The organism is Mesorhizobium jarvisii, assembly GCF_003601985.1.
GTDB classification, from domain to species: Bacteria; Pseudomonadota; Alphaproteobacteria; order Rhizobiales; family Rhizobiaceae; genus Mesorhizobium; species Mesorhizobium jarvisii.
In genome coordinates this window covers 284,400-338,306 of the sequence record NZ_QZXA01000010.1, presented here as the reverse complement: position 1 = coordinate 338,306, position 53,907 = coordinate 284,400, and the positions used below count along the sequence as shown (strand labels likewise).

At 62.4% G+C, this 53,907-nt stretch carries 59 protein-coding genes, 1 tRNA gene and 1 pseudogene (2 of these 61 running past the window's edge); 38 read left to right on the top strand and 23 right to left on the bottom strand.

Features of this window, described 5'->3' with window-relative positions; all coding sequences use genetic code 11:
- Positions 1–123, bottom strand: a pseudogene (locus D3242_RS25690) (MFS transporter); it reaches 1,136 nt to the left of the window's first position.
- 276 nt (positions 124–399) lie between these two features.
- On the opposite strand from D3242_RS25690, the gene D3242_RS25685 reads away from it, so the two are divergent.
- From D3242_RS25685 to rimO, 8 genes are all read left to right on the top strand, one after another.
- Positions 400–1,269, top strand: a complete 870-nt coding sequence (locus tag D3242_RS25685) for a LysR family transcriptional regulator (protein ID WP_064985443.1) — start codon at positions 400–402, stop codon at positions 1,267–1,269.
- A gap of 338 nt (positions 1,270–1,607) precedes the next feature.
- Positions 1,608–2,138: a hypothetical protein gene (locus D3242_RS25680; protein ID WP_051112826.1), complete on the top strand. Its 531-nt coding sequence runs from the start codon at positions 1,608–1,610 to the stop codon at positions 2,136–2,138.
- A 413-nt stretch (positions 2,139–2,551) separates the two neighbouring features.
- Complete coding sequence (locus D3242_RS25675) at positions 2,552–3,349, top strand: sterol desaturase family protein (protein ID WP_038646753.1); 798 nt, start codon at positions 2,552–2,554, stop codon at positions 3,347–3,349.
- A gap of 143 nt (positions 3,350–3,492) precedes the next feature.
- Positions 3,493–4,299: an alpha/beta fold hydrolase gene (locus D3242_RS25670; protein ID WP_064985445.1), complete on the top strand. Its 807-nt coding sequence runs from the start codon at positions 3,493–3,495 to the stop codon at positions 4,297–4,299.
- A gap of 65 nt (positions 4,300–4,364) precedes the next feature.
- A complete protein-coding gene (locus D3242_RS25665) occupies positions 4,365–5,063 on the top strand; it encodes a DUF2161 domain-containing phosphodiesterase (protein ID WP_064985446.1) in 699 nt (232 codons plus the stop codon).
- A 56-nt stretch (positions 5,064–5,119) separates the two neighbouring features.
- The gene (locus D3242_RS25660; protein ID WP_019858077.1) at positions 5,120–5,527 is read left to right on the top strand and encodes a DUF930 domain-containing protein; all 408 of its coding nucleotides are present in this window, start codon (positions 5,120–5,122) and stop codon (positions 5,525–5,527) included.
- Between the two features lie 184 nt (positions 5,528–5,711).
- Positions 5,712–6,398, top strand: coding sequence for a TerC family protein (locus tag D3242_RS25655; RefSeq protein ID WP_019858078.1), 687 nt, complete (start codon positions 5,712–5,714; stop codon positions 6,396–6,398).
- Between the two features lie 164 nt (positions 6,399–6,562).
- A complete protein-coding gene (rimO, locus tag D3242_RS25650) occupies positions 6,563–7,876 on the top strand; it encodes a 30S ribosomal protein S12 methylthiotransferase RimO (protein ID WP_019858079.1) in 1,314 nt (437 codons plus the stop codon).
- A gap of 76 nt (positions 7,877–7,952) precedes the next feature.
- Here rimO and D3242_RS25645 read toward each other — a convergent pair whose 3' ends face one another.
- The 8 genes from D3242_RS25645 to D3242_RS25610 all read right to left on the bottom strand — a co-directional run bounded on the left by D3242_RS25645 (position 7,953) and on the right by D3242_RS25610 (position 16,224).
- Positions 7,953–9,020 carry a BMP family ABC transporter substrate-binding protein gene (locus D3242_RS25645; protein ID WP_019858080.1) on the bottom strand — a complete coding sequence of 356 codons (1,068 nt, stop codon included), beginning with the start codon at positions 9,018–9,020 and terminating at the stop codon, positions 7,953–7,955.
- 51 nt (positions 9,021–9,071) lie between these two features.
- Positions 9,072–9,992 (bottom strand): ABC transporter permease, encoded by a 921-nt coding sequence (locus D3242_RS25640; RefSeq protein WP_064985448.1) that lies wholly within the window; start codon positions 9,990–9,992, stop codon positions 9,072–9,074.
- Positions 9,992–11,122 carry an ABC transporter permease gene (locus D3242_RS25635; RefSeq protein ID WP_020628867.1) on the bottom strand — a complete coding sequence of 377 codons (1,131 nt, stop codon included), beginning with the start codon at positions 11,120–11,122 and terminating at the stop codon, positions 9,992–9,994. The genes D3242_RS25640 and D3242_RS25635 overlap by 1 nt, the downstream gene beginning before the upstream one ends.
- On the bottom strand, positions 11,119–12,696 hold the full coding sequence (locus D3242_RS25630; RefSeq protein WP_064985450.1) for an ABC transporter ATP-binding protein: 1,578 nt from the start codon (positions 12,694–12,696) through the stop codon (positions 11,119–11,121). Before D3242_RS25630 ends, D3242_RS25635 begins: the two co-directional genes overlap by 4 nt.
- Before the next feature lie 133 nt (positions 12,697–12,829).
- Positions 12,830–13,807 (bottom strand): quinone oxidoreductase family protein, encoded by a 978-nt coding sequence (locus tag D3242_RS25625; protein ID WP_038646760.1) that lies wholly within the window; start codon positions 13,805–13,807, stop codon positions 12,830–12,832.
- A 28-nt stretch (positions 13,808–13,835) separates the two neighbouring features.
- Positions 13,836–14,642, bottom strand: a complete 807-nt coding sequence (gene pcsA, locus D3242_RS25620; protein ID WP_027046831.1) for a phosphatidylcholine synthase — start codon at positions 14,640–14,642, stop codon at positions 13,836–13,838.
- Positions 14,643–14,665: 23 nt separating this feature from the next.
- Positions 14,666–15,280, bottom strand: a complete 615-nt coding sequence (locus tag D3242_RS25615; protein WP_027046832.1) for a DUF1326 domain-containing protein — start codon at positions 15,278–15,280, stop codon at positions 14,666–14,668.
- A 14-nt stretch (positions 15,281–15,294) separates the two neighbouring features.
- The gene (locus D3242_RS25610) at positions 15,295–16,224 is read right to left on the bottom strand and encodes a DUF2182 domain-containing protein (RefSeq protein WP_081296192.1); all 930 of its coding nucleotides are present in this window, start codon (positions 16,222–16,224) and stop codon (positions 15,295–15,297) included.
- Positions 16,225–16,294: 70 nt separating this feature from the next.
- On the opposite strand from D3242_RS25610, the gene D3242_RS25605 reads away from it, so the two are divergent.
- Together D3242_RS25605 and hspQ are read left to right on the top strand one after the other, a co-directional pair.
- Positions 16,295–17,509: a UbiH/UbiF family hydroxylase gene (locus D3242_RS25605; protein ID WP_064985451.1), complete on the top strand. Its 1,215-nt coding sequence runs from the start codon at positions 16,295–16,297 to the stop codon at positions 17,507–17,509.
- 148 nt (positions 17,510–17,657) lie between these two features.
- Positions 17,658–17,981 carry a heat shock protein HspQ gene (gene hspQ / locus D3242_RS25600; protein ID WP_019858091.1) on the top strand — a complete coding sequence of 108 codons (324 nt, stop codon included), beginning with the start codon at positions 17,658–17,660 and terminating at the stop codon, positions 17,979–17,981.
- A 109-nt stretch (positions 17,982–18,090) separates the two neighbouring features.
- Here the strand turns inward: hspQ and D3242_RS25595 are convergent, their stop codons facing one another.
- Complete coding sequence (locus D3242_RS25595) at positions 18,091–18,720, bottom strand: invasion associated locus B family protein (RefSeq protein WP_027046833.1); 630 nt, start codon at positions 18,718–18,720, stop codon at positions 18,091–18,093.
- Positions 18,721–18,954: 234 nt separating this feature from the next.
- On the opposite strand from D3242_RS25595, the gene D3242_RS25590 reads away from it, so the two are divergent.
- The 4 genes from D3242_RS25590 (at position 18,955) to mgtE (ending at position 25,502) form a co-directional block, all read left to right on the top strand.
- Entirely contained in the window at positions 18,955–20,775 is a 1,821-nt protein-coding gene (locus tag D3242_RS25590; protein ID WP_064985453.1) for an extracellular solute-binding protein, read from the top strand.
- A 16-nt stretch (positions 20,776–20,791) separates the two neighbouring features.
- Entirely contained in the window at positions 20,792–21,472 is a 681-nt protein-coding gene (locus D3242_RS25585) for a DsbA family oxidoreductase (protein ID WP_019858095.1), read from the top strand.
- A 501-nt stretch (positions 21,473–21,973) separates the two neighbouring features.
- Positions 21,974–23,866, top strand: coding sequence for an ABC transporter ATP-binding protein/permease (locus D3242_RS25580; RefSeq protein WP_038646766.1), 1,893 nt, complete (start codon positions 21,974–21,976; stop codon positions 23,864–23,866).
- Between the two features lie 271 nt (positions 23,867–24,137).
- Positions 24,138–25,502: a magnesium transporter gene (gene mgtE, locus D3242_RS25575; RefSeq protein WP_038646768.1), complete on the top strand. Its 1,365-nt coding sequence runs from the start codon at positions 24,138–24,140 to the stop codon at positions 25,500–25,502.
- Between the two features lie 106 nt (positions 25,503–25,608).
- On the opposite strand, the gene gor is transcribed toward mgtE, so the two are convergent.
- The 3 genes from gor to rpiA form a co-directional block, all read right to left on the bottom strand.
- Positions 25,609–27,000: a glutathione-disulfide reductase gene (gene gor, locus D3242_RS25570; RefSeq protein WP_064985455.1), complete on the bottom strand. Its 1,392-nt coding sequence runs from the start codon at positions 26,998–27,000 to the stop codon at positions 25,609–25,611.
- Between the two features lie 120 nt (positions 27,001–27,120).
- Positions 27,121–27,759 (bottom strand): DUF2059 domain-containing protein, encoded by a 639-nt coding sequence (locus tag D3242_RS25565; RefSeq protein ID WP_064985456.1) that lies wholly within the window; start codon positions 27,757–27,759, stop codon positions 27,121–27,123.
- The gene (rpiA, locus tag D3242_RS25560; protein ID WP_019858100.1) at positions 27,746–28,477 is read right to left on the bottom strand and encodes a ribose-5-phosphate isomerase RpiA; all 732 of its coding nucleotides are present in this window, start codon (positions 28,475–28,477) and stop codon (positions 27,746–27,748) included. Before rpiA ends, D3242_RS25565 begins: the two co-directional genes overlap by 14 nt.
- Positions 28,478–28,667: 190 nt before the next feature.
- Between rpiA and D3242_RS25555 the strand changes: the two genes are divergently transcribed.
- The 5 genes from D3242_RS25555 to D3242_RS25535 all read left to right on the top strand — a co-directional run bounded on the left by D3242_RS25555 (position 28,668) and on the right by D3242_RS25535 (position 31,462).
- Positions 28,668–29,351 carry a phosphoglycolate phosphatase gene (locus D3242_RS25555; protein ID WP_019858101.1) on the top strand — a complete coding sequence of 228 codons (684 nt, stop codon included), beginning with the start codon at positions 28,668–28,670 and terminating at the stop codon, positions 29,349–29,351.
- A 138-nt stretch (positions 29,352–29,489) separates the two neighbouring features.
- A tRNA-Val gene (locus D3242_RS25550) sits at positions 29,490–29,564 on the top strand.
- Positions 29,565–29,722: 158 nt separating this feature from the next.
- Positions 29,723–29,980: a PepSY domain-containing protein gene (locus D3242_RS25545; RefSeq protein WP_019858102.1), complete on the top strand. Its 258-nt coding sequence runs from the start codon at positions 29,723–29,725 to the stop codon at positions 29,978–29,980.
- 147 nt (positions 29,981–30,127) lie between these two features.
- On the top strand, positions 30,128–30,868 hold the full coding sequence (locus D3242_RS25540; protein WP_051726793.1) for a lysozyme inhibitor LprI family protein: 741 nt from the start codon (positions 30,128–30,130) through the stop codon (positions 30,866–30,868).
- Between the two features lie 111 nt (positions 30,869–30,979).
- Positions 30,980–31,462 carry a hypothetical protein gene (locus D3242_RS25535; protein WP_064985458.1) on the top strand — a complete coding sequence of 161 codons (483 nt, stop codon included), beginning with the start codon at positions 30,980–30,982 and terminating at the stop codon, positions 31,460–31,462.
- A gap of 4 nt (positions 31,463–31,466) precedes the next feature.
- On the opposite strand, the gene D3242_RS25530 is transcribed toward D3242_RS25535, so the two are convergent.
- On the bottom strand, positions 31,467–33,353 hold the full coding sequence (locus tag D3242_RS25530; RefSeq protein ID WP_019858106.1) for a L,D-transpeptidase family protein: 1,887 nt from the start codon (positions 33,351–33,353) through the stop codon (positions 31,467–31,469).
- A gap of 209 nt (positions 33,354–33,562) precedes the next feature.
- On the bottom strand, positions 33,563–34,309 hold the full coding sequence (locus tag D3242_RS25525; RefSeq protein WP_019858107.1) for a 3-oxoacyl-ACP reductase family protein: 747 nt from the start codon (positions 34,307–34,309) through the stop codon (positions 33,563–33,565).
- 100 nt (positions 34,310–34,409) lie between these two features.
- Between D3242_RS25525 and D3242_RS25520 the strand changes: the two genes are divergently transcribed.
- Entirely contained in the window at positions 34,410–35,024 is a 615-nt protein-coding gene (locus D3242_RS25520; RefSeq protein ID WP_064985709.1) for a TetR/AcrR family transcriptional regulator, read from the top strand.
- A gap of 59 nt (positions 35,025–35,083) precedes the next feature.
- Complete coding sequence (locus tag D3242_RS25515) at positions 35,084–35,479, top strand: rhodanese-like domain-containing protein (protein WP_038652669.1); 396 nt, start codon at positions 35,084–35,086, stop codon at positions 35,477–35,479.
- 12 nt (positions 35,480–35,491) lie between these two features.
- Here D3242_RS25515 and D3242_RS25510 read toward each other — a convergent pair whose 3' ends face one another.
- Positions 35,492–36,400 carry an alpha/beta hydrolase gene (locus tag D3242_RS25510; protein ID WP_064985460.1) on the bottom strand — a complete coding sequence of 303 codons (909 nt, stop codon included), beginning with the start codon at positions 36,398–36,400 and terminating at the stop codon, positions 35,492–35,494.
- 47 nt (positions 36,401–36,447) lie between these two features.
- Here D3242_RS25510 and D3242_RS25505 point away from each other — a divergent pair, with 47 nt between their 5' ends.
- A complete protein-coding gene (locus tag D3242_RS25505; protein ID WP_019858112.1) occupies positions 36,448–36,900 on the top strand; it encodes a MarR family winged helix-turn-helix transcriptional regulator in 453 nt (150 codons plus the stop codon).
- A 169-nt stretch (positions 36,901–37,069) separates the two neighbouring features.
- Here the strand turns inward: D3242_RS25505 and D3242_RS25500 are convergent, their stop codons facing one another.
- Both D3242_RS25500 and D3242_RS25495 read right to left on the bottom strand, forming a co-directional pair.
- A complete protein-coding gene (locus tag D3242_RS25500) occupies positions 37,070–37,681 on the bottom strand; it encodes a pyridoxamine 5'-phosphate oxidase family protein (RefSeq protein WP_064985711.1) in 612 nt (203 codons plus the stop codon).
- Between the two features lie 68 nt (positions 37,682–37,749).
- The gene (locus D3242_RS25495; RefSeq protein ID WP_019858114.1) at positions 37,750–38,103 is read right to left on the bottom strand and encodes a gamma-butyrobetaine hydroxylase family protein; all 354 of its coding nucleotides are present in this window, start codon (positions 38,101–38,103) and stop codon (positions 37,750–37,752) included.
- 196 nt (positions 38,104–38,299) lie between these two features.
- On the opposite strand from D3242_RS25495, the gene moaA reads away from it, so the two are divergent.
- The 13 genes from moaA to D3242_RS25430 all read left to right on the top strand — a co-directional run bounded on the left by moaA (position 38,300) and on the right by D3242_RS25430 (position 47,999).
- Complete coding sequence (gene moaA / locus D3242_RS25490; protein ID WP_038646784.1) at positions 38,300–39,295, top strand: GTP 3',8-cyclase MoaA; 996 nt, start codon at positions 38,300–38,302, stop codon at positions 39,293–39,295.
- Positions 39,296–39,351: 56 nt separating this feature from the next.
- Complete coding sequence (locus tag D3242_RS25485) at positions 39,352–39,846, top strand: hypothetical protein (RefSeq protein ID WP_064985461.1); 495 nt, start codon at positions 39,352–39,354, stop codon at positions 39,844–39,846.
- Between the two features lie 120 nt (positions 39,847–39,966).
- A complete protein-coding gene (locus tag D3242_RS25480; protein ID WP_038646786.1) occupies positions 39,967–40,326 on the top strand; it encodes a hypothetical protein in 360 nt (119 codons plus the stop codon).
- A 182-nt stretch (positions 40,327–40,508) separates the two neighbouring features.
- Positions 40,509–41,429: a DMT family transporter gene (locus tag D3242_RS25475; protein WP_064985463.1), complete on the top strand. Its 921-nt coding sequence runs from the start codon at positions 40,509–40,511 to the stop codon at positions 41,427–41,429.
- 43 nt (positions 41,430–41,472) lie between these two features.
- Positions 41,473–42,099, top strand: coding sequence for a molybdenum cofactor guanylyltransferase MobA (gene mobA / locus D3242_RS25470; RefSeq protein ID WP_038646790.1), 627 nt, complete (start codon positions 41,473–41,475; stop codon positions 42,097–42,099).
- The gene (mobB, locus tag D3242_RS25465) at positions 42,096–42,599 is read left to right on the top strand and encodes a molybdopterin-guanine dinucleotide biosynthesis protein B (RefSeq protein ID WP_064985464.1); all 504 of its coding nucleotides are present in this window, start codon (positions 42,096–42,098) and stop codon (positions 42,597–42,599) included. Before mobA ends, mobB begins: the two co-directional genes overlap by 4 nt.
- Before the next feature lie 159 nt (positions 42,600–42,758).
- A complete protein-coding gene (locus tag D3242_RS25460) occupies positions 42,759–43,544 on the top strand; it encodes an ABC transporter substrate-binding protein (protein WP_019858120.1) in 786 nt (261 codons plus the stop codon).
- A gap of 80 nt (positions 43,545–43,624) precedes the next feature.
- Positions 43,625–44,344, top strand: a complete 720-nt coding sequence (locus D3242_RS25455) for an ABC transporter permease (protein WP_019858121.1) — start codon at positions 43,625–43,627, stop codon at positions 44,342–44,344.
- A complete protein-coding gene (locus D3242_RS25450) occupies positions 44,341–45,162 on the top strand; it encodes an ABC transporter permease (protein WP_038646794.1) in 822 nt (273 codons plus the stop codon). Before D3242_RS25455 ends, D3242_RS25450 begins: the two co-directional genes overlap by 4 nt.
- Before the next feature lie 107 nt (positions 45,163–45,269).
- Complete coding sequence (locus D3242_RS25445) at positions 45,270–46,139, top strand: NAD(P)-dependent oxidoreductase (protein ID WP_019858123.1); 870 nt, start codon at positions 45,270–45,272, stop codon at positions 46,137–46,139.
- Between the two features lie 8 nt (positions 46,140–46,147).
- The gene (locus tag D3242_RS25440; protein WP_064985466.1) at positions 46,148–46,852 is read left to right on the top strand and encodes a DNA alkylation repair protein; all 705 of its coding nucleotides are present in this window, start codon (positions 46,148–46,150) and stop codon (positions 46,850–46,852) included.
- On the top strand, positions 46,812–47,390 hold the full coding sequence (locus D3242_RS25435; protein ID WP_081296193.1) for a GNAT family N-acetyltransferase: 579 nt from the start codon (positions 46,812–46,814) through the stop codon (positions 47,388–47,390). Before D3242_RS25440 ends, D3242_RS25435 begins: the two co-directional genes overlap by 41 nt.
- A gap of 45 nt (positions 47,391–47,435) precedes the next feature.
- Positions 47,436–47,999: a DUF3299 domain-containing protein gene (locus D3242_RS25430; RefSeq protein WP_019858125.1), complete on the top strand. Its 564-nt coding sequence runs from the start codon at positions 47,436–47,438 to the stop codon at positions 47,997–47,999.
- Positions 48,000–48,014: 15 nt separating this feature from the next.
- On the opposite strand, the gene D3242_RS25425 is transcribed toward D3242_RS25430, so the two are convergent.
- The 4 genes from D3242_RS25425 to D3242_RS25410 all read right to left on the bottom strand — a co-directional run bounded on the left by D3242_RS25425 (position 48,015) and on the right by D3242_RS25410 (position 50,497).
- Entirely contained in the window at positions 48,015–48,506 is a 492-nt protein-coding gene (locus D3242_RS25425) for an Lrp/AsnC family transcriptional regulator (protein WP_006205209.1), read from the bottom strand.
- 107 nt (positions 48,507–48,613) lie between these two features.
- Entirely contained in the window at positions 48,614–49,288 is a 675-nt protein-coding gene (locus D3242_RS25420) for a uracil-DNA glycosylase family protein (RefSeq protein WP_064985468.1), read from the bottom strand.
- Positions 49,228–49,839, bottom strand: coding sequence for a glutathione S-transferase (locus D3242_RS25415; RefSeq protein ID WP_064985469.1), 612 nt, complete (start codon positions 49,837–49,839; stop codon positions 49,228–49,230). The genes D3242_RS25420 and D3242_RS25415 overlap by 61 nt, the downstream gene beginning before the upstream one ends.
- Before the next feature lie 34 nt (positions 49,840–49,873).
- Positions 49,874–50,497: a thermonuclease family protein gene (locus D3242_RS25410; RefSeq protein WP_064985471.1), complete on the bottom strand. Its 624-nt coding sequence runs from the start codon at positions 50,495–50,497 to the stop codon at positions 49,874–49,876.
- A 76-nt stretch (positions 50,498–50,573) separates the two neighbouring features.
- Here D3242_RS25410 and D3242_RS25405 point away from each other — a divergent pair, with 76 nt between their 5' ends.
- Together D3242_RS25405 and D3242_RS25400 are read left to right on the top strand one after the other, a co-directional pair.
- Positions 50,574–52,094, top strand: coding sequence for a sensor histidine kinase (locus tag D3242_RS25405; RefSeq protein ID WP_064985473.1), 1,521 nt, complete (start codon positions 50,574–50,576; stop codon positions 52,092–52,094).
- Between the two features lie 52 nt (positions 52,095–52,146).
- On the top strand, positions 52,147–52,674 hold the full coding sequence (locus D3242_RS25400; RefSeq protein ID WP_064985474.1) for a GNAT family N-acetyltransferase: 528 nt from the start codon (positions 52,147–52,149) through the stop codon (positions 52,672–52,674).
- A gap of 20 nt (positions 52,675–52,694) precedes the next feature.
- On the opposite strand, the gene D3242_RS25395 is transcribed toward D3242_RS25400, so the two are convergent.
- Positions 52,695–53,693 (bottom strand): nicotinate-nucleotide--dimethylbenzimidazole phosphoribosyltransferase, encoded by a 999-nt coding sequence (locus tag D3242_RS25395; RefSeq protein WP_064985714.1) that lies wholly within the window; start codon positions 53,691–53,693, stop codon positions 52,695–52,697.
- A gap of 197 nt (positions 53,694–53,890) precedes the next feature.
- On the opposite strand from D3242_RS25395, the gene D3242_RS25390 reads away from it, so the two are divergent.
- Positions 53,891–53,907 carry the 5' portion of a DUF1289 domain-containing protein gene (locus tag D3242_RS25390; protein WP_010909481.1) on the top strand. Its footprint extends 214 nt past the window's final position, so only the first 17 of its 231 coding nucleotides appear in the window; its start codon is at positions 53,891–53,893; its stop codon lies off the right edge, out of view.

Genomic DNA, 53,907 nt, shown 5'->3' with positions numbered 1-53,907 from the left:
GCGCTTCGCGCCCCAGCGATCCGCGAGAACGCCTCCGGCGAGGATGAGCGCCGCCATGCTCAGCGTGTAGGCATCGACGATCCAGGCGAGGTCGCCGACCCTCGCATCGAGATCGGCGCGCATTGCCGGCAGCGCGACGTTGACGATCGTGGCGTCGAGCACCGCCATGAACATGCCGCCGGCCACGAGCCACAGGGTGAACCTGCGCCGCCTCGCCGAGATTGCTTCGTCATCGGCACCGGCTGAACCAGCGCGGCTGTCTTCCAGTGTATCGCAACCTGTCATCGGACACCTCCTGCAGATCCAATCTAGGAATGCATACGATGCGATAAAGCAGTATATCTGCCTTTCTCTGATGCAAACTTGCATCATCCACTTCGCGTCGCCGGGAGGGTCACGATGAACTGGGACAATGCACGCTTCTTCCTGGAGATTGCGCGGGCGGGCACGCTGCGCGCCGCCGCGCGGCGGATGCGCGTCGATCAGGCGACGGTCGGCCGACGGCTGGCGGCGCTGGAGGACGAACTCGGCGCGCGGCTGTTCCTGCGCACGCCGTCCCTTTATGTGCTGACGCCGGCCGGCGAAGCGCTGGTCGAACCGGCCGAAGCGATCGAGCGGTCCGTCGCGCAGATGGAGCGACGGGTAATGGGCATCGACGAGCGGCTGATCGGCACGGTGCGGGTAGCCACGACCGACTCGCTCGGCAAGCGGTTCGTCATTCCGGCCATCGCCCGCATGCGTGCCGAACATCCCGGCATCGAGGTCATCTGCCTGGCCTCGCAGGACGTCGCCAGCCTGACCCGGCGTGAGGCCGACATCGCCATCCGCACCATCCGGCCCGACGCGCCCGATCTGATCGTGCGCCGCCTCGCCACGCTCAAAACCGGAATCTATGCCTCCCGTGCCTATCTCGCGGCCCGTGGCACGCCAGCCCCCGGCGACGGGTTTGCTGGCCACGATCTCGTCGTCTACCAGCAGCCGGTGGTGCCGACGATGCCTTCGGTCCTCTGCGGAGAGCCGGCCGGCGCCGGCAAGGTGGTGTTCCGCACATCATCATCCGTCACCCTTGTCGAGGCAACGGCAGCCGGCATCGGCGTTGCCGAACTGCCCTGCTACCGCGCCGACGCCGAGCCGGAGCTGGTGCGGATCATGCCTGAGCGCTCGGCCGATTTCGACGTCTGGCTCGTTGCCCATGCCGATCTCTACAAGACCGCGCGGATCCAGGCGCTGATCCGCGAACTGGTCGGGGCGTTCGATCCGGCCGCGTGATGATTGGAAGTGAATGAGCTGAAGGTCCGTGGCACGCAATGTCCGCCGAACCCTGCCGATTGCCGCATCGGGCGCGGCCAATACCTTGGACAAGACGTCGAGGATGACGGCTGGTTCAAGCGGATCGCAACGGTCAGCGATGGCGGAATAGCTCAAGGATATCTCCTCCATCAGCTTACCCGCAAATGCGTTTGCGTTGCCATATTAGGTTTCGCGCATGAATAGGAGTAGAGTCTTCATTGGTGCGCACTAGGCATGGGGCAGCAGCCAACTCCAAAGAGCGGGAGCTGACCGTTGTGACGCGCAGATCACCCTGACGCTCGCGAGGGGAGTAAGCAATGCGCATCCATTCAAGCCGTGTGTTTTTGGCATCTATTGCCGTCGCTTGGGTATCTGCCGCCGTGGCAGCCGACAAAACCGATGAGCAGCTGATTGAGAATGCGATTTCGGCAGCACCTGAGGCAGTCGGCAAGAATGCCGCTGTCGTGAACTGGGAGATGAAGACGCTCAGAAAGGGCACGAACGGCTTCACATGCATCCCTGACGACCCCGGCACTCCCACAGACGATCCCATGTGCACAGATGAGAACGGGATGGCGTGGATGCACGCGATCATGTCCAAGAGCGCGCCGCCCGAAGGCAAGGTCGCTTTCGCCTACATGCTGAAGGGGGGCGATGCGGCGAGCAATGCCGATCCCTATGCCCCTAGGCCGCCTGTAGACGGCAAATGGGTACACGATGGCCCCCACGTAATGGTCATGAACGCCCCGACCATAATGGCGTTGTATCCCCACGAGCCGGATCAGACACAGCCATATGTCATGTTTCCCGACACGCCCTATGCGCACCTGATGATTCCAGTGAAATAGTCCAGATCGGAAGCCGCCGCCTTTACGGCGGCAGGTCACCTCAAGGACGGAAGTCTGGTTGGTCAAGCTCTCGGCCATAACGTGCATGGCGGGGTGTCCTGTGCTGACCGTAGGCCACACGATAACAAGGACAATTCGCGACTGCCAAGATGGAAATAGAAAACCCCGCCGGCAGGGAACCGGAGGGGTTAGTCCTGGGAGGACGCGCGGCACGCGCTGCCGTTCGTCGACCGCGCCTTGTCCACATATCGCCCGGTTACGACACCGATGTGACACTCTCGCCCCGATCCCATGGCTCGGCCATGCCTATGGCTCGGACACCGGCATCAAGCCTTTGGAAAGGAGAAATGTGGTTCTCTCCCGGAAGCCGAGGCGCGAGCGTTCTGGCTAAAGACGGCAATAGAGGCGGGCGAATGGACATATTTGGCATCAAGGGGCTGTTGATCTGCGCACTGATCTTCATTCCGTTCGAACATCTGTTTGCCGAGCGGCCCCAGAAGGTCCTGCGCAAGGGCCTGGGTGTCGATCTGATCTATGTGCTGTTCAATGGGCTTATCGTAAAAACGGTCATCGTTCTGATCGCGGCCAACACACTCGAAGCCGCTGCGATCCTCGTTCCGCAATCGATCACGCAGGCCGTCGGCGGCCAGCCCGTCTGGCTGCAGGTTCCCGAAATCATCCTGATCACGGATATCGGCGTCTACTGGGCACACCGGGCATTCCACACAATCCCGGCGCTTTGGAAATTCCATGCGGTGCACCACGGCATCGAGGAACTGGACTGGCTCGGCGCATTCCACTCCCACCCGGTCGACGCCATCCTGACAAAGGCATTGTCGCTGACGCCGATCTTTTTCCTCGGCTTCTCCGAAGCCTCGATAGCCATCTTTTCAGTCATCTACTTCTGGCACACGCTGCTCGTTCATTCGAATGTGCGGATACCGTTCGGCCCCTTGAAGTGGTTGATCGCCAGCCCGCAGTTCCATCGCTGGCACCATGCCAACCAGCGCGAGGCCTATGACAAGAACTTCGCCGGGCAATTGCCTGTCCTCGACATGGTGTTCGGCACCTACAATGCCACCGGCAACAAGGTGCCGGAAAAATACGGCGTCGATGATCCGATCCCCTCCAGCTATCTCGGGCAGGTCAGCTATCCGCTCCTGCCGGGCGAGAAGCGATCGAACGGACCGGTGCCGAGCACCGAAGCCTGACGGCTGACACCGACACGCAGGACTTGTGCCGCTCGAAACTGGCGGTGTCGCCAGGTGGCAGCAGACGTTCCGTCGCGGGTTGGTTTCGGCTGATACCGGCAATAATTGTGGGTCCTGCGCATTCGCCTCGAGGCATTCCCGGCATGGACCATCACGACGACGATCTCAGGAAATTCGAAGCGCACGGCGCGACGCCCCTGCCGGCCGCAAGGGACGAAAGCCGGGTGGAACATGAGGGCGCAGAAATCTGGTACGCCACGTTTGGCGCCGGCCTTCCGGTGATCCTGCTGCATGGCGGCCTCGGCCACAGCGGCAATTGGGGATTTCAGGTCCCCGCGCTGGTCAAGGCCGGCTACCAGGTCGTGGTGATCGACAGTCGCGGCCACGGGCGCAGCAGCCGCGACGAACGGCCGTACAAATATGAACTGATGGCTTCCGATGTCCTGGCGGTGATGGACGCGCTGCGCTTGAAGAAGGCTGCTGTGGTGGGTTGGAGCGATGGCGCCTGCGTCGCCCTGATCCTTGGCATGAAGGCCGCCGACCGCGTCACCGGCGTGTTCTTCTTCGGCTGCAACATGGATCCGAGCGGCACCAAGGAATTCGAGCCGAGTCCGGTCATCGATCGCTGTTTTGCCCGGCACGCCAAGGACTATGCCGAATTGTCGGCGACGCCGGACCAGTTCGACGCATTCGTCAAAGCCGTCGGCCTGATGATGAAGACCGAACCCAACTATACCGCCGCCGACCTGGCGCGGACGCGCGTGCCCGTGGCGATCGTTCACAGCGAGCATGACGAGTTCATCAGACACGAGCACGCGAGCTATCTCGCCCGCAGCATCCCGGCATCGGAATTGATCATCCTGCCCGGTGTCAGCCATTTCGCGCCGCTGCAACGGCCCGGGCAGTTCAACAGCGTGCTGCTGGCCTTCCTCGAAAACATTCATTCTTGAACGTCGGGTGCGCGCCCCCAGGAGCCGGAAGGCTTTTTCGCGTCGAATCGGCTAAGCCTTGAAGCATGAACGAGACCTCACTTTATGCGCCGGTGAAGCGGTTCCTCGAAAGTCTCGACTTTGTCGTGAAGGGCGAGATCGGCGGTTGCGACATCGTCGCGCTGCGCGAGGGCGAACCGCCGGTGGTCGTCATCTGCGAATTGAAACTGCAATTCAATCTGGAATTGGTGCTGCAGGGCGTCGACCGCGCGGCCGCTTGCGACGAAGTCTGGCTGGCGGCGCGCATGTCGGCGCGCGGCAAGGGACGCGAAAGCGACGCCCGGTTCCGCAATCTCTGCCGCCGGCTTGGCTTCGGTGTGCTTGGCGTGACAGCCAACGACAAGGTCGAGGTGCTTGTCAGTCCCGCCGCGCCGGAGCCGCGCAGGAATGCGCGGCGGCGATCCCGCCTTGTCGACGAGCACCAGCGTCGCCGCGGTGATCCTGTCGCCGGTGGAGGATCGCGCAATCCGATCATGACCGCCTACCGCCAAAGTGCCCTCACCTGTGCGGCCGCGATGGCGGACGGACCCAAACGACCGCGCGATCTGAAGGCCTTGACGCCGATCGCGCCGAAAATCCTGCAGCACAATGTCTATGGCTGGTTCGCCCGCGTCGACCGCGGCCTCTACGATCTCACCGATGCTGGCCGCGCCTCGCTGGTCCGTTGGCCGCAGACACCGCATGATGATGTCCGACACGAGATTTTGATTGCGTCGACCGCCTGAATGCCGGGGCTTGCCAGCTATGGCGCGCCCCGCTTGGTTGATTTTTCAGACAAAACATGCTGCTAGTCCCGCCCATGAAGACACTCTGCATGATGGCCATTGCGTCCCTGACGCTGGCTTTCCCGGCCAGCGCTATGGACAATGCATTGCGTGCCGGGCTGATGAAACTTGATCCGCAAACACGCCTCGAACAGCGCTGCGATGCTGAAGTCCTGGACCGGATCACCCACGATGACCGCAAGTTCAAGGCCGACCGGGTCGTCGCCTACGCCTTCGCGACGCCCGAGATGAGCGCCGATGCGATCAGGAGTCCGGGTGCGGCGTTCCGCAGCAAGGGACAGTGGTACCGGCTGAAGTTCAAATGCCAGACCGGCCCCGACCATATGGAAGTCCTGCAGCTGCGCTACCGGATCGGCGACGAAATTCCGGAAGCCGACTGGGTGAAATACAATCTCTACGATTAGTTTTTCGCGGGCTTGCGTGGCTTCGGCTCACGTGCCGACAGCGGCTGAAAATCCCCTGTAATACCCCTGCCACGAAAGTGGTTTTCCGGTGTTGTCTGTCCCTGCGTCTTGACGCCAGCGGACCATGCCTTTAGGCCCGTCTGGACAATCGACAACGAACACTCGGCGAAGGGCTTCCTGGTCGATGGAAATATTTACCGCCGCAGGCGTTTCGGCTCTTCTTCAGGTCATTGCCATCGACCTTGCGCTCGCGGGCGACAACGCCATCGTCATCGGCCTCGCCGCGGCCGGCTTGCCGGCCGCCCAACGCAAGCGCGCCATTTTGGTCGGCATCGCGGCGGCCACCGTGCTTCGCATTTTCTTCGCCCTGATCACGCAATGGCTGCTGACCATCGGCCCGATGCTGTTGATCGCCGGCGGCCTGCTTCTGCTGTGGGTCTGCTGGAAGATGTGGCGCGAATTGCGCGTCAGCCACGATGAGGAGCGCGACGCGACCGAAGCGCTGTCGAATGGCGATTTCGACAAGGACGGCGTCATCGGCGGCAAGGTATCCGGCAAGACCTTCTCGCAGGCCGCCTGGCAGATCGTCATTGCCGACGTGTCGATGTCGCTCGACAATGTCCTGGCCGTGGCAGGTGCTGCCATGAACCATCCGACGGTGCTGATCATCGGACTGGCCCTGTCCATCGCCTTGATGGGCTTTGCCGCGTCGTTCGTCGCGCGCCTGCTGCACAAATACCGTTGGATTGCCTATATCGGTCTGGCAATCATCCTCTATGTCGCGGTCAAGATGCTGCTTGACGGGGCCGTGCAGCAATTCCCCGAGCACTTCGCTTTCCTGGCGCCTTGGTTCGGATCCGGAGGGCACTGAGCCACCCGATGGCGCGGACCAGCCCGTCGGCCGGTTTGCTTGATTGCGCAACCCATGCTATTGCGCCGCGCGTATTGGCTCCTGCCATGCGCCACAGACCGACATTTACAGCGATTTGAGGCCGGACCAGCGTTTCGGCCCGTGCCCCCATTGGAAACTTGCCTATGTCCGCCCCTCGCGTCAGTTTCGTCAGCCTTGGATGCCCGAAGGCGCTCGTGGATTCCGAGCGCATCATCACGCGCCTGCGCGCCGAAGGCTATGAGATCGCCCGCAAACATGACGGCGCCGATCTCGTCGTGGTCAACACCTGCGGTTTCCTCGATTCCGCCCGCGATGAGTCGCTCAACGCCATCGGCTCCGCGCTTTCGGAAAACGGCAGGGTCATCGTCACCGGCTGCCTCGGCGCCGAGCCGGAGGTGATCCGCGAAAAGCATCCCAATGTGCTGGCGATCACCGGGCCGCAGGCCTATGAGAGCGTCATGGCAGCCGTGCATGAGGCAGCCCCACCCTCGCACGATCCCTATATCGACCTGCTGCCGCCACAGGGCGTCAAGCTGACGCCGCGCCACTATGCCTACCTGAAGATTTCGGAAGGCTGCAACAACCGCTGCACCTTCTGCATCATCCCCGCACTGCGTGGCGATCTCGTTTCGCGCCCGGCGGCCGATGTGCTGCGCGAAGCCGAAAAGCTGGCCAAGGCCGGCGTCAAGGAACTCCTGGTCATCTCGCAGGACACCAGCGCCTACGGCATCGACATCAAGTATCAGACGTCGATGTTCGGCGACCGTGAAGTGCGCGCGAAATTCCTCGACCTCTCGGAGGAATTGGGCAAGCTCGGCATCTGGGTGCGCATGCACTATGTCTACCCCTACCCGCATGTCGCCGACGTCATCCCGCTGATGGCCGAAGGAAAAATCCTTCCCTATCTGGATATCCCGTTCCAGCATGCCTCGCCGCAAGTGCTGAAAAACATGCGCCGGCCGGCACATGGCGAAAAGACGCTGGAGCGCATCCGCGGCTGGCGTGACGTGTGCCCGGATCTTGCCATCCGCTCGACCTTCATCGTCGGCTTCCCTGGCGAGACGGACGAGGATTTCGAGATGCTGCTCGACTGGCTGGACGAGGCCAAGATCGACCGTGCCGGCTGCTTCAAATACGAACCGGTCAAGGGCGCCCGCTCCAACGACCTCGGCCTCGAGCAGGTGCCGCAGGACGTCAAGGAGGCGCGCTGGCATCGCTTCATGCAGCGCCAGCAGAAGATTTCGGCGACGCAGCTGGCAAAAAAGGTCGGCAAGCGCCTGCCGGTGCTGATCGACGAAGCGAATGGCACATCGGCGAAAGGCCGCACCAAGTACGACGCGCCCGAGATCGACGGCTCGGTCCACATCCAGTCGCGCCGCCCGATGCGTGCCGGTGACATCGTCACCGTCAAGATCGAGCGCGCCGACGCCTACGACCTCTACGGTTCGGCCGTCTGAGCTTTCCGTCGCTTTCTCCCGACAAATGAAAAGGGCGCCTCGCGGCGCCCTCTCCAAATCCGATCGATCGTGCCGCTTACTGCGGCAGCTTGTCGTCGACGCCCTTCACGTAGAAGTTCATGCCGAGCAGCGTGCCATCGTCGGCGACCTCGCCGTCCTTCAGCCACGCCGAGCCGTCCTGCTTGGCGATCGGTCCGGTGAAGGGGTTCCAGCCGCCGGCGATCTTCTTCTCGGTCGCCTCGGCCATTGCCTTCACGTCGTCGGGCATGTTGGTGTAGGGCGCGAGCTTGACCGCACCGTCCTTGATGCCGAGCCACACATTGTCCGGCTTCCAGGTGCCGTCGATGGCTGCCTGCACGCGGCTGATGTAGTACGGACCCCATTCGTCGGTCAGCGAGGTCAGCTGCGCGTTCGGCGCGAACTTGATCATGTCGGACGACTGGCCGAAGCCATGCAGCTTGCGCTCCTCGGCGACCTGCAGGGCGGCGGTCGAATCGGTATGCTGGACGATGATGTCGGCACCTTGGTCGAACAGCGCCTTGGCGGCGTCGGCTTCCTTGCCCGGATCGAACCACGAATTGACCCAGACGATCTTGGCCTTGAAGTTCGGGTTGATCGACTGCGCGCCGAGCATGAAGGAGTTGATGCCCATCACCACTTCGGGAATCGGGAAGGAGACGATGTAGCCGGCAACGCCGGACTTCGATTCCTTGGCGGCGATCTGGCCGAGCACATAACGGCCTTCGTAGAAGCGTGCATTGTAGATGCCGAGATTGTCACCGGTCTTGTAGCCGGTGGCGTGCTCGAACATCACTTTCGGAAACTTCTTGGCGACCTTCACTTCGGCATCCATGAAGCCGAACGACGTGCCGAAGATCAGCTTGCAGCCTTCGCGCGCCAGGCGTTCGAAAGCACGGTCGGCATCGGGACCTTCGGAGACGTTCTCCAGATAGGCGGTCTCGACCTTGTCGCCGAGCGCCTTCTCGACTTCGAGCCGGCCCTGGTCGTGCTGGTAGGAGTAGCCGAAATCGCCGATCGGGCCGGTATAGACCCAGCAGGCCTTCAACTTTTCGGCAGCCTCTGCGGACGCGGCCAGCGACAAAGCCGCTGTCGTCGTCATCAGGGCAATAAGCAGTTTTTTCATCGTGTTACCTCTCTGTGTTAAGCCTTGGAGCTTCCCGTCTTTTTGTTTTTGTCAACGATCCGGAACGAATGGCTGCCCCAGGGATGCCGGCGTGTTCATCATCGTCAGACGCTTGTTGCGCGAGATTAGAACGAGAACGACGACGGTTGCCAGATAGGGCAGAGAAGAAAGCATCTGCGAGGGCACCGGAATGCCAAAAGCCTGTGCATGAAGCTGGCCGATCCACACCGCGCCGAAGATGTAGGCGCCGGCCAGCACCCGCCACGGCCGCCACGAGGCGAACACCACCAGCGCCAGTGCGATCCAGCCGCGGCCAGCGGTCATGTTCTCGACCCATTGCGGCGTGTAGACCAGCGACAGATGGCCGCCGGCGAGACCGGCGCAGGCGCCGCCGAAGATTACCGAGAGATAGCGGTAGCGGATGACCTTGATGCCGAGCGCATGCGCCGAGGCATGGCTGTCGCCGATCGAGCGCAGCGTGAGGCCGGTTCGCGTCTTGAACAGGAACCACATGACGGCGGCGGTCAGCACGATCGAGATGTAGAACACCGGATCCTGGCCGAACAGCAGCTTGCCGACAACCGGGATGGAGCTCAGGCCGGGAATGTCGAGATTGGGCAGCCTGACGCCGGGCTGGCCAACGAAGCCCGTGCCGATCATGCCGGAGAGGCCGAGGCCGAGCAGCGTCAGCGACAGGCCGGTCGCCACCTGGTTGGTGGCCAGCGACAGCGTCATGACGGCAAACAGCAGCGAGAACAGCGCCCCCATGGCGATCGCCGCCAATAGGCCGACCCAGGGCGAGCCGGTCAGATAGCCGGCCCCGAAGCCGCCGACCGCACCCATGATCATCATGCCCTCGACGCCGAGATTGAGCACGCCGGAGCGCTCGACCACCAGTTCGCCGATCGCCGCGATCAACAGCGGTGTCGCCGCCGTTGCGATGGTCAGGAGGATGTTGACGGTGATGTCCATCAGCGGGCTTCCTTCAACTTCGGTGCAGCGTCGAGCTTTGCCGCGCCTTCTTGTTTCGTCAGCGCCAGGCCGATCAGGCGGATGCGGTAGTGGATGAGCGTGTCGCAGCCGAGCACGAAGAACAAAAGCATGCCCTGGAACACCCGCGCCACCTTGTCGGAAATGCCGAGCGCGCTTTGCACCGCCTCGCCGCCGAGATAGGTCAGAGCCAGAACCAGGCCTGCGGCGATGATGCCGAGCGGATTGAGGCGGCCGAGGAACGCCACGATGATGGCGGTGAAGCCGTAGCCGGGAGAAATCACCGGCTGCAATTGCCCGATGGCGCCGGAGACTTCCGAAATACCGGCAAGGCCGGCCAGCGCGCCCGACAGCAGGAAGGCGAAGAACACCATGCGGCTGAGGCCGAAGCCGGCGAAGCGCCCTGCCCGTGGGCTGGAACCCAGCACGCGCACCTCGAAGCCCTTGAGCATGCGCCCCATCAGGATCCAGATCAGCACCGCGGCAACCAGCGCGAAGACAAAGCCCCAATTGGCGCGTCCGGCGTCCGGCATCAGTTCCGGCAGCACGGCGGAGTCGCCGAACTGGATCGTCTGCGGGAAACCATGGCCCTGCGGATCGCGCCAGGGGCCGCGAACCAGCCAGTCGAGGAAGAGCTGGGCGACATAGACCAGCATCAGGCTGGTCAGGATCTCGTTGGTGTTGAAGCGGGTCTTCAGAAACGCGGGTATCGCCGCATAGGCCGCGCCGCCGACCATGCCGAGCAGAAGCATCAGCGGCAACACCAGCGGGCCTTCGAATTGCGGAAACAGCACCGGAATGGCCGAGCCGAAGATGGCGCCGAAAATAAACTGGCCCTCGGCGCCGATGTTCCAGATGTTGGCCTTGTAGCAGACCGACAGGCCGACCGCGATCAGGATCAGCGGTGCCGCCTTGATCGCCAGTTCATGCAGCTGCCAGACCTGGCTGATCGGCTCGATGAAGTAGATCCGAAACGCGGTCAGCGGATTGACGCCGAGCAGCGCGAACAGAATGGCGCCGGCGATGATCGTCAGCGCGAAGGCGATGAACGGCGACAGGGCCGAAAACAGCGCGGAGCGCTGCGGGCGTTTGACGAGTTCGAGGCGCATCATGCCGTCTCCAGCGTATGTTCGGCGTGGCCGGGCTCAGCGCCGCCCATCAGCAGGCCGACCTTCTCGAAGGTTGCTTCGGCGATCGGCATCGGCTTGGACAGTTCGCCATTGTGCATGACCGCGATCGCGTCCGAAATTTCGAACAGCTCGTCGAGATCCTGGCTGATCACCAGCACCGCCGATCCGCTCCGCGACAGTTCGATCAACGCCTGCCTTATGTGGGCTGCGGCGCCGGCGTCGACTCCCCAGGTCGGCTGGTTCACCACCATGACGCTGGGCCGGCGGTCGAGTTCGCGGCCGACGATGAATTTCTGCAGGTTTCCGCCCGAAAGTGCCGCAGCTTCGGGATCCGGCGCGCTCTTGCGCACGTCCATCGCCTCGATGATGCGTTGGGAGGCAGCGTAAATGGCGCCGCTCTTGACCATTCCCCCGGTGCCGACAAACGCCTTGCCGTCCGTGGCATGGCGCGACAGCAAAAGGTTTTCCGAAAGTTTCATGCGCGGCGCCGCACCATGGCCGAGGCGCTCTTCCGGCACGAAGGCGGCACCCAGCAGGCGCCGTCCGGTGATGGTCAGCCCACCCGCATCCTTGCCGCGGATGCGCACCGAGGCGACGTCCTGCTGCAAGACTTCGCCGGAGACGGATTCGAAGAACTCACCCTGGCCGTTGCCGGCGACACCGGCAATGCCGATCACCTCGCCGGCACGGACATTGAGGCTGATGTTCTTGAGCGGAATGGAGAACGGCGTTGCCGGCTTGCGGGTGAGACCGCGGACTTCAAGCAGCGGCTGCGCGGTCTCGATCCCCTCGACCGGTGCACGCACCACGGCCTGCACCTCGTTGCCGACCATCATGCGGGCGAGCGAGGCGGCTGTCTCCTCGCGCGGGTTGCAATGGCCGACCACCTTGCCGTGCCGCAACACGGTGGCGCGGTCGCAGATGCGTTTGACCTCTTCCAGCCGGTGCGAAATGTAGAGGATCGATTTGCCTTCCGAGCGCAGCCGCTCCAGCGTCTCGAACAGCTTGTCGGCTTCCTGCGGCGTCAGCACCGAGGTTGGCTCGTCGAGGATGATAAGCTGTGGCGTCTGCAGCAGGCAGCGGATGATCTCGATGCGCTGGCGTTCGCCGACCGACAGGTCGCCGACCAGCGAGTCCGGATCGAGCGGCAGGCCGTAGCTGTAGGAAAGCGCCCTCGCCTTTGCGGCGATGCTGCTGATCGGCGAGCCGTCGTCCAGGGAAAGCGCGATGTTCTCGGCCGCGGTCAGCGCCTCGAACAGCGAAAAATGCTGGAACACCATGCCGATGCCGAGCTTCTTGGCGGCACCCGGGCTGGTGATCCGCACCGCTTGGCCGTTCCAGAAAATCTCGCCGGAATTGGGCTCCAGCGAGCCGAACAGCATCTTGACCAGCGTTGACTTGCCGGCACCGTTCTCGCCGAGCAGCGCGTGGATTTCACCTTTGGCGATGTTGAGATCGATATGATCGCACGCCGTCAGCGTGCCGAATATCTTGGTCAGGCCACGAACCTCGAGCAGGTTCGCCCCATCATGATTTGCACTCACAGTGCCTCCCATCTGGTTCACCAGATATGTTCTGTGTTCCCGCAAGCATGGTAGGCGCCGCTGGCTCTCAACGGAAAGCGGCACGCGTCTTGAAAGAGCTTCAAGAATTTCAGCGGAAATTCAAGGGATAGCAAGCCCGGCGGGACTAAGGGATGAGAATGGTCGTCCCTGTTGTCCTGCGCCCCTCGAGGTCGGCATGCGCCTTGCCCGCATCCTTCAGCGCATAGCGCTGGTTGATCTGGATCTTGACGGCGCCACTGAGCACCACGTCGAACAGCGCGGCAGCGGAGGCGTCGAGATCCTCGCGCTTGGCGTTGTAGACGAACAGCGTCGGCCTTGTGGCGAACAGCGAGCCCTTCTGCGCCAGCAATGACATCGAGAAGGGCGGGATCGGTCCCGAGGACTGACCGAAGCTGACGAACATGCCGAGAGGCTTGAGGCAGTCGAGCGAGGCCGGGAATGTATCATTGCCGACCGAATCGTAGACGACATCGCATTTCTTGCCGCCGGTGATGGCCGCGACGCCGGCGACGAAATCCTGCTCCTTGTAGTTGATGACATGGTCGAAACCGTGCGCCTTGGCGAGTTCGATCTTGTCGGTCGAGCTTGCCGTGCCGATGACGGTTGCACCGAGATGTTTCGCCCATTGGCCGAGAATGAGCCCGACGCCGCCGGCAGCGGCATGGAACAGGATCGTGTCGCCCGCCTTCACCTTGAAGGTCCGGCGCAGGAGATATTCTGATGTCATGCCTTTCAGCATCATCGCGGCCGCCTGCTCGTCGCTGATGCCCTCGGGAATCTTGACCACGAGGCTTGCGGCGATAACGCGTTGCTCGGCATAGGCCCCGACATTCGTCGAATAGGCGATCCGTTCTCCTGGCTTCAGCCAGTCGACGCCCTCGCCGACCTCCTGCACCACGCCGGCGGCCTCGCTGCCCGGAATGAGCGGAAAACCTCCGGGCGGCGGATAAAGGCCAGAGCGATGATAGACGTCGATGAAGTTGAGGCCGATGGCCGTATGCCTGACCAGGATCTGTCCGGAACCCGGCCGGCCGGGACCGGCGTCCTCATAGGTCAGAACTTCCGGGCCGCCATGGGCGTGGATGCGGATCGCTTTGGACATGGATTGGGATTCCTGTGGGAGCGGCTAGTCAGGCCTTTTTGGCGCCGAGATTTGGAAAGAACTGCATGATGCCACCGATACAGGCCAGGTAAAGCCCGGTAATGGTGATGCCGATCTTGATGAAGGTGCTGACCTGTGCGCCCAACACACCGATCTGGTCATAGAAAGCGGCAAGCGCCGCCTGTGCGAGGGCAAGCGCGCCGAAGGCGCACCACAAAAGGGTCATTGTGAGATTGATGGGCCGCAGCCGCACGACCCGCACCGGATGAATGAAATTGATCGGGATGAAGGTCAGAATACCGGCCACCACCACCACCGCGAATGACACCCATTGTCCGGGCTCGATGACGAACAGCGTGAACACCACCATGTTCCAGACCACGGGGAAGCCCTTGAAGAAATTCTCCTTCGTCTTCATGCCGGTGTCGGCATAATAGATCGCGCTGGAGACAACGATGATCGCCGCCGACAGGAACGACAGACCCTCGCCCATGAAGCCGCGCTGGTAGAGCGCGAAGGCCGGGATCAGCACATAGGTCACGTAGTCGATGATGTTGTCGAGGAGCTCGCCCGACCAGGTCGGCAGGATTTCCTTGACCTCGAGCTTCCTGGCGATCGGCCCGTCGATGCCGTCGACGAACAGCGCCAGTCCAAGCCACCAGAACATTGCCGTCCAGCGTTCCTCACTCGCCGCCACCAGCGACAGGAAGGCAAGGAACGAGCCCGACGCCGTCAGCAGATGGACCGAGAACGCCCTCGCCTGCGGCCAGGTGACCTTCTTCTTCGGTCGCGGAATCCGATCCGTGATCTTCTTGGCGGCTCTCCGTGCCGCCATGTTCCTGGCCGATGTGTTCTTGCTCACGGGCCCCGCCAATCCAGCTTGCAGATTTCGGCCGATCGACCGGCAAAATTCCAGTTGCGGCCAAAGGCTCGCATCTTGCTCTTGTCGGATCTCGCCACGATGATCTCCGGTGCAATCCAGTATTCCGAATTGGTGATCACCGTATCCCTCTCGCGATCCTTGCCCGCGATTGGCGTGACTGCGCCATCGATGATCTTCGGTATCTGGAAGATACGCGTCTTGTCCCGTGTCTCATAGGTGATCGGCACCTGTTCCACACCCAGGAATTTTCCGACCAGGATCGACAGCAGCGATGTGGTTCCGCCGGCCTTGCCGGTGAAGATCTTCGTCAAGGCCTTGATCGCGTAGACCGAGGCGCGTTTGTCGATGAAGAGGCCGGCGGTCCAGTTGCCGCGGCTCATGTAACCGGGGATTTCCATGATCAGCCCGAGGTTGAGGCCGGACAGGTCGACCTCGCCGAAATGGCCGGCATCGATACGGAAACCCGCCCAGGTCTGGCAGTAGCCCTCGGTCGGAGGGTGACTGCCGAGCGACAGCACGCAAGGGCAAAAAACCGTGCAATTGCAGGAGAGTACGAGCTCTCCTTTCATTGCCCAGCCCTGATCTGTCATTGAATTTCCCCCACTCACAGCGAGACTACTAGCAGCGCGGCTGCCCAGACAAGCAGTATCGCACCGGCCAGCCGGGTTGGAAGACGGCCCGTGGTCTGTTTTTCAATCAGGGTGAACACGCCGATCAGCGCCATCCAGAAGATGTTCATCACGCCGACTGCGAACATCACCAGCATCAGCGCCCAGCAGCATCCGAGGCACCAGATGCCTTGCGCCGCACCAAGCCGGAAGACGCGGACGGGTTTGGCGCTCCAGTTCGAAAACAGGATCGAGAACGGGTTGCGGCATTTCTTCAGGCAGGCCTCCTTGAGGCCGCTGAACTGGTAGAGGCCTGCAACCAGCAGTGCGAGCGCCCCGGCAAGGCCAAGCAGCGGATCGTAGATTTCGCCGGACACGGCGAATGCATGCACGCAGAGCGTCAGCGCCGCAAACAGCATCGAGGCGGCGAGCCAGACACCGAGATAGCCGGCAACCAGCACCAGCGGATGGACGACCGGCTCGCCCTTGAGCCGGGCCGTATCGGCGATCTCGCAATAGGTGCGGATCATCGGCGCCGCCGACGGCAGCATCGCGGCGATCGCCATCAGGAACCACATCAGGATCAACGCCAGGGCACGCGGGACGATGCTTGCATCCAGCGGCGCCGGCGACAGGCAGAGCGCGAAGAACCGCTCCAGGAAATCGGGCAGCGGCAGCTGCGGCAGGCCGCGCAGAAGTGTGTCGCCGGGCGCACTGCCCCAGGCCTCGGCGCCGCGAATCGCCATCGTTGCCAGCGACGACCATGCAAGCAGAATGCTGGCGCCGACGACGATATTGACCGTCAAACGTGGGTGGCGCGCAATATCAGCCGTGGCGCGGCCGGCGCGGTCGAGATGGCTGAAATCGTCCTGGGGGCCGGTCATGACACCCGAATGAGCCGAATCGCCGCGTTGATCAAGCCGCATGAACTGACCTATATGCTTCTCGACTGGCAGGTCTGGTGACCCGCCTCGCATCGCAAGCCGGAAACCGATCTTGGAGCATCAGGAAACAGCGCGAATACTGATTGCCGGAACCGGTCCGGCAGGGCTGATCGCGGCGCTGGCTTTCGCCGATGCCGGCTTCCCGGTGACGCTGGTCGGGCCTGAGGCGTCGGCCCCCGATGGCCGCACCACGGCCTTGATGAACCCTGCCCTGAAAGTGCTTGAGCGGCTCGAGGTCCTCGGAGCCATCAGGCCCAAGGCCGCTCCCTTGAAAGTCATGCGCATCGTCGACGCGACCAGCCGGCTGATCCGCAGCCCCGTCGTCACCTTCCGCGCCAGCGAGATCGACGAGGAGCAGTTCGGGCTAAACCTGCCCAACAGCGTCCTTGGCCCGGCGCTTGGCGACAAGGTGGCCGCGCATTCCGGGATCGAATGGCGCAGGTCGATGGTGAAGACCTGGCACCTCGATGTCGATCGGGCTCATGCCGTTCTCGCCGACGGCAGCGAGATTGGCGCTTCACTGGCGGTCGCCGCCGATGGTCGCCAGTCGCCTGCGCGCGAGGCGGCGGGCATTTCGACCGGTTCGCACGCCTATCCGCAGGCCGCACTCGTGCTTAATTTTGGCCATAGCCGTGAGCACGCCTCCACCTCGACCGAGTTCCACACCGAAACCGGTCCGTTCACTCAGGTTCCGTTGCCCGGTAATCGCTCAAGTCTCGTCTGGGTGGTGAAGCCCGAGAACGCCAAAGAGCTTGCCGCCCTGGATGATGCAACGCTCTCGTTGCGGGTCGAGCAGCAGATGCAGTCGATGCTGGGTCGGGTGACGGTGGAGCCGGGCCGCCAGATCTATCCGCTTTCGACCGTGACGCCCCTGCGTTTCGCACGAGACAGGGTGGCGCTTATCGGCGAAGCCGCGCATGTGTTCCCGCCGATCGGTGCGCAAGGCCTCAACCTTGGCATCAGGGATATTGACGATCTGGTTGGAATTGCAAAAGAAAATAGCCGAGATCCAGGCGCGGCCAAGGCCCTTGCCGCCTACGATTTCAAGCGCCGGCCCGACATTCTGGCGCGCAGCAGCGCGGTCAACCTGCTCAACATGTCGCTGCTTTCCGACATGCTGCCGGCGCAGATGGCACGCGGCGCCGGTCTCGGCGTGCTCGGCGGCTTTGCACCGCTGCGCGCCTTCTTCATGCGCGAAGGGCTCCGCCCCGGCAGTGGTTTTGCAGCACTCGCGGGCGGCCTGCGAAAACCCATGCGGCAGCAGTAGCGATTTTGCGGATTTTATCGCGACGTCGCGACATCAATCAAAACCTCTGCGTCGCATTCTGCGTAGCTTGAAGGCGCTCGAACGCTTCGGGATTGAATTGACTCGGAGTCTGCGCCAAATAAAGTCAAGGAATTCAGTGGTGAGTACGATGAAAACGGCCAAATTCGCGATCGGACAGGTGGTTCGCCACCGGCTGTTTCCGTTTCGAGGCATCATTTTCGACGTCGACCCCCAATTCGCCAACACCGACGAATGGTACGAAGCCATCCCCGCCGACGTGCGGCCGCGCAAGGATCAGCCATTCTACCATCTGCTCGCCGAGAATTCGGAAACCGAATACATCGCCTATGTGTCGGAGCAGAATCTCCTCGAGGATCGGTCGGGCGAGCCGGTCCGCCACCCGCAGATCAAGGAGATGTTCGACAAGAGGCCGGACGGGCGTTACGAGCCGAAACGCCAGTCCAGGCACTGACCTTGCGGCATTCTGGTCGTCGGTCAGGAAATCCGGGCCAAGGCCAGACATGAAAAAAGCGGGGCATGACCCCGCTTTTTCTTTGACTCGAGAATGGCCGAGCCGGTGATCAGTTGGCGGTCTTGGCCTTGTCCTGCTCATCCTTGAGCTTCTTGGCGAAGTCCTGGTTGTTCTTGGCGACGAAGTCCTGGAGCTTCTTTTGCCGGTCCTCGATGTCCGACTGCTGCAGCGGCGGACCGTCATAGGCGCCGCTGAAGCCCTGGAGCGCGATCTTGATCGGGTTGGCCTGGTTCTGGAAATTGATCGAGGTCAGCGTGATCCCCTGACCCTTCTTGAACGAGGCGACGAGCTGGTCGGTCAGCGGCACTTCGGCCACGCAACGATCCGGGAAGCAGATGACATAGTCGAGCTTTACGGCCTTGCCGGTGTCGATCTGCAGGCCGATGCCGGGAGGTACCAGGCGACCGGTCGGGACCGTCACCTGAAACACCTTGCGGTTCACCTTGCCCTTGAGCTCGATCAGGCTCACACCGGTGACGAGCTGGCCGTTGCCGGCCGTGACGATGTTCTGGACGTTGCAGATATCGACGTCTTCCTGCTTGGTGCAGGCCTTGAACCAGCCCTGTGGAATCTGTTGCTGCTGCTGTGCGGAAGCAGAGGGAAGTCCTGCGCCCAGAAAGCCGACCACGCCCGCGGCCATGACCGAAAGGCGGTACGCATTGCTGTTCAGGCTCGTCATGTCGTGCACTTCCTCTCAAATGATCCCGGAACCGGCTTCTCTATGCCGTGTGGTCCAGCTACCTGTTGCCGAAATGAGGCAACAGAATGACTTCGGACGGCGTGTTACACTGCAAGCGGTGCCGAATCCAGCCCCGCCCACTTGTAATTCTTGATGACACGATTGGCCGGCGGGGACCTGCCTCATGCTAGGGTGCGCACCGAATCATCAAGCCGACCTGTTAAGGAGACGGTCATGGGCCGCGTTCTTGTTTGGCTGATCACCGCGATATCGCTTTTCACCCTTTCGCTGCGGCCGGCCATGTCGGAACCGAAGCATGCCATCGCCATGCAGGGCGAGCCGGCACTGCCGCCCGACTACACCCATTTCGACTACGTCAATCCCGATGCGCCGAAGGGTGGCAACATCACCTATTGTGTTGTCGGCAGCTTCGACAACCTCAACCCTTTCATCCTGAAAAGCCTGCGCACGACGGCGCGCGGCATGATGGATCTGACCTACGGTAACCTCGTTTTCGAACCGCTGATGCAGCGCAACTACGACGAGGCCTTCAGTCTCTATGGACTGCTCGCTGACAGCGCGGACATGGATTCCGAGCGCAAGTCGATCGAGTTCCATCTCAATCCCAATGCAAAGTGGTCGGACGGCGAGCCGGTGACGCCGGAGGATGTGCTGTTCACCTACGACGTCTTCACCGACAAGGGTCGCCCACCCTACAACGCACGCATGAGCCTGATCGCCAAGCTTGAAAAGACCGGCGATCACAGCGTGCGCTTCACTTTCAATGACAAGGCCAATCGCGAAACGCCCATGATCATCGCGCTGACGCCGATCCTGCCGAAACATGCCTTCGACAAGGAGACTTTCGACAAGACAACGCTGAAGCCGCTGATTGGCAGCGGACCTTACACCATTGCCCAGGTGGCGCCGGGCCAGCGTATCGTGTTCAAGCGCAACCCCGATTATTGGGGCAAGGATGTCCCGGCCAAGCGCGGCTTCGACAATTACGACCAGATCACCATCGAATATTTCCTCAACGCCAACGCCAAGCTCGAGGCTTTCAAGAAAGGCCTCTGCGCCATCGACGACGACGGCGATCCGGTCAAACGGGAGCGCGATCTGGACTTCCCGGCGTTCCATAGGGGGGACGTGGTTTCTGAAACCTTCGACACCGGCATTCCGCCCGTGGTGACCGGTTTCCTGTTCAACACAAGGCTGCCGAAGTTCTCCAATCCGGTGGTTCGGCGCGCGCTCGGCATGCTTTACGACTTCGAATGGGCGAACAAGAACCTGTTCGGCGGCAAATACACCCGCACGATGAGCTACTGGCAGAACTCGGAACTTTCCGCGCTCGGCCATCCGGCCGACGACAGGGAAAAGGCCTTGCTCGCCCCCTACCCCGGCCGTGTGCCGCCCGATGTCATGGACGGCACCTGGAAACCGCCCGTGACCGACGGTTCAGGTCAGGACCGCAAGGTGTTGAAGACAGCCTTCGATCTCCTGAAAAGCATCGGTTACCACGTGCAGGACGGTACAATGCTCGATCCCGACGGCAAACCTTTCGCATTCGAGATCCTGACTGCTTCGCAAGACGAAGAGCGCCTGGCCGGTATCTATCAGCGCACACTGGAGAAGATCGGCATCAACGTCAGCATCCGTAGCCTCGACGGCGACCAGATCCAGTCACGCAAGCAGCGCTTCGATTTCGAGGCTCTGATCGGATCGAGCGGCTTCAACAATTCACTGTCGCCAGGCTTCGAACAGCTCGGGCGCTGGAGCTCCGAGGCGGCCAAGGCCGAAGGCTCGTTCAATCTCGCCGGCGTTGCCGATCCGGCAGTCGATGCGGCGATCGACGCGATGCTGCGCGCCCGCTCGAAGGAGGATTATGTCGCCGCCGTCCGCGTTCTCGACCGGCTGCTGATCTCGGGCAATTACATGGTGCCGATGCAGTACAACACGCAGCAGTGGCTTGCTTACTGGAATTATCTGGAACATCCGAAGAAGACGCCCATATTCGGTTATCAGCTGCCGACATGGTGGCGCAAACCGAACTGAAAATCCGGAGATCGAGATGAGCGAAGCGAACGCCATAACCGTCGATGTGGTGTCGGATGTCGTCTGCCCATGGTGTTTCATCGGTCAGAAGCGGCTGGACAAGGCGGTTGCCGCGGCCGGCGACGTCGATGTGCATATACGCTGGCGGCCGTTCCAGCTCGATCCGACCATTCCGCCGCAGGGCAAGGACCGCCGGGAGTATATGCGGGCCAAGTTCGGCAGCGATGAGCGCATTCGCGAGATTCATGCCCGCATCGAGCCGCTTGGCGAGGCAGAGGGCATTTCCTTTGCCTTCGATGCCATCAAGGTGGCGCCGAACACGCTCGATGCGCACCGCCTGATCCGTTGGGCGGGTGCTGCCGGTGAAGCCGTGCAGAACAGGCTGGTCCGTCGCCTGTTCCAGTTGAATTTCGAGGAAGGTGTCAACATCGGCGACCATGCCGTGTTGGTCGAAGCCGCCCGCGAGGCCGGCATGGATGCGTCGGTGGTCGCCACGCTCTTGCCGACCGACGCCGATGTCGAGGCGGTGCGCACGGAGATCGCCACGGCGTCGCGCATGGGCATATCGGGCGTGCCGTGCTTCCTGCTTGAAGGCAAATATGCCGTGATGGGCGCCCAGGACGTCGACACGCTGGCCGATGCCATCCGCCAGGTGGCGGCGGCAAAGGCAAGCGGCGAATTGGACAAGGTCGGCTGAGGCCGGTCATTCCTTCACCTGCGACAAGACCGTTTCAGGTCACTTCTCGGCTCCCGGAAAGGCCGATCGCGGCAGGAATCAGACGTCAAAGGACGGCCGGTTTTCGGGAATTTGGTTAGCCCCAACAAAAAATCGGCTCGCCGGACAAGCCAAAATGAGTCACGAAATCGTGTGGACGCCTTCCCTAAGGGAAGGTTGTGGCTCACCGCGTCGTAGCCAAGTAACCATCTGACATTGTTATGTTAAATCGCCTTTCTGCCGGCTTACGCGAAGCACTTGGAAGCCTGCTCTGTTGCCTTCCCGACACGGCCGGATCTTCAAATATCGCTGACCCCCTATAAAAATTAATGGAAAATGATCAATTGGTGTTACCATCCGTAACAAAACAAAAAAGGTTTGGGCGGGATCGTGATTCGGATCGGCAGACGATCGCAGGAGTCAGTACCGGATAGACTACACCGCGGCGCCGCAGGGCGGTCGCATTTGACGCCGGTATCCTCGATGCGCAGTTTCTGGGGGCTGATGAAGGCCTACTGGTTCTCCGAGCGCTGGAAGGAAGCCTGGACGCTCACCATCGTCATCGCTCTGCTGACGGCGCTTTCCAGCAAGGCCGGCGTCTGGTTTGCCCTGGCATTGGGCGAGTTGGGCAATTCGATTGCATTCTTCCACGATGCAGCCAATACCAGCCCACTGCAGGCAATTCTGACCAATGCCGGCATATTGGTTCTGCTGGTCGTGCTCAAGGATGCCGGCTTCACCGGCGTGCGTGGTCTTGTCTCGGCAACCCTGCACCGAAAGTGGCGTGGCTGGCTGAATAGCCAGTTCAACGAGGCTCTGCTCGACGGCAATCATACCCACTTCCATGCTCAGCATGGTTCGGCGGCCGGCGATATCGTCGCACCCGACAACATCGACCAGCGCATCCAGGAATCGATCAAGGACATGACGGGCGGGGCGATCGGTCTCGCCATGGGCGTTCTGGGTGTCGCCACCTCGCTCTATTTTATCGGCGAAAATCTGATCGGATCCTCGGTTGAGGTCAAAGGACTGGAGTTCCTCGGCAGTTATGGCAGCGCAGTGCTGGCCTTCCTCGCCGTCGCCATTTACGTGCCGCTGAACACTTGGATTGCGGTCAAGCTTGGCCGCTTGCTCGAGCGGCTCAATATCCGCATGCAGCAGGCCGAGGGCAGCTACCGCAGTGAACTGACGACGTTCCTGCGCCGCAGCTTCCATGTCGCCGCCTCGCATGGCGAAGATGTGCAAAAGTCGATGCACGACAAGCTCTACGTCGATATCGACAAGACCTGGGGCAAGCTCAATGTCGTCAACAATAGCTACACGTCGTTCGAGCTGATCTACAACTTCCTCGGCGCCCGGATCGTCGCCTATGGTCCCGGTCTGGTGTCGTTCATACACAATCGCTTGGACTACAAGGGCTACATCACCGGCTCCGAAATGGTCGCCCAGCTGATCAGCCAGTGCTCGTGGTTCATCCATGTCATGCCCGCCATCGCCACGCTGCGCGCCAACAGCCAGCGTGTCACGGAACTGGCAAACGCGATCGAGAGCGTCCAGCATCCGCAGGCGTTCTACAGCCAGACCGGCCAGTCCGACTTCCACTATGCCAGCCAGAACCCGGTGTTCGGTCTGACCATCCAGAAGCTCGAACTGGCGCATCAGGGCGAGGACGCGACACCGTTCCTCAGCGCCGCCAATTTGCGCTTCCGGCGCGGCGAGTGGACATTCCTGAAGGGCGAATCCGGTTGCGGCAAGACATCGCTGGTCAAGGCGATCAACGGCCTCTGGCCCTACGGCCGCGGCACCATCGTCTTCCCCGATGGGGTGAAGAGTTTTTATGCCGCCCAGGAGATCAAGCTCCAGCAGGTGTCGCTGAAACAGCTGGTCTGCCTGCCGGGCTCCGAGCACGACCACGGCGATGCGCAGGTCGCGTCCGCGCTGCACAAGGCCGGCCTTGGCGACTTCATCGAGCATATGGCCAATGAAAGCCGTGAAGGCAAAAGCTGGGATCAGGTCCTGTCGGGCGGCCAGAAGCAGAAGCTGGTGGTGGCCCGCATCATCCTGCAGCAGCCGGGGCTGCTGTTCCTCGACGAGGCGACCGGCGCCCTTGACCCGGAAGGCAAGATTGCCTTCCATCAGGCGATCAAGGACAACTGCCCCGATGTCACGGTGATCAGCGTCATGCACGAAGCGGTGGCGCCACGATCGGCTGCCGGCACCGAGTTCTATCATTCGATCGTGTTGATCGCCGACGGCGTCGCCACCAAGAAGCCGCTGGTTCCGACCCTGCCGGTCGAACTCACCACGATTCTGACCCAGCCACGTCCGGTCGAGGACAAATGGCTGCGTTTCTCACGTCGGCTGAAGCAGAAATAACGTTGGTTTCACGGCGACTTGCCGGGCACCGCGGCAGTCGGCGATCACAGTATCGCGATCGGAGCCATCAGGCGCCGTTTTCCTCACTCACCGCGATTGACTCGGCAAGGCGCGCTCCTATGTTGCGCCGGCTTGCTGATAGTCAAACGCGAACCCGCAAGCGGAAAGGTCACCGCGCCATGCCTGGCGACAGTATTAGTCGAACGCAACCGCCGTCCGCCTAGACGTGACCTGAATGGTTCATGTCCTGCCGGACGGCAAGGAGTGAACCATGAACGATTTTTCCCCCGTAGCGGACGACGAGGCCGTCGCCATCGCCCGCATCCTTGCAAACGACCATGTCGCCGACGTGGTCGAGGCGCTCAACCACGAATCGCGCGAAACCGCGACTGATCTGCTTTGCGCGGTACCCTTCGAGCGCCTGGTCGAGATCTTCGACCAGCCCGAACTCGACGGTGCGCCCGAACTCGCGGAAGCCCTGCCCCGTGCCAAGGCAAGCAAGCTGCTCACCGCCATGTCGGTCGACCGTGCGGCCGACATACTGCGCGAGCTCGATGAGCCGGCACGTTCCGAACTGCTCGGCGCACTGGCGCCGCCACTGCGCGCCACCCTGTTGTCCATTCTGGGCTATCCCGAAGGCAGCGCCGCATCGATCATGACAACGGAGTTCGTCAGCGTTCCCTCTGACTGGACCGTCGGGCGCACGCTGGACTACATCCGCAAGGTCGAGCGGACGCGCGAAACCGTCTACGCGATCTACATCGTCGATCCGCAAACGCACCTCCTGGTGCGGTCGACCGGCCTGCGCCGACTCATCACCGGTGAGCCGGACGACCCGATCCTGTCGGTCGCGCCGGACCGTGTGCCGGTGACGGTCACCCCGCTGACCGATCGTGAAACCCTGGCGCAGACGATCTCCAAATACGATCTGCTCGCCTTGCCTGTCGTCGACCACGGCAAGATTCTCGGCATCGTCACCATCGACGACATCATCGACACGATGATCGAAGAAACGACGGAGGATGTGCATCGCTTCGGCGGCATGGAAGCGCTCGACGAGCCCTACATGAAGATGAGCTTCCTCTCCATGATCAAGAAGCGGGGCGGCTGGCTGTGCGCGCTGTTCATCAGCGAGATGCTGACCGCCAACGCCATGCAGAGCTACGAGGGTGAGTTAGAGAAGGCGATCGTGCTCACCCTCTTCATCCCGCTGATCATGAGTTCCGGCGGCAATTCCGGCTCGCAGGCAACCTCGTTGGTCATCCGCGCGCTGGCGCTGCGCGAGATCGGCCTTCGTGACTGGTGGCGGGTGGCGTTGCGCGAGCTACCCACCGGTCTCGTGCTGGGCGCCATGCTTGGCGTGGTTGGCATCTGCCGCATCGCTCTCTGGCAATATATGGGCTTCTACGACTACGGCCCGCATTGGCCGCTGATTGCCGCGACGGTTGGCGCGGCACTGGTCGGCATCGTCACCTTCGGCTCTTTGTCGGGCTCGATGCTGCCCTTCGCGCTGAAACGGGTCGGTTTCGACCCCGCCAGCGCATCGGCGCCGTTTGTCGCCACGCTGGTCGATGTCACCGGGCTGGTGATCTATTTCTCGGTGGCACTGGTGATCCTGCGCGGCACGTTGCTGTAGCCGCATTGCTGTCTCCGCCGCTGGCCATGGCCGGCGGCGGCTTCCGCCTTTCAGGCTTGCCTGCCGTGGATGGTTCCGTCGACCTTGATGGAGCAAACCGCGCCCGTCACTGGACGCGCTGGCCGTCCTTCACGCGGTAGGTCGGCTTGTACATGGTGACGAGTTCTTCCGACGCGGTCGGGTGCACGGCCATTGTGCGGTCGAAATCATCCTTGGTCAGGCCGGCCTTCAGCGGAATGCCGAGCAGCTGCGCCATTTCGCCGGCATCCGGCCCCAATATGTGGGCGCCAAGCACTTCGCGGGAAGCGCCGTCGACCACCAGCTTTATCAGCATCTTCTCGTCACGGCCCGATAGCGTATGCCGCATCGGCCGGAAGCTGGCCCGGTAGATTTCGACATCGGCGAAACGCTTGACGGCTTCGTCTTCCGACAGGCCGACGGTACCGATTTCCGGCTGTGAGAAGACCGCGGTCGCGATCGTGTCGTGATCGGGCGCGGTCGGGTTGCCCTTGAAGGCCGTCTCGACAAAGCACATCGCTTCGTGGATCGCCACCGGTGTCAGCTGCACGCGGTTGGTGACGTCGCCGATCGCCCAGATATTGTCGATGTTGGTGCGGGAGTACTCGTCGACCTTGATCGCGCCGGCCGGGGTCATCTCGAGGCCGATGCCTTCCAGGCCCATATTCTCGGTGTTGGGGATGCGCCCGATGGCCAGCATGACCTGGTCCACCGTCAACGTCTGGCCGCTGGTGAGAAAGGCGTCGAGCCGGCCGTCCGGCCGCTTGTGCACCCGCTCGCTCACTGCATGGCAGAGTATCTTGATCCCCTTCCTTTCCATGGTCTCGTGCAGCGTGCGGCGCAGATCCATGTCGAAGCGGCTGAGGATCTCCTTGCCGCGATAGACCAGCGTGGTGTCGACGCCGAGACCGTGGAAAATGTTGGCGAATTCGACCGCGATATAGCCGCCGCCTTCGATCATGATCGCCTTCGGCAGTTCCTTGAGGTCGAAAGCCTCATTGGAAAAGATGCAATGCTCATGACCGGGAAGCGCTGGGTGGGCCGCCGGACGGCCGCCGGTGGCGATCAGGATCTGGTCGGCGGTGACGGTGCGGTCGTTGTCCAGGAGATGAACCACATGCGGGTCTACGATCATCGCCCGCGAATGGAAGGTCTCGCCGCCGGCGCCCTCGACATTCTTCTTGTAGATTGCCTCCAGACGGCTGATCTCGCGGTCCTTGTTGGCGACCAGTGTCTGCCAGTTGAAACTGGCTTCCGGCACCGTCCAGCCATAGCCGGCGGCATCGGCGAAATGCTCCGGAAATTGCGAGGCGTAGACATAGAGTTTTTTCGGCACGCAGCCGCGGATAACGCAAGTGCCGCCAAAACGGTATTCCTCGGCGATGCCGACGCGCTTGCCGAGTGCGGCGGCAATGCGCGCCGCCCTCACCCCGCCGGAGCCGCCGCCGATGACGAAAAGATCATAGTCATAACCGGCCATGAGGCGGCTCCTTGAACGTCGGAAAATGTGAGAGACAGGTAGGCCGCCAAAGGCCAAAAGAAAAGCCCGGACAAGCCGGGCTTCACAGATGGCCGCAAGGCCGCATTTGAAAACGCAGGATCAGTTCTGCGTGCCGTCGGCGGGAGCCGAACCGTCGGCCGGTGCTGAACCGTCTGCGGGCGCGGCGCCATCCGCCGGAGCCGCATTGCCGGCCGGAGCGGCACCATCGGCGGGCGCGGGCGCGGCCTTGGCCTTTGCCTTGGCGGCCGCTGCCAGCGTTTCGCCGACCTGCTGGGCGAGGTCACGGCCAAGGCCGTTCTGCCAGATGTCGGCTGCCTTGACCAAATCACGCGTCACGGTCGGGCCGCTGTCGAGCAGCTTCTTGCCGGAGTCGGAGTTGTAGAAGGCCGCGATATCGTTGAGTTCCTTTTCGGAAAACACCTTCGCATAGGCAAGGGCCGCTTCCTTCTCGAGATCGGCGCGGCGCGAGGCCAGCGCCAGCGCCTTCTCGTTGATCGTCTTGCCGATCAGCTCCTGCATGTCCGGGTTCTTCTGGATGAGCTGCGATTCGAGCGCGGCCGCCGCCTGCGGCAGGATATTGTCGAACGGGTCGGTCGCATGGATCGCCGCGACCGCCGCTCGGGCCGCCTTGAGGTGCGATTCGGTAACGTCCTGCGAGAACGCCGGCGACGACAAGGCGAAAACGGCCGAAGCCGCCAGAACGACGCAAAGGCCGCGAACCCGGTTATGCAACATCATGGTTGGTAGAACTCCCTGGTTTTCGGGCGGCATGGACGGTTTGGATACCGTCGCCGCCGGCGATGATGGCCGCTGACGCCAGCCCGATGAAAAGACCATGCTCGACCACGCCCGGAATGGCGTGGAGAGCATTCGAAAGCGCTCTTGTATCCGGAATGCGGCCAAAAGATGCATCGAGGATAAAATGGCCGCCGTCTGTAACAAAAGCCTGGCCTCCCGTCATCCTCAATGTAATCGGACCGGAAAGGCCGAGCTCCGCAGCCGCCTTGGCTACGGCGATCTCGGTGGCGCGCAGGCCGAACTGGTTGACTTCGATCGGCAGCGGAAAACGGCCGAGCGTCTGGACCATCTTCGACCGGTCGGCGATGACGATCATGCGCTGCGACGCCGCCGCAACGATCTTCTCGCGCAGCAGTGCGCCGCCGCCGCCCTTGATCAAGGTCAGTTCCGGGTCGACCTCGTCGGCGCCGTCGACGGTGAGATCGAGCTCGGGGGTTTCCTCCAATGTCGACAGCGGCACGCCAAGCTCGCGGCAAAGTGCTGCGGTGCGCTCCGACGTCGGCACGCCGATGACCGTCATGCCGGTGGCGACCTTGTCGGCGAGCAGCCGCACGAACTCTTCCGCCGTGGTGCCGGTGCCGATGCCGAGCCGCATGCCGTCGCTGACATGGGCAAGGGCGGCCCGCGCGGCCTCGACCTTCAACTGTCTTGCATCCATGCCGCTTGCTGCCCAGAAACCCGAGTGTTCGGGGCTCCTAGCATTTTTGCCGGCCGGGTCAAAGCTTTTGCCCGTGGTCAAAGCCTTTGACCGTGGTCAAAGCCTTTGGGCACCTATCCACCGCTCTGCTTGCCTTGACGCGCCGCAGCCGCTATCGCCTCCGGATGTAGAAACCTGCGCAGGATGGATCATGAGTCGCCCGATCATCGTGTTCGACCTGGACGGAACGCTGGTTGACACGGCGCCGGACCTGCTCGACAGCCTGAACCACAGCCTGGCCGCCAGCGAACTCACGGCCGTCGACGAGGCCGGCTTCAGGCGCTTCGTCGGCCATGGCGGCCGCGTGATGATAGAGCGGGCGCACGCCGCCCAGCAGCGCTCGCTCGACGTCGCCGAGCATGACCGGCTGCTCAAACTGTTCCTCGATCACTACACCGACAACATCCCCGGCAAATCGCGCCCCTACCCCGGTGTCATCGAGGCGATCGCGCGCTTCGAGAAGGCTGGCTATCTCCTGGCCATCTGCACCAACAAATACGAGGCCAATTCGCTGGCGCTGATCGAAGCACTCGGCCTGACCAGGCATTTCGCGGCCATCGCCGGCCAGGACACGTTCGCGTTCCGCAAGCCCGATCCACGCCACCTGACCGAAACCATCCGGCTGGCCGGTGGCGATCCGCACCGCGCTCTGATGGTCGGCGATTCGCAAACCGACATCGACACCGCCAAGGCCGCCGGCATTCCGGTGGTGGCCGTCGATTTCGGCTACACCGACCGGCATGTCCGCGAATTCGAGCCCTCGGCGGTGATCTCGCATTTCGATGCCCTGACCGTGGATCTGGCGGAGCGGCTGATCCGCGCCGCGGGACACTGAACGGACAGCAGCGAGAATACAGTCGGCACGGCCCCGAAAGGCGCGGAATCCGATCTCTGAAAGAACGCCTAACACCGCCTTGACTTAACCGGCCGGCCTCCCTTATATCGCGGCTCGCTTGGCCTTCGGGCAACGAGCGGGCGATTAGCTCAGCGGGAGAGCACACCCTTCACACGGGTGGGGTCGCAGGTTCAATCCCTGCATCGCCCACCATTTTCCAAATGGTTTTCCAGCCTTAGCCCGTCGACATTCTGTTGGCAGCGGCGCGGCGAATTGCAGCTTGCGCGGACATGGCCGGGCACGCATGGCGTCCATCTGGAACCAACCGCCACGCCAGCTCGTTTCCTTGCGTCGAAACTTGAGGGAAAACCATGTCCAGATTTCTCGTAGCGACCAGCATCGCCGTTCTTCTCGCCGCCGGTCCTGCTCTGGCCGCGGATGACAAGCCGCTGCCGCCGCCCAACGCCAAGAAGCTGTCGGAGATACTCGCCAAGGTCGAGCAGCGCGACGGCTTTCGCTATGTGAAAGAGGTCGACTGGGACAATGGCGCCTATACCGTCACTTATTACACGTCGGACAAGGCGAAGGTCGAAATCACCTACGATCCAGTGACGGCCGAGCCTAAGTAAGAGCTGCCAGCAGAGACTCTCCATTTCGACGGGTCTGCCCATTTTCTCCGTGCACCTGGACGGCCAATCCGATTGCCGCAAATTGTCCATCCTTGGCGTGTGATATGCACGCCAGGCGCGGGCAGCGCCTGTTGGCTTGGGGTAGTCATGCGATTTTCCGTTCGAACCGATCTCTTGCTCGTCTTAGCCATCGTCCTGGCTGGCGGCATGCTTGCGGCGACTTCGTCGCGAGCGGACGGGCCGTCCTTCGACTGCGCCAAGGCGAGCCTGCCGGCGGAGAAGGCGATCTGCGCCGATCCTCAGCTGTCGGCCATCGATCTGCTGGTCGCCAAGGCCTACAAGGGGTTCGAGCCGGCCTTCGGCGGCGACAAGCGCAAGATCGCCCGCGGGCTGATCGCCGACCGGAACGCCTGCAAGAGCGATACCGCCTGCATCGTCAGCGCGCTGAACAACGCCTTGCAGACCTATGGCAATGCGCCGTCATGGGTACAGGACTACAACATAGCCCTGATCGGCAAGAAGGCTCTGGATACCGCCGCGCGCAATCCCGGCAACAACGATCAGCCCCTGCCCTCGGCCGTCGGGCAATGCGCGTCCACGCATATCAAGACGCTGACCGCGCGGCTTGGCGACGATCCGCTCGAAACCGCCTCGCCCGACGCCGGCAGCGCAGCCACCTTCACCAATGGCGGTGGGGCCGTCTCCTATGATCGCGAACCGGGCCTTGCCGCCTCCAAGGTCGGCGAACCCGTCATGATGTGCCTGATTGCGATTCCCAGGGATTGTCCGAAGGGCGACGACCGTGGCCGGGTCTATTATTCGATCGATCTGGTTGCGAAAGGCTCGTGGGCCTTGCCGGACTCCGAGCATCTGTGTGGCGGCGCCTGATCGGCTCCGCTTCATGTTCGCGAGCCCGCCAAAGCCGCCCGCTCGTTGCCTGCCCTTGCGCTGGATCGTCTTTGATGGCTGATTGCAACGGTTGACTCCGCCGCATGGGGGATGGGCATGGCGACGGCGAAGCATGTGATGAAGCGCATCCTGATGATGCTGGCCGGCTATCTGGTCGCGGTACTGATCGGCCTGGTCGCTGTGGCGGCGATCTACGCCGCGCTCATTTCCCTGCCCAACGCGCCGGCCTATTTCGACGTCATGGGCGTCAGCCCGATCGCCGTCCTGGCGGTGCCGCCGCTCGGCATGTTCGTCTACTTCCTGACGATCGTCGTGACGGGGCTGCAGACGCTGATCTTCGCGCTGATCGCCGAGTTCTTCTCGCTGCGCAATGCCCTGATGCACATGGTCTTCGGCGCCGCCGCCGCCGCCGGCGGCTTCTTCCTCATCTGGCCGAGCTCGGCGGAAGACATAGACCCGGAGCGATGGGCCGATATCGGCATCATCGCCGCCGCCGGCCTCGTCGCCGGATTGATCTACTGGCTGATCGCCGGGCGGGAGGCGGGTTTCCGCCGCCCGTTGTCGCAAATCTAACCGATCAGCTCGACGGCGAGCGAACTGCTTCCGTGGCATCCAGCGCCTGCTTCAGCCGCGAATCGCGGTCGTAGACATCGCTGAAATACTCGACCTTGCCGGACATGTCGGGCCATGCGGTGAAATAGGCGACATAGACTGGAATCTTGCGCGTCACATCCTCGGTCGAATGTCCGTGCTTGAGCTTCTCGGCGACATAGTCGACCGAGGTGCCGAGCACCGCCGCCGCCATGCCGCGCGGATCCTGCAGGCGCACGCAGCCGTGGCTGAGCGCGCGCATATCCTGCTTGAAGAACGATTTCTGCGGCGTGTCGTGCATGTATATCGCATGCTTGTTGGGGAACAGGATCTTCAGCTCGCCCAGCGCATTGGCCTCGCTCGGCTGCTGGCGCACGCTGTAGGGAATGTTGGCGCCATAAGCGCCCCAATTGACCGCCGACGAGGGAATGCGCTTGCCGCGCGAATCCGTCACCTCGTAGCCGGCCCGATCGAGGTAGCCGGGATCGCTGCGCAATCTGGGCAGCATCTCATTGACGATGATCGATTGCGGCACGCCCCAATAGGGATGGAAGTCGACCTGCTTGATCTGGTCGTAGAAGAAAGCCGTCTGGTTGGTCACCCGGCCGACGACGACGCGCGTCTTCAGCTTCTCCTCGCCATTGTCGATATAGCTCGCGGTGAACGCCGGCTGGTTGATGAAGACACGCGGGCTGCCGAGATCGGAAGGCAGCCAGCGCAGCTCCTCAAGCGCCACCTGCACCTTGAGCAGCCTGTCGGCCTTCGACGTGCCGGCCAGCAAGGCGACAGTGCGCGGACCGATGACGCCGTCGCCCTTCATGCCTTCCTTCACCTGCACCGCCTTGATCAGCGGTACCAGCTCGGGGACATAGACCTCGCTGGTCGCCAGCCGCGACAGCAGCTCGCCATAGGTGCCGCCCATATTGTCATCGAGATTGCGCGCGATCAGCGACAGCAGTTTTGGCAGCTCGGGGCTGGTCTCGCCGGGCTTAAGCAGCAGCTTTGGATCGACGACGATCTCATTTTCCGCACTGGCCTGCAGGGCCTCCAGTTCGACGCGCAGCGCCTGATATTCCGCATTCTGCGGATGCCGCGATTCGAGATAGGTGCGCACTTCCTGCGTATGCGCCAGCGTCTTCAGCACGCCGACCATGTCGAGCGGCTTGGCTGGGAAATCATAGTAGCCGGTCATCCGGTTGGGCTCGACACGGCCGTTCTGGGCGTCATGGGCGTAGCGCAAGACGCGTGCCGACAGCGCCATCTCGAAGCGCACGAGTTCCTTGAGCTTGGCTGCGTCATCCGTTGAGGCCGAAGTCGTGGCCGGCACATCGACGGTGTAGTCGGCGGGCGTCAGCCCGTAGCTCGCGGCCTCGCCAAGCACCCGCACCGCATCCTGGGCGCGGTTGTTGGGGCTTGTTCCGTTCACCCAGATGAAGTCCGGATTGGCCGAGTAGTAGGCGATCAACGCCTTGGCGATATCGGGCTCGGCATAGAGTTCGTAGTCACTGAGGCTGGCAATGGCATCGTGGAACGCAGCCCCGGTGGCCGACGGAACGAAGGCCGCGTCCTGCGCCGTCGCCGGCTGCGGCGCGGCGGACAGCGTCGAGAAGTCGACGCGAACAAGCTTGTCAGCCTTGTAGGTGTAATAGGACGGGCTGCTGATCTTTGCGCCGCCACCGCCACCGCTGCCGGCCGGGGCTTTGGGTTTGTGCTTTGGCGGAGGCGGAAATTCGCCCTGCGGCTCATGCCTGATGCCGCCGCCGAACAGCATGTCGAAGAGCCCCTGGGCGCCTGCCTGAGGCGCGCCCAGGGCGAGCGTTGCCGCGATCGCCACAAGCGGCATCGCGGTTGCTTTGTTACCGAGGAATTTCATAGATCACCCGCTCCGGTCGCAACCGGTTCCCGTTCCGCACGCTAGACCGTCTCGCTCACCGCATGGCGGATGTAAGGCGCGACTATACCGATTCATACCGATTTCGTTAAGCTTTCATAAATTTTGGAAAGCCTGTTGCAGAACGGTTTCACAAGATCGTGACGGCTGGAGCGCGGGTGCTTCGCTCCAGCCTGCAGAGCTCCCCAAATTCAGGCGTTGGCGCCACCATCGATGGTCAATGCGGCGCCGGTGACGAAACGTCCTTCCGGACCGGCAAGCCAGGCAACCATGCCCGCGATGTCATCGGCCTTGCCGAATCGCGGCGTCGCCATCTTCTGGCGCTGATGCTCGGCATGCGGTCCATCCGCCGGGTTCATGTCGGTGTCGGTCGAACCGGGATGGACGACATTGGCTGTGATGCCGCGCGGACCGAGGTCGCGTGCGAGCGCCTTGGTCAAGCCGACCAGCGCTGCCTTGCTGGCGGAGTAGGCGCCGAGGTTGGTGTCGGTGACGCGTTCGGCGAGATTGCTGCCGATCGAGATGATCCGGCCGCCCTCGCCCATATGCGCCGCCGCCGCTTTCGAGGCGATGAACGGGGCTCTGAGATTAACCGACATGGTCTCGTCGAAGTCGGCTAACGACAATGTGTCGATGGGGGCCACGCGCCAGATGCCGGCGCTGTTGACCAATATGTCGAGCCGGCCGAAGGCGCCAACGGTCTCATCGACGGCCCTGTCTATCGCCACGGCATCACGATTGTCCGCCTTGATGGCGATGGCGCGGCCGCCCTTGGCCTCGATCTCGGCAACGACCGCGCGGGCCTGTTCCTCGCCATGCACATAGGTCAGCGCGACTTTGGCTCCATCGGCCGCGAGCCTTCGCGCAATCGCCGCCCCAATGCCGCGGCTGCCGCCGGTGACGAGTGCCGCCTTGCCGTTCAAATTGCTGGAAGACATTAGTTTCTCCATTTATGTATCGATTGATACATAAATGTCTGGCAGCCTTGCTCGACCGCGTCAACTCATTTATGTATCGATCAACACAGAAAAGAAGAACATGTCGGAAAGAGGCCGTCCCCGCACCTTCGATCGAACGGCCGCCCTGCGGCGCGCGATGGAGCTGTTTTGGGCCAAGGGCTATGAGGGTACGTCGATCGCCGAGCTGACCGCGGCAATGGGTATCAATTCGCCCAGCCTCTATGCGGCCTTCGGCAGCAAGGAGGCGCTGTTCCTCGAAGCGACCGAATACTACACGCAAGCCGAAGGAACCGAGATCTGGGCCGCCTTGGACGAGGCACCGACCGCATGCCAAGCGATCGAGAACTTCCTGCGCCAGACAGCCAAGGCCTATTCGCAGACCGATCGCCCGCAGGGGTGCCTGATTGCGCTGGGCGCACTGCATGAGGATTCAAGCAGCGGTGCCATCTGCACGGATTTGCGCCGCCGCCGCGCCGAAAATCTTGCGGCCCTGCGCAAGCGCCTGGAGCGCGGTGTGGCCGAGGGCGAATTGCCTGCCGATTTCGACTGCGATGCCGTGGCGACCTTCTACGCCACGGTCCAGCACGGCATGTCCATCCAGGCGCGCGACGGCGCGTCACGCACCGCGCTGATGGCGACCGTCACTGGCGCGATGGCTGCCTGGCAGGTATTGGCAGGCCCCGACAGAGCGTGACAAACGCAGGCTGTTGTGCTCGAAATTCCGACCTGCCAGCAAGGCCGGGAGGGATGATAGTGAAAAAGGGTTATCGCGAACTGCTGGACGAAGCCAACGCCGAGATCGAAGTGGTTTCGCCTGAGGAAGCCGCGGGACTGCTCGAGGACGAAGGCACCATCTTTGTCGACCTGCGCGACCCGCGCGAGGTCGAACGCGACGGCAGGATTCCCGGCGCCAAACATGTCACACGCGGCATGCTGGAATTCTGGATCGATCCCGAAAGTCCCTATCACAAGCCGTTCTTCGCCTCGGGCAAGAGCTTTGTGTTCTTCTGCGCCGGCGGCTGGCGTTCGGCGCTCGCCACCAAGACGGCTCAGGATATGGGGCTTGGGCCCGTCAAGCATATCCTTGGCGGCTACACCGCCTGGAAGGCGGCCGGACTGCCTGTCGAGCCCGGCGAGAAGAAGAAGTAACCTGACCGCGGCTCAATGTAGCAAGGACGGCTCGCGGTCCGCGACGAAGGCAACAGCGCGTGCCACCACGCCCTTGTCCGCAAGGATGCGGCGGTGGCCGAGACCGTCGGCCCAGTGCAGCCGCACATGGCCGCCGGCACCGGCGTAGCGTTTCGCATGCTCGGCCGGCACCTCGCGATCGTCCGGCGCGTGCATGACCAGCGTCGGCACAGGCGCCTGGGCAAGCTGGCGGTCGCCGGTGAATTCATGCAGCGGCCGGCCGGACAGGTGCTGGACACGGTCCGCCATCGCAACCTGTGAGCGCGGCCCGACATTGAGCATGCGGCTGAAATCGGCGAAGATCGCCGGCAAGGAGCTCGGTGCTGCGATCAGCACGAGACGTCCGGCCGCCAGCGGCGGAATGTTCTTGATGGAACCGGCAATGGCATTGGCGGCGACAGCCCCACCGAACGAATGCCCCACCGCCGCGACAAACGGGCCGAACCATTCGCCGGCGACGCGCACCGCGTCGACCGCGTTGGCCATGTTCAGGTGCCGGCCCTGCGAATGACCGTGCCCCGGCAGGTCCAGGGAAACGACCCTGTAGCCGGCCGCGCGATACCCCTCGATCAAGGCGCGCATATATTCGGTGCGCGAACGCCAGCCGTGAACGACAAGCACGGTGCCAAGTGCGGCCCTGCCCGGCTCCGGCCGGAACTCGTGCACCATGACGCAGCCGGTTGCCGTCTTCAGCCGATGATGGCGCGCCTCGGTCATGAACTCGGCGGCACGGCCGATGGCGCGGCGCTCGCCATCGGTCAGCGCCTTTGCGCTCGGTGTGCGGCAGAACAATTCGAAAGCCGCGCGCCCGCTGATGCGTGGCGCAATATGTTCGGCCGCACCAAATACGCTCCGGATGACCTTCAGCCCGATTGATGCCATAGTGAGAATCCATCCATACGTTCAAGCATGAACATAATAGTTCAAAGATGAACAATAAACAAGAGCTACCCTGGGACAACCCGCGTTTTCGCAACTGGGTCGCGGTGGCGCGCGCCTGCCATGTGCTGGAGCGCACGCTGGCGGTGAAACTCGCGCCGCTCGACCTGAAGCCGGCGCAGCTCGACGTGCTGATGAACCTCTACCGCCATCCCGGCATGTCGCAGCACGACCTTGCCCGCAAACTGCTCGTCGGCCGCTCCAACATCACCATGCTTTTGCCGCAGCTGGAGACGCGCGGCCTGCTACGCCGCGAAGGCGACGAGAAGGACAAGCGCATCCTGCGGCTCGCCTTGACCGAGGCTGGCGAGGCGCTGCTGATGCAGGCGCTGAAAGTGCATATGGCACTGATCGAGAAAGCGATGAGCCAGTCGACGCCGGAGCAGTGTGACATGATCGGCGAACAGATGCGCAAGATCTATGAGGTGCTGAAGGAGGCCTGACACCAAGGTGAGGAGACCTAGCACCAAGGTGTGCCGATATTCAGGTCAGGATGCGCCGAAAATGGTGGCTTCCGAGAACCGGAGCGGAGCGTACTTAACGTACGTGAGCACCGGAAGCGCAGGAGGCCGCCATTTGCAGGCCAGCCTCACCTGAATATCGGTACACCGGCTACCACATGGTTTTCTTCGCCCGCTCCGGCCATTCCTTGTCGTAGGCCTCGCCGTCGATGTTCTTGCGGCTGGTGATTTCCAGGATTGTTCCGGGCGTCGGCAGCGATTTCGGATCGACATGTTTTGCCGGGTTCCAAAGCTCCGACCGCACAATGGCGCGGGCGCACTGGAAATAGACCGAATCGACGTCGATGACGGTCACCGAGCGCGCCGCCTTGCCGTCGACCTTGAAGGATGCGCAAAGTTCGGCGTCCGTGGTGATGTGCGCGCGGCCGTTGATGCGCAGCGTCGTGCCCGAGCCCGGCACCAGGAAGAGCAGCCCGACACGCGGATCCCGGATGATGTTGCGCAGCGAATCGGCGCGATTGTTGCCGCGCCGGTCCGGCATCATCACTGTCTTGGGATCAACGATACGCACGAAGCCGGCGAGATCGCCGCGCGGCGAACAGTCCAGTCCCTCCGGGCCGCTGGTGGCAAGCGCGACAAAGGGCGAAGCTTCGATGAAGGCGGCGTATTCGGGAATGACATGGTCGAGTTCCTTGACCAGCGAGGCTGCGCCTGGAACGCCGTAAAGCGCCTCGAGCTGTTCGACCGTGGTGACAAGCGACATCTTCTTCGTCTCCGAACCTTTGCCGGCGCTACTCCACATCGATGACGTTTTGACGACAGCGAAGGGATCTAGCGATCGCGGCTCAAGCCTTTTTCCGCAAGCTCCGCCAGATAGGCGTTCCAGCGCTCATCCCTCTCGTGGCCGAGCGTATGCAGGTAATTCCAGGTGAAGATGCCGGTGTCGTGGAAATCGTCGAAGGTGATGCGCACCGCATAGTTGCCGACCGGCTCGATCTTGAGGATGGCCACGTTGCGTTTGCCGGGAACCGTCACCCGCTGGTCGGGCGAATGGCCCTGCACCTCGGCCGATGGCGAGGCGACGCGCAAAAGCTCCGCAGGCAGTTCGAATGGCTGATGACTGGGAAAGGTGACCGACAGCAGCTTGCGGTCCTTGGAGACCCTGAGTTCTTTTGGCGCGGTCATGCTGTTTGATCCCATGTCGATTGCCCTTCCCTACGCCGCTTCGCGAAAGGGGAAAAGTCCTGATAGAACAACCGACATACCGTGTCGGCTCCGGGATGTTACCAAAGATCGAGAAGCGGTATCTTGAATGCCGGGCTGGATCGTATCACATAGCTGTATATAACGGCGCCGCCAACGGCCACGGAAACGCTCGAACATGAACATGATCGACCCCTTCGGTCGCACGATCAGTTATCTCAGGGTGTCGGTCACCGACCGCTGCGATTTTCGCTGCACCTATTGCATGGCCGAAGACATGGCCTTCCTGCCGAAGAAGGACCTGCTGTCGCTGGAAGAGCTGGACCGGCTCTGCACCGTCTTCATCGAAAAGGGCGTGAAGAGGTTGCGCCTTACCGGCGGCGAGCCGCTGGTGCGCAAGAACATCATGCATCTGGTGCGCCAGCTGTCGCGCCACCTCGATAGCGGCGCGCTGGAAGAACTGACGCTGACCACCAACGGTTCGCAGCTGTCACGCTTCGCCGCCGAGCTCGCCGAGTGCGGCGTCAAGCGTATCAACGTCTCGCTCGACACGCTCGATGCCGACAAGTTCCACCAGATCACCCGCTGGGGCCATCTCGACAAGGTCATGCAAGGCATCGATGCCGCTCAGGCGGCCGGGCTGAAGGTCAAGCTCAACGCGGTGGCGCTGAAGGATTTCAACGACGCTGAACTGCCCGACATGATGCGCTGGGCGCATGGCCGCGGCATGGATCTCACTGTCATCGAAACCATGCCGATGGGCGAGATCGATGCCGATCGCACCGACCAATATCTGCCGCTGTCGCTGCTGCGCGCCTCGCTGGAGCGCCAGTTCACGCTGACCGACATTCCCTTCAAGACGGGTGGCCCTGCCCGCTATGTCCACGTCGCCGAGACCGGCGGAAAGCTCGGTTTCATCACACCGATGACGCATAATTTCTGCGAAAGCTGCAACCGCGTCAGGCTGACCTGCACCGGCACGCTCTATATGTGCCTTGGCCAGGAAGACGCAGCCGATCTGCGCGCGCCGTTGCGTGCATCCGAAGGCAACGAACTTGTCGCCGACGCCATCGACGAGGCCATCGGCCGCAAGCCGAAGGGCCATGATTTCATCATCGACCGCCGCACCAGCCGTCCCTCGGTGTCCCGGCACATGAGCGTCACCGGCGGCTGATTTTTTCTCCGATTTGGTGCAAGAGTATCTTTGGTCACCAAGGCCAAGGGGGCATCGTGCTGCGTCTTTATCGTATCGGCTTGTCGTCGCTGACCACAGTTCTGTCCTTGGCGACGCCAGTTACAACAACTGCAAGCGCCAAGCCCTTCACCTATGTGAACGCGCGCTTCGGCACCGTCTGCACCTTTCCCGATGAGATATTCACCGATCGTCAGCCCGAGCCGGAAAATGGCGACGGACAGGTTTGGCTGAGCGCGGATGGCGCCAGCTTGACCTGCTCCGGCATCCTCAACGTCGATGACGACACGCCGAAAGGCTTTGTCGCCAATGAAAAGGTAAGCAAGGAACCTGGCTATACCGTTACCTACGGCAAGACCGGCAAGAACTGGGCGGTGCTGTCGGGCACGAAGGATGGAAAGATCTTTTATGAGCGGCGCCTGTTCGGCAGGGATGGCGTTATCCGCACGGTCTGGATCGATTACCCGCCAGCCCTGAAGTCGAAATACGACCCGCTGGTCGGCGCCATTGCCGGCAGTCTCGAGGGGCAGTGAGTATTTCCGAACACACCCCAGAAAAAGTCTTGTTCGCGAACCGCCGCCGGATTTACCGCCACGTCGTTCCGGCCTAGCCTTCCCCTGAAAGCGGCTCTTCGCTGATAGGGGGCAAAAATCATGCGCAAACTCATTCTTTCTCTTGCATTGCTCGGCCTTGCGGCCGTGCCCGCGGCAGCTCAGTCGATCGGTGGAACCTACACCGTCGCCGGCACCAATTTCGACGGATCGAAATATGATGGCGAAGCCACCATTACCCTGACCAGCGGGACGACCTGCGCGATCCACTGGGAGACTGGCGGCTCTTCCTCCGACGGCATCTGCATGCGCAACGACGATGCATTCTCCGCTGGCTATGTCATGGGCAAGGACATCGGCCTCGTCGTCTACAAGGTCGAGGATGACGGCTCGCTGCATGGCCTTTGGACCATCGCCGGCAAGGAAGGCAACGGCACCGAAGTGCTGACGCCGAAGAAATAGACATAACCACGCCTGCACAGCTTCCGGGAGGCGAAGCCGCCTCCCGACCAGATTGGCGCCGAATTGAGGACGTGATTTCATGCCGGCACCGGCGAATGCCCCGGTCCTGGCCCAGCCCTTTGCCATTGCTGTTTCGTGGCGGGCTGATACAGGCTTGCTTGCCCAAGCAACCGGTAGATGTCTTGCTTCTTTCCCCCAATCTTCGCGGCGCGTTGTTCATGATGGTGGCGATGGTTGGCTTCACGCTCAACGACGCCATCACCAAATACTCTTCGCAATCGATGAACATGGCGCAGGTCATGCTGATCAGAGGAGCCTTTGCCTCGCTCTTCGTCGGCCTGCTGGCCTGGCAACGCGGCGCGCTTTTGCAGCCGCGCCTGATGCTGCAGCCGCTGGTGGCAATCCGCGTGCTGGGCGAAGCTGGCGCCACCGTGGCATTCCTGGTCGCGCTTGCCCATTTGCCGATCGGCAGTGTCTCGGCCGTTCTTCAGGCGCTGCCGCTGGCGGTGACGATGGGTGCCGCACTGTTTTTCGGCGAAGTGGTCGGCTGGCGACGCTGGCTGGCGATCGCAGCCGGTTTTGCCGGCGTACTGGTCATCGTGCGGCCCGGCTTTGATGGCTTCAGCATCTATTCCCTTTGGGCGCTGGCCAGCGTCGCCTGCTGCACCGTGCGCGACCTCGCCACCAAGCGCATTCCCCAAACCATACCGACCATGCTGGTCTCGACCGCGACGGCGCTGGCAATGACCGTCGTCGGGGCGATGCTGTTGTCGCCGATGGGTGGCTGGACGCCGATGACCGGCAAGACCACGGCGTTGCTGGCGCTGGCCGCGGTGCTGGTGCTTATCGGTTATCAATTCATCATCATGGCGATGCGCTCAGGCGAGATCTCCTTCATCGCGCCGTTCCGCTACACCGCGCTGCTCTGGTCCATTCTGCTTGGCTTGATCGTCTTCGGCGACATACCGGACATGCCGATGATCGTCGGCGCGACAATCGTCGTCGGTTCGGGTCTCTACGCGCTCTATCGCGAGCGGGTTGTCGGCCGGCGAAGGATCGTCGCCGAAACAACCGGGCCGGCCATGGCGCCGGATGGAATCTAGCCGGGTCTTGTGATTTCCGGCGGCTGGCGTACAGGCTCGATGCATGAGGCGAGATATTGCAGGGATCGTCCTGGCCGGTGGTCAGTCGAGGCGGATGGGAGGCGGCGACAAGAGCTTGTTGCCGCTTGGCGGCGGCAGCGTGCTTGACCAAATCCTGTCGCGCTTTGGCCCGCAGATCGAAACCCTGGCGCTGAGCGCCAATGGCGATCCCGAACGCTTTTCCCGTTTCGGACTGCCCGTGCTTGCCGACACCGTCGAAGGCTTTGCCGGGCCACTTGCCGGAATTCTGACCGGCCTCGAATGGGCAGTTGCCAATACGCCTTGCAAGGCCGTCGTCACTGCTGCCGGCGATACGCCTTTCCTGCCGCTTGATCTTGTCGCGCGCCTTGCGGCGGCGGCCGGCGAACATCCGGGTTCAATCGCCGTCGCCTCCTCGGCCGGTCGGCTGCACCCGACCTTCGCGCTGTGGCCGATGGAGTGTCGCGACGCCTTGCGACATTTTCTGGTTGATGAGGACAACAGGCGCGTTTCGACCTTCATCGAGCGCCGTGGTCACGTCGAGGTGGAATTCCAGCTCGTGCAATCCGCTGGGCTCGATCCTTTCTTCAACATCAATGTGCCTGACGACCTTGCCCAGGCCGGGCGCCTGTTGCAGAGCATGACATCATGAACGTCTTCGGCATCACCGGCTGGAAAAACTCCGGCAAGACCACACTGACCGAAAAGCTGGTCGCGGAGCTTGTGCGGCGCGGCTGGAAGGTCTCGACGGTCAAACACGCCCATCATGATTTCGACATCGACAAGCCGGGCGCCGACAGCTTCCGCCACCGGCAGGCCGGCGCCACAGAGGTCGCGATCGTGTCCGGCAACCGCTGGGCGCTGATGCACGAATTGCGCGGCGAGGATGAGCCGCCGCTGCAGAGCATCCTCTCGCGGCTCGCCCCATGCGACATCGTGCTGGTCGAAGGCTACAAGCGCGAATCGCACCGCAAGATCGAAACGCGGCGCCTGGAAGCGAAGGATCGGACGCCGCTTTCAGCGGGTGATCCCAATATTGTCGCCATCGCCGCCGATTTCGCCGTTCCGGACAAGAGCCTGCCGGCATTCGACCTCGACGACGTAAAATCGATAGTCGACTTCATCGAGCGCACCACCGGCCTCGTTGCTTAAGATGTAACGTAACGGCAGAACCCCATTGCCGATTTCGGTGGTTTTGCAGTTGCTTTTTTCTTGGAAAGAGTGGGAGTATCGCTTCAGCGGGCGGTCAAAAGCACCGCCCCATAGAGCCGTTTCGGAACGACGGCCGGGACCATTAAAGAGAGGATTATCATGCGTATTGCACTGCGTATCGCGCTCGCCGCATCGGCTGCGCTGCTGACGCTCGGCGTCGCCCAGGCCCAGGAAAAGACCCTGCGGATCGGCACCGAAGGCGCCTATCCCCCGTTCAACAACCTCACCTCCGACGGCAAGCTCGTCGGCTTCGACATCGACATCGCCCAGGCGCTTTGCGATCAGATGAAGGTCAAGTGCACCTTCGTCGCCCAGGATTGGGACGGCATCATCCCGGCACTTCAGGCCGGCAAGTTCGACGCTATCGTCGCCTCGATGTCGATCACGCCGGAGCGCAAGGAAAAGGTCGACTTCACCCACAAATACTACAACACGCCCTCGGCTCTCGCCGTGCCGAAAGACAGCACGCTGAAGGGCGTGACCAAGGAAGATCTGGCTGGCAAGACCATCGGCGTCGCCACGACGACCACCCATTTCAACTATGCCTCGAAGACCTACACCGACAGCACCGTGAAGGGTTATCCGAGCAGCCCCGAGGAGCAGGCAGATCTGGCCAATGGTCGCCTCGACGCCATCGAGGACGATATCGTCGTGCTGCAGCAATGGCTGGACTCGCCTGATGGCGCCTGCTGCAAGATTCTCGGCCAGCCCTCGCCGCAGCCGGTCGAGATCTTCGGGCCGGGCGCCGGCATTGCCGTGCGCAAGGGCGAGACCGACCTGGTCAACAAGCTCAATGAGGCCATCGACGCCATCCGGGCCAATGGAAAATACAAGGAAATCAACGACAAGTACTTCAAGTTCGACGTCTTCGGCGCCGAGTCCTGATAGACAGGATCAAGACGGCGGGGAAATACCCCGCCGTCTTTCTATTCATCCTGGGAACGTCGTGGGGATAACACCTGTCAATGCCAGCCCAAAGCATATGGACACTTCTCAGTTGGGGACCTGATGGCTGGAGTGACGACATTGCCTATGGCGTCATTGTAACGGTTCTGCTTGCGCTGGCGACGCTCCCCATTGGGTTGGCGATCGGTTTTTTCATTGCGCTGGGCAAGCAATCCGAGGAGCCGTCGCTTCGCCTCGCCGCCAATATCTACACCACGGTCTTTCGCGGCCTGCCGGAACTGGTGACGCTTTTCCTGTTCTTCTTCGGCATGCCAATCCTGCTGCAGCATCTCATCCGGTATTTCCGCCCCGAAGCGACCATCGACGTCAACAGCTTCGTCGCTGGCATGATCGTGCTCTCGCTGATCTTCTCGTCCTATGCCAGCGAGGTTTTCCTCTCGGCCTTCCGCGCCATCCCGAAGGGTCAGTATGAGGGTGGTTATTCCATTGGTTTGTCCAAATGGCAGACCATGCGACTGGTGATTTTGCCGCAGCTGCTGCGCATTGCCTTCCCCGGTCTCGAGAATTGCTGGCTTAGCCTTCTCAAGGACACGTCGCTGGTTTCGGTCGTCGGTCTTGCCGAGACACTGCGCAATGCCGGCGTGGCGGCTCGCGTCACCAAGCATTCGTTCCTGTTTTACAGCATTGCGGCTCTGGTCTTTCTCGGTCTGGCCGTCGTGTCATCCTTCGCCACCAGTGCCATCTTGCGCTCGCTTGGCAAACGGGAGGCACAACGATGAGCGCCACCGCCGCCATGGTCGAACGGCCGCCACCGCGGACCCGCGGCTGGCCGCGACCGCGCATCGTCGGCTACGCGCTGGTCTGCCTGTGGATCGCCTTTGGCCTCGGCATCGTCAGCTATCTGTTTTTTGCCTGGAACCCGGCCTTCTTCGCCAAATATGCGCCGGCCTATCTGCGCGGACTGGGCGTTACCCTGTCACTGGTCGCCATTTCGATGGTGCTTGGCGCCGTCCTGTCCATGCCCGTTGCTTACGGGCGTATGTCCAGGAACCGGATCCTGTCCGGTCTTGCCTACTGTTACGTCTATTTCTTCCGGGGCACGCCACTGCTGGTTCAGACCTTTCTGGTCTATTACGGGCTAGGGTCGTTCAGACCGGAGCTCCAGATGATCGGGCTTTGGGATTTCTTCAAGGACGCCTTCAACTGCGGCGTCTTCGCCTTTGCGCTCAACACCGCCGCTTACCAGGCCGAAATCCTGCGCGGCGCCATCGAAAGCGTGCCCAGGGGCCAATGGGAAGGCGCCGCCTCCCTCGGCCTGCACAAATTGCAGACGCTGCGCAAGATCGTCCTGCCGCAAGCTCTGATCGTCGCCTTGCGGCCCTACGGCAACGAGCTGATCCTGATGGTCAAGGCATCCGCCATCGTCGCCATCATCACCGTCTACGACCTGATGGGCAATGCAAAACTCGCCTTTGCCAATTCCTTCGACATCCAGGCCTATATCTGGGTGGCCCTGGTGTACCTGGTGATGGTCGAGTTGTTGCGCCATGCGATCGAATGGATCGAGCGCCGGATCACCATCCACCTGAAGCGGTGACCCGTTTTTCGCCTGTGCCAGTCGATCAGACCACAGGCGTCTTGACGAATTGAGCGCAGGGCCTAGAGCTTCCGCAGCAATTTCGTTTCCGTCTGAAGGGCAAGCTTATGGCATCTGTGGCATTTCTCGGTCTTGGCGTTATGGGCTACCCCATGGCCGCGCACCTCAGGAACAAGGGTGGCCACGACGTCACCGTCTATAACCGCACCAAGGCCAAGGCCGAGCAATGGGTCGGCCAGCATGGCGGCAGCCTTGCGGTGACGCCGGCGGAGGCCGCGAAGGACAAGGACTTCGTCTTTTCCTGCGTAGGCAATGACGACGATCTGCGCTCGGTGACGACAGGTCCCGAAGGCGCCTTCAAATCGATGAAGAAAGGTTCGGTCTTCATCGACAACACCACCGCTTCGGCGGAAGTCGCGCGCGAACTGGCGGTAGCAGCGGAGGCAGGTGGATTTTCATTTCTCGACGCGCCGGTCTCCGGTGGCCAGGCCGGCGCCGAGAACGGCGTGCTGACCGTCATGGTCGGCGGCGACCAGGCTGCCTTCGACAGAGCGAGGCCCGTTATCGACGCCTATGCCCGCATGGTCGGGCTGATGGGGTCGGCGGGCGCTGGCCAGCTCACCAAGATGATCAACCAGATCTGCATCGCCGGGCTGGTGCAGGGATTGTCGGAGGGTATCCATTTCGGCAAGAACGCCGGGCTCGACATCGAGAAGGTGATCGAGGTGATTTCCAAGGGGGCCGCCGGTTCCTGGCAGATGGAAAACCGCCACAAGACGATGAATGCCGGCAAATATGATTTCGGCTTTGCCGTCGACTGGATGCGCAAGGATCTCGGCATCTGCCTGGCGGAGGCCGACCGCAACGGCGCCAAACTGCCGGTGACCGCGCTTGTCGACCAGTTCTACAAGGATGTGCAGGCCATGGGCGGCAAGCGCTGGGACACGTCCTCGCTGCTGGCGCGCCTGGAGAAGTAGGGGTCGCGATGGCCGAGCTTTCGCCCCAATCGAGTGCCGACGAAATCGTCGAGCATCTGCGCTCGATCGGCTCGGAGGAAAATCGTCTCGGCATGCTGCGCTACGGCATCAAGATCGACCGCGCGCTTGGAATCCCGCATGGCATTCAGCGGCAGATCGCCCGGAAGATCAAACGCAACCACGAGCGCGCCTTTAAGCTGTGGGCGTCAGGCATCATGGAGGCGCAGTTCATCGCTTCCGTCACGGCCGACCCGAAGCGGTTTTCCGCCAGGGATGCCAGGCAATGGGCGTCGAGTTTCGACTCCTGGGATATTGTCGATGGCGTCTCGGAACTCTTCGTCGACACGGACGCCTGGAAAGAGCTGATCGGCGAGTTCGCGGCCGATGAACGGGAATTCGTTCGACGCACGGCTTTCGCCATGATGGCCTGGTCTGTCGTGCACCGCAAGGAAGAGCCGGAGGCGACTTTTCTCGCCTTCCTGCCGATCATCGAAGCGCATGCCACTGACGAGCGCAATTTCGTCAAGAAGGCTGTGAACTGGGCGCTTCGTTCGATCGGCAAGCGATCGATGGCTATGCACGGTGCTGCCCTTGCTGTCGCCGAAAGGCTCGCGCGATCGACCGACAAGACGGCACGCTGGAACGGCAAGAATGCCGTGAAGGAACTGACCGATGCCAAAACGCTCGCGCGGATCGTCGCCAGAAAAATTTGACCTCGCCAATATCCGCTTTACCGAGGTGACGCTGGCGACCCGTGGCAGATTCGAGACGTTGTTCGAGCAGCCAGGTGCGCCAAAATACTGCTGGTGCATGGCCTGGCGGCACTCTGGCCGGGAGCATATCCAGAACGACGAGAAGAAGCGGCAGATGATGACGCTCATCGATGCCGGAACCCCTGTCGGCATCCTCGCTGAGATCGACGGCAAGACCATTGCCTGGTGTTCGGTCGCTCCGCGCGAGACCTATCGCAAGCTTTCAAAGCGGCAGGATGACAGCGAGACGGGTGTATGGTCGATCGTCTGCTTCTATGTGCCGAGGGCTTTGCGCGGCGGCGGCCTTGCTTCGGCCCTACTTGATGCAGCCATCGATCATGCCTTTGCCAAGGGCGCGCGCATCATCGAGGCCTATCCCGTGGCCGAAGCGTCGCCGAGCTACCGTTTCATGGGCTTTCGCGACATGTTCGCGTCGCGCGGCTTCCACGAGCCCGGCATGGCCGGTTCTCGCCGACATGTGATGCGGCTCGAGCATTGACGTCATTTGGCATGGCGTCTTTACTCGCCTGCAAAGGGAGCGGCCATGAACCATTTCACGTCAATCACAGGGCTCGCGGCCGCGTTGTCTCTCTGCGCGGCCGGCGCCTCGGCCGAGACCATGCACATCTTCTGGAAGGACTTGCGCCCGGCGACCCAGGCGGTCGCCGAAGACGCAGGCCTGCCGATGATCGCGGCTAAACTGCCGGATCATGGCGAGACACTGTCCGTCGGCCTGCAGGACAAGACCATACAATTAGCCGGCTATGCATTGCCGGTCGATCGCGATGGTGACCTCGTCTATCAGTTCTTGCTGGTGCCGTGGACGGGCGCGTGCAGCCACATGCCGACGCCGCCGCCCAATCAGATCGTGCTGGTCACGCCAGCCCATCCCTACAAGATGTCGCAAGCCTACCAGTCGGTCGCCATCACCGGCGCTCTGAAACCGGACATGGAGAAAAGCCAGTTGTTCATTTTGGATGGCGTCAGCGTCATCCAGTCCGGTTACAGCGTGCGCAAGGCGGATGTGATCGGCGTCGACACCGTGCCGGACACCGTCACCCTGCCGGTGAACTCGCCCTGGAGTTTCCTCAACAAGAAGAAGAACTGAGCGGGCGCCGCCCGCTCAGGCGGCGTTGGCGCCGGATTCCTTGTCCAGCACCATGTAGTCGAGCGGGATTTCGGTCGTGTACTTTATCTGCTCCATGGCGAAGGACGACGACACGTCACGGATTTCGATCTTGGCGATCAGCCGCTTGTAGAAGGCGTCGTAGGCGGCGATGTCGGGCACCACGACACGCAAGAGATAGTCGACGTCGCCGCTCATGCGGTAGAACTCGACCACCTCGGGAAACTCTTGGATGACCTCGGAAAAGCGGCGCAGCCATTCGTGGCTGTGCGAATTCGTGCGGATGGAGACGAAAACGGTGACCCGCACATTGACCTTCTCGTGGTCGAGAATGGCGACGCGCCGCTTGATGACGCCCTCCTCCTCGAGCTTTTGGATGCGGCGCCAGCAGGGCGTGGTCGACAGGCCGACTTTCTTGGCGACATCGGCCACCGCGAGGGTCGCGTCCTCCTGCAGGAGGCGGAGAATTTTTCGGTCAAGGCGGTCCATTAGAGGCTCCTGAGGAATAGTTTGGCTATATTCCCCTTTATTCGGGGCTTTCACAAGAAAGAAATTCTGCCAATCACTATGAAAGCGAGTGATTTCTTGCTGAATGCCTAGCCAAGGCGATAGCGGATTTCCGAGCGCAGGAAAGGCAGCAAATCCATTTCAAACCACGGATTCTGCTTCAGCCAGCCGCTGTTGCGCCAGGATGGATGCGGCAGCGGCAGCACTTTTGCGCCGACTGAATTCTCCCAGATGGCGCGCCAGTCCATTACCGTTTCGGTCAGCGAAGGGCGGCGCGCGGCGCCCATATGCCAGGACTGCGCGTAGATGCCGATCGTCAGAACCAGGTCGATCCGAGGCATCAGCGCCATCAGGGGCGCACGCCAGGCCGGCGCGCATTCGCGCCTTGGCGGCAGGTCACCACCCTTGGCATCCTGGCCGGGAAAGCAGAAGCCCATCGGCACGATGGCGAATTTCTCGATGTCGTAGAACTCATCGGTGCTCACGCCGAGCCAACTGCGCAGGCGGTCGCCCGAAGCATCGGTGAACGGCATGCCCGACAGGTGCACCTTGGTTCCAGGCGCCTGGCTGGCAATCAGGATGCGGGCACTGGACGAAGGCCGCAGCACCGGCCGCGGCTCATGCGGCAGCGGCCTGCCGACGGGGTTTTCCACGCAGATGCGGCAGGCCCGGACCTCTGCGGCAAAACTGTCCAGTTCCAGGCTCAAGCGGCGGCACTCGGCCTGCTGGAGATCGCCTGATGCCAACGCAAGACATTGGTGCATTCCTCCGGCACCTTGATGCGCGCCGGCTTCATGAAGTCGATGGCGATCAGGCCGGTGATATCGGCAATCGAATAGCCGTCGCCGGCGGCGAATTCCCGCTTCGCCAACTCGCCATTGAGGATTTTCAGGAACTCCAACGCCTTCGGCTTGTTGGCCTCGCCCCATTCGGGGATTTGCGGGATTTCCCATTCCTTCATGGCCGGATGGATATGGCGAAAGGCCTGCGCGACGCAGCCGAGCAGGTTGAACTCCATCCGCCTCTGCCACATCTCGACCTGTGCCTTGCCGAGCGCGCCGCGTCCGAACAGGGCCGGCTCCGGATGCAACTCCTCGAAATACCGGCAGATGGCGACGGATTCGGTGATGACGGTGCCATCGTCAAGCTCCAGCACCGGCAAGCGCCGCAAAGGGTTGCGCGAGCTCACCGTTTGGCCCTTGTGCTCCAGCGCGCCCATGTCGACGGGCACCAGCGGAACCGCGATCCCCTTTTCGGCGAGGAAGACGCGTACCCGCCGCGGATTGGGCGCCCGGCCACCGTCGAAGAGCTTCATTTCGATCCCCCCTTTCCTTCCAAGCCGATACGCCTTACCAGAAGCGAAAAATCTCCCGCACGGCGTCGCCGATCGACGCCAGCGTGCCATGTTTTCGCTCCACCACCTCGCCGTGATGGCTGTCGCGCCAGTCCTGCGGCTGATCGAACGTACCCGCCCAGATACCGACCTTGGCGGCCCGGGCGGTAGCTTCTTCACTTTCGAAGTCGCCAAAGGCAACCGCCCAGCCCGCCTCGACCTGAGCGCGGTTGAGGTCGGTGCCGCCGGCCTTGCAGTCGCCAAGCAACCGGCCATAGCGATCCCGCTGCCAGCCGCTGCAGGTAACGGGCCTGCCGGCGATCAGACGCACCAGCGACTGGCGCGCAAGCGTGCCACAGGCATAGTCGGCGCCGTTCCTGCGGCAGGTCTGGGTGTATTCCGGGGCGTCGATGCCGCGCATGCGGATGCGCTCGGCGCCGAGCGTGATCGAATCGCCATCATTGATCATGGCAGCGCCTTGGGTCTGGCGCGTCTCCACCCGATCGAGGCGCGCCGCCAACAGGATCAGCAGTCCCAGAATGATGATGGCCAGACCATAGTCCAACACCTTGCGCCACAGGCTTCTCGGGCGCGGCGCCGCGTACCGCCGGCGCGATCTTGGCGACCAGGAACGGCTCATATGGCAAACGGTTGGTTAATCATTCGAACGTAGCTTAACACCTTGGAACCGCTGCACGAATAATTTGAAGTTTTTGATGCCCTTGCAACGCTCGAACACAGCGGACAAGTTTATTGTGGACCGCAGGAAACGGCATCGCAACAGCGATGTCGCGCGTGCGGTGCGCAAGACGCGCGACCGTCTTTCGCAGCAAGCCGGCAATCCCGATTTCGACCGCGAATTGTTGAAACTCCACGCCGGCGCCATGACAAGCGGCGCCGTGGCGATCCCGTTGCTCGTGCTGGCGATCGCCGCTGCCGGCTGGCTCGCCGGCGTCGGCAATGAGATCGGGCTCTGGGCGTTGTTCACGCTCATTTGCTATACGATCGTCGCCTTCATGGCGCGGCGCATCGAGCGCACGGAAGCTGCCGAGCTTAACCCCCTGCAAACGCGACGGGAATTCCTGCTCGGCCATTTCCTTTGTGGCCTCGGCTGGGGCTGGTTCGTCTTGCTCGGCTGCGGCGCCTGCCAGGTCGATCAGTTCCAGGTGGTCAAGGCGGTGGTGCTGCTTTTTGCCATGGCCGGGACGGCGCTTATGGCTTCATCGCTGAGCGGCGCGTTGCTGGCGACTTTCGCCGTGCCGGTGGCGCTCTATGCCTACGTCGCTACCAAGCTGTGGATGCCGGTCGAGGCGGTCCTGGCCGGGCTGCTTGTCCTGTCGCTGCCTTTCTTCGTCTATGTCGCCCGTCAGCTCAACCGCGCCTCGCTGATGGTGTTGTCGTTCCGCTCCGAAAAGGATGCGTTGATCGCCGAACTGGAGACAGCGAAGTCCATGTCGGACGAGGCGCGGCGGCGGGCCGAGGATGCCAATCTGGCAAAGTCGCGTTTCCTCGCTTCGATGAGCCATGAATTGCGCACACCGCTCAACGCCATTCTCGGCTTTTCCGAGGTGATGGCGAACGAAGTGCTGGGGCCGATGAGCAATCCCACCTATCGGGACTATGCCCATGACGTGCATGATTCCGGCCAGCACCTCCTCGACCTCATCAACGAGATCCTCGACCTGTCGCGCATCGAGGCCGGTCGCTACCAGCTCAACGAAGAGCCGGTGATGCTGCTGAACATCGTCGAGGATTGCTGCCACATGATGGAGTTGAAGGCGCGCAACAAGGATATCCGCCTCATCCAGGATTTCGAACAGACATTGCCGCGACTGTTCGCCGACGAGCGTGCCGTACGCCAGATCACGCTCAACCTTCTGTCCAATGCCATAAAGTTCACTGCCACCGGCGGCGAGATCCGCGTCCGTGTCGGCTGGACGGCGGGTGGCGGGCAATACATCTCCGTCAAGGACAATGGTCCGGGGATTCCCGAGGACGAGATCCCGGTCGTGCTCTCCGCTTTCGGCCAGGGCTCGATCGCCATCAAGAGCGCCGAACAAGGCACCGGGCTCGGCCTGCCGATCGTGCAAGGCCTGCTTGCCATGCATGGCGGCGAGTTCGAGCTTCATTCCAAGCTGCGTGAAGGCACGGAGGCGATTGCCATCTTCCCGCTGAGCCGGGTGATGGAAGAACTGCCGGCCCTGCCAACCGCGGCGGTGGCGGCGCGACGGCGGTAGGCAACCCCAGCGACTTGCCTCCATTCCGCCTCAAAGGGGACCGCGGACCGCAATGACCGCAGATTGGGATGCCAGCAGCGTCGAAATCAAATCGCAACGGCTTCGCCTCAAGCTCTTTACGGCCGTTGATGCTGACGAAGTCTTTGCCGCCATCACGCCCGCAATCACCCGTTTCATGCAGTGGGAACCGCCTCGATCATCAACGGCCTTTGCCGAGGTATGGCGATCCTGGTTGGCGCCGATCCTTGAAGGATCGGATCTGCATTTTGTTGTGCGCTCACTGGTGGACGATCACTGTCTGGGACTTGTCGGCCTTCACGCGGCAAAGACGGCCTGGCCCGAAATCGGAATTTGGATAAGGGAGGACGTCCATGGAAACGGCATCGGCCGGGAGGCCGTCGCCGCCGTGGTGGCATGGGCGTCCGAGGAACTCGATCCGGATGGCTTCGAATATCCTGTCGCCGAAGAGAATATGGCGAGCCGAAGAATTGCGGAAGGCCTTGGCGGTTCAATCGTCGAGACGCGCTCCAATCCGAAATACACCTCGGTCGTCTATCGTCTCCCCAATCCCAGGCGTTGATGCGCCAGGGCGGGAGGCCTCTAGATCCGAACCGCCGCGGCCATGCCTGAACTGGTCAGCGCCGCCGCCTTGACCAGGCCCGCGCCAAATGCTGCCCCTGCCCCTTCGCCATGGCTTATGCCGAGGTCAAGCAGCGGGCGGAAGCCAAGCAGTTCGGCGGCCCTGGCATGCGCGGGCTCCGGCGACAGGCTGGCGAGAAGACAGTGATCGAGGGCTCCAGGGTTCGCGGCATAAAGCACCGCCGCGGCAGCCGTTGCGGCAAAGCCGTCGAGCAGCACGGGTATCTTCTGCATCCGCGCGGCGAGAATGGCGCCGGCTATCGCGGCGAACTCGCGGCCGCCGACCCGGCGCAGCACTTCCAGCGGGTCGTCGAGATGGCCGTGGTGAAAGGCCAGCGCCGCATCGACCACATCGGCCTTGCGGACCTGCATCGCCGCGTCGGCGCCGGATCCCGGGCCAACCCAGTCGGCACCCCTGCCCCCGAACAGCGCGGCAAGCAAAGCGGCGGCGACGGTGGAATTGCCGGCGCCGAGATCGCCGAGGCAAAGCAGGTCGGTGCCGCCCGCGATCGCTTCCATGCCGAAAGCCATGGTCGCCGCGCATCCGCGCTCGTCAAGCGCGGCATCCTCTGCGATGTCGCCGGTCGGGATATGCAGGGCAAGATCGAACACCTTCAATCCCAGATCATAGGCAATGCAGATCTGGTTGATCGCCGCACCGCCTGCCGCGCAAAGCTCGACGGCGTTGGCGGTTGCCGCCACCGGGCGCGGCGAAATGCCATGACGGGTCACGCCGTGATTGCCGGCAAAGACTGCCATCAGCGGCCGTGTTGCCGCGGGCGGAGCCCGGCCGCTCCACGCGGCAAGCCACGCCGCGATGTCCTCGATGCGGCCGAGCGAATGCACTGGCTTGTCGGCCTTGGCAAACAGCGCGCGCACGCGCGCTTCGGCTTTGAGGTCGGCCGCCGGCAGATTGTCGAGCAAGTTGCGAAAGTCGTCGAAAGGCAGAGCGCTGGTCATGTCGTGAGCAATCATTCCTGGATTTCGTGAGCGGCATAGCCGCGTTGCGTGATCGGCACAACCTCTCCCAAACGTCCGCCTTGATTGCCGCAAAGATGGCCTGGGAAGACGCGATCGCGAGGGCTTGCATTGGCTTTGCCGTTGCACCATGTGGAGGTGGAAGAGCGGAGTCCGCACGGATCCCGCGAGAGAAAGTCATGACGGCCATCGAATC

What these genes read in the sequence shown, in the direction of transcription:
- D3242_RS25685 (WP_064985443.1), top strand. Translation starts at nt 400, where the DNA reads ATGAACTGGGACAATGCACGCTTCTTCCTGGAGATTGCGCGGGCGGGC.
- D3242_RS25680 (WP_051112826.1), top strand. Translation starts at nt 1,608, where the DNA reads ATGCGCATCCATTCAAGCCGTGTGTTTTTGGCATCTATTGCCGTCGCT.
- D3242_RS25675 (WP_038646753.1), top strand. Translation starts at nt 2,552, where the DNA reads ATGGACATATTTGGCATCAAGGGGCTGTTGATCTGCGCACTGATCTTC.
- D3242_RS25670 (WP_064985445.1), top strand. Translation starts at nt 3,493, where the DNA reads ATGGACCATCACGACGACGATCTCAGGAAATTCGAAGCGCACGGCGCG.
- D3242_RS25665 (WP_064985446.1), top strand. Translation starts at nt 4,365, where the DNA reads ATGAACGAGACCTCACTTTATGCGCCGGTGAAGCGGTTCCTCGAAAGT.
- D3242_RS25660 (WP_019858077.1), top strand. Translation starts at nt 5,120, where the DNA reads ATGCTGCTAGTCCCGCCCATGAAGACACTCTGCATGATGGCCATTGCG.
- D3242_RS25655 (WP_019858078.1), top strand. Translation starts at nt 5,712, where the DNA reads ATGGAAATATTTACCGCCGCAGGCGTTTCGGCTCTTCTTCAGGTCATT.
- rimO (WP_019858079.1), top strand. Translation starts at nt 6,563, where the DNA reads ATGTCCGCCCCTCGCGTCAGTTTCGTCAGCCTTGGATGCCCGAAGGCG.
- D3242_RS25645 (WP_019858080.1), bottom strand. Translation starts at nt 9,020, where the DNA reads ATGAAAAAACTGCTTATTGCCCTGATGACGACGACAGCGGCTTTGTCG.
- D3242_RS25640 (WP_064985448.1), bottom strand. Translation starts at nt 9,992, where the DNA reads ATGGACATCACCGTCAACATCCTCCTGACCATCGCAACGGCGGCGACA.
- D3242_RS25635 (WP_020628867.1), bottom strand. Translation starts at nt 11,122, where the DNA reads ATGATGCGCCTCGAACTCGTCAAACGCCCGCAGCGCTCCGCGCTGTTT.
- D3242_RS25630 (WP_064985450.1), bottom strand. Translation starts at nt 12,696, where the DNA reads ATGGGAGGCACTGTGAGTGCAAATCATGATGGGGCGAACCTGCTCGAG.
- D3242_RS25625 (WP_038646760.1), bottom strand. Translation starts at nt 13,807, where the DNA reads ATGTCCAAAGCGATCCGCATCCACGCCCATGGCGGCCCGGAAGTTCTG.
- pcsA (WP_027046831.1), bottom strand. Translation starts at nt 14,642, where the DNA reads ATGGCGGCACGGAGAGCCGCCAAGAAGATCACGGATCGGATTCCGCGA.
- D3242_RS25615 (WP_027046832.1), bottom strand. Translation starts at nt 15,280, where the DNA reads ATGACAGATCAGGGCTGGGCAATGAAAGGAGAGCTCGTACTCTCCTGC.
- D3242_RS25610 (WP_081296192.1), bottom strand. Translation starts at nt 16,224, where the DNA reads ATGCGGCTTGATCAACGCGGCGATTCGGCTCATTCGGGTGTCATGACC.
- hspQ (WP_019858091.1), top strand. Translation starts at nt 17,658, where the DNA reads ATGAAAACGGCCAAATTCGCGATCGGACAGGTGGTTCGCCACCGGCTG.
- D3242_RS25595 (WP_027046833.1), bottom strand. Translation starts at nt 18,720, where the DNA reads ATGACGAGCCTGAACAGCAATGCGTACCGCCTTTCGGTCATGGCCGCG.
- D3242_RS25590 (WP_064985453.1), top strand. Translation starts at nt 18,955, where the DNA reads ATGGGCCGCGTTCTTGTTTGGCTGATCACCGCGATATCGCTTTTCACC.
- D3242_RS25585 (WP_019858095.1), top strand. Translation starts at nt 20,792, where the DNA reads ATGAGCGAAGCGAACGCCATAACCGTCGATGTGGTGTCGGATGTCGTC.
- D3242_RS25580 (WP_038646766.1), top strand. Translation starts at nt 21,974, where the DNA reads ATGCGCAGTTTCTGGGGGCTGATGAAGGCCTACTGGTTCTCCGAGCGC.
- mgtE (WP_038646768.1), top strand. Translation starts at nt 24,138, where the DNA reads ATGAACGATTTTTCCCCCGTAGCGGACGACGAGGCCGTCGCCATCGCC.
- gor (WP_064985455.1), bottom strand. Translation starts at nt 27,000, where the DNA reads ATGGCCGGTTATGACTATGATCTTTTCGTCATCGGCGGCGGCTCCGGC.
- D3242_RS25565 (WP_064985456.1), bottom strand. Translation starts at nt 27,759, where the DNA reads ATGATGTTGCATAACCGGGTTCGCGGCCTTTGCGTCGTTCTGGCGGCT.
- rpiA (WP_019858100.1), bottom strand. Translation starts at nt 28,477, where the DNA reads ATGGATGCAAGACAGTTGAAGGTCGAGGCCGCGCGGGCCGCCCTTGCC.
- D3242_RS25555 (WP_019858101.1), top strand. Translation starts at nt 28,668, where the DNA reads ATGAGTCGCCCGATCATCGTGTTCGACCTGGACGGAACGCTGGTTGAC.
- D3242_RS25545 (WP_019858102.1), top strand. Translation starts at nt 29,723, where the DNA reads ATGTCCAGATTTCTCGTAGCGACCAGCATCGCCGTTCTTCTCGCCGCC.
- D3242_RS25540 (WP_051726793.1), top strand. Translation starts at nt 30,128, where the DNA reads ATGCGATTTTCCGTTCGAACCGATCTCTTGCTCGTCTTAGCCATCGTC.
- D3242_RS25535 (WP_064985458.1), top strand. Translation starts at nt 30,980, where the DNA reads ATGGGCATGGCGACGGCGAAGCATGTGATGAAGCGCATCCTGATGATG.
- D3242_RS25530 (WP_019858106.1), bottom strand. Translation starts at nt 33,353, where the DNA reads ATGAAATTCCTCGGTAACAAAGCAACCGCGATGCCGCTTGTGGCGATC.
- D3242_RS25525 (WP_019858107.1), bottom strand. Translation starts at nt 34,309, where the DNA reads ATGTCTTCCAGCAATTTGAACGGCAAGGCGGCACTCGTCACCGGCGGC.
- D3242_RS25520 (WP_064985709.1), top strand. Translation starts at nt 34,410, where the DNA reads ATGTCGGAAAGAGGCCGTCCCCGCACCTTCGATCGAACGGCCGCCCTG.
- D3242_RS25510 (WP_064985460.1), bottom strand. Translation starts at nt 36,400, where the DNA reads ATGGCATCAATCGGGCTGAAGGTCATCCGGAGCGTATTTGGTGCGGCC.
- D3242_RS25505 (WP_019858112.1), top strand. Translation starts at nt 36,448, where the DNA reads ATGAACAATAAACAAGAGCTACCCTGGGACAACCCGCGTTTTCGCAAC.
- D3242_RS25500 (WP_064985711.1), bottom strand. Translation starts at nt 37,681, where the DNA reads ATGTCGCTTGTCACCACGGTCGAACAGCTCGAGGCGCTTTACGGCGTT.
- D3242_RS25495 (WP_019858114.1), bottom strand. Translation starts at nt 38,103, where the DNA reads ATGACCGCGCCAAAAGAACTCAGGGTCTCCAAGGACCGCAAGCTGCTG.
- moaA (WP_038646784.1), top strand. Translation starts at nt 38,300, where the DNA reads ATGAACATGATCGACCCCTTCGGTCGCACGATCAGTTATCTCAGGGTG.
- D3242_RS25480 (WP_038646786.1), top strand. Translation starts at nt 39,967, where the DNA reads ATGCGCAAACTCATTCTTTCTCTTGCATTGCTCGGCCTTGCGGCCGTG.
- mobA (WP_038646790.1), top strand. Translation starts at nt 41,473, where the DNA reads ATGAGGCGAGATATTGCAGGGATCGTCCTGGCCGGTGGTCAGTCGAGG.
- mobB (WP_064985464.1), top strand. Translation starts at nt 42,096, where the DNA reads ATGAACGTCTTCGGCATCACCGGCTGGAAAAACTCCGGCAAGACCACA.
- D3242_RS25460 (WP_019858120.1), top strand. Translation starts at nt 42,759, where the DNA reads ATGCGTATTGCACTGCGTATCGCGCTCGCCGCATCGGCTGCGCTGCTG.
- D3242_RS25455 (WP_019858121.1), top strand. Translation starts at nt 43,625, where the DNA reads ATGCCAGCCCAAAGCATATGGACACTTCTCAGTTGGGGACCTGATGGC.
- D3242_RS25450 (WP_038646794.1), top strand. Translation starts at nt 44,341, where the DNA reads ATGAGCGCCACCGCCGCCATGGTCGAACGGCCGCCACCGCGGACCCGC.
- D3242_RS25445 (WP_019858123.1), top strand. Translation starts at nt 45,270, where the DNA reads ATGGCATCTGTGGCATTTCTCGGTCTTGGCGTTATGGGCTACCCCATG.
- D3242_RS25440 (WP_064985466.1), top strand. Translation starts at nt 46,148, where the DNA reads ATGGCCGAGCTTTCGCCCCAATCGAGTGCCGACGAAATCGTCGAGCAT.
- D3242_RS25435 (WP_081296193.1), top strand. Translation starts at nt 46,812, where the DNA reads ATGCCAAAACGCTCGCGCGGATCGTCGCCAGAAAAATTTGACCTCGCC.
- D3242_RS25430 (WP_019858125.1), top strand. Translation starts at nt 47,436, where the DNA reads ATGAACCATTTCACGTCAATCACAGGGCTCGCGGCCGCGTTGTCTCTC.
- D3242_RS25425 (WP_006205209.1), bottom strand. Translation starts at nt 48,506, where the DNA reads ATGGACCGCCTTGACCGAAAAATTCTCCGCCTCCTGCAGGAGGACGCG.
- D3242_RS25420 (WP_064985468.1), bottom strand. Translation starts at nt 49,288, where the DNA reads ATGCACCAATGTCTTGCGTTGGCATCAGGCGATCTCCAGCAGGCCGAG.
- D3242_RS25415 (WP_064985469.1), bottom strand. Translation starts at nt 49,839, where the DNA reads ATGAAGCTCTTCGACGGTGGCCGGGCGCCCAATCCGCGGCGGGTACGC.
- D3242_RS25410 (WP_064985471.1), bottom strand. Translation starts at nt 50,497, where the DNA reads ATGAGCCGTTCCTGGTCGCCAAGATCGCGCCGGCGGTACGCGGCGCCG.
- D3242_RS25405 (WP_064985473.1), top strand. Translation starts at nt 50,574, where the DNA reads ATGCCCTTGCAACGCTCGAACACAGCGGACAAGTTTATTGTGGACCGC.
- D3242_RS25400 (WP_064985474.1), top strand. Translation starts at nt 52,147, where the DNA reads ATGACCGCAGATTGGGATGCCAGCAGCGTCGAAATCAAATCGCAACGG.
- D3242_RS25395 (WP_064985714.1), bottom strand. Translation starts at nt 53,693, where the DNA reads ATGACCAGCGCTCTGCCTTTCGACGACTTTCGCAACTTGCTCGACAAT.